Origin of the sequence: Paenibacillus sp. SSG-1, from assembly GCF_002224835.1 — a bacterium.
Classification (GTDB): Bacteria; Bacillota; Bacilli; order Paenibacillales; family Paenibacillaceae; genus Paenibacillus_AQ; species Paenibacillus_AQ favisporus.
The window spans coordinates 3,862,531-3,907,900 of the sequence record NZ_MBRK01000001.1 but is presented as its reverse complement, the minus strand read 5'-3'; the positions used below and the strand labels follow the sequence as shown (position 1 = coordinate 3,907,900).

Genomic DNA, 45,370 nt, shown 5'->3' with positions numbered 1-45,370 from the left:
GGTCGGGGCGGTCCCCCCCTGCCACATCCTCGCGGCAGGGTCGGTCAAATCGTAGTAATACTGATCGAAGGGCTCATTGGGCTGCTTGTGCCCCGGGTACAAGGGGACGGCTTTTCGGGTATTTGTCCACTCGGTAAAACCCTCCCCCCACCACAAATCGTTTTCAGGTATCGGGTGAAACTGCGGCAGTAAAAATGCGATAAGCTTCAAGTTGACTTACCTCCCATACAACTTCGACGGCGGCTCAATCCTGATCCCGGCAGGCTGCCCGGACGGTTTGCATTCCTAGCGCTGAGCGGCGAGATGGAGCAGCTTCAGCACCATTTGCAGGCACGAATTGCGGTATTTGCTGCCGTACAGAGCGTTGGTCGACACATACCGCATGAGCTCAGGCCGGTCCCAATAATAGCCGAGTTTTTCCTGCAGGTCGCCGGCGGAGCGGAAGATGACGATATCTTCGTCCGGCCGCATGTACTCGTATAGATTGGGATCGTTCTCCGCCAGCAGAAAGCCTCCGCATGCGCCAATGGCCAAAACCTGCCCGGGCTCCGGCTGCGCATAAATGATTACGGTGGCGCCGTTATAGTATTCCTGGATATCGGCCAGCGGCCGCACGCAGGTTACGCCGTCTTCGGGCTGCCATCCTAAGCCCATGGCAAACACTTTTTTGTCCGCGAGCAGCGGCTTCATGCCGGCGAACATCTCCCGGGTACGCGGATCCGCATTTCCGATGAACAGAATGTCGGATTGATACGCGATATTCACGGCTTTGGGGAAATACACGGATGGATCCGCGGCAAAGGGCAAATATACGATCTGTCTGCAGCCCATATAGCGGTACAGAGGAATGTGGTTGATATTTTGCGTGAATACGAGGTCGAATGCATCCGCAATCGAAGCCAGCTGTTCGGCAGGCGCAGCGGCATCCGCTAGCCAGACCGCTTTTACTGGGGAGCCGGACAGGACCGGATCCCGCAATTCGTCAAAAAAGTTCGCATCGGGATTGCCGAGCACCAGCAGGAGATCGAACGGAATGGCAGTCAGCCCTGCGGGCAGGTTATAGAGGTGCTTTACGGGAGCGGCGGCCTGAGTGACCAGCCTGAGCCCGTCAAGAATGGACTGTTCGGTATGCCAATGGCTATCTTCTGAGAGCAGCGACCGCACAAGAACTTTCATTTGTTTGGTATCCACCGGGCCCGGGGGGGTTCGTGCTCCGTCCAATTCAACCAGAACGGGTGGCGCTGCGGCCGGTTGTTCGGAAGGGACGGTTTCTATTTCGGCAGCAACGGGGGGGCCTGGCAGACTTGGGGCTGCGCCGGGAAGGGGAGCTGGTACGTGTGGTGTTCCACCGCCGTTTTTCTTCAGCACGCGGACCACTATTTTGGCGATGCGCTGCTCGGTAACGGGATGCAAACGGATGTGGTTGCGGCGGGGTCGCTCGCGGCTCCTTTTTTTGTTCATGGCGTTTGATTTCCCTCCTCATCGCCTTAGCATAGTGTCATACCAGTGTATGGTTGTATCGTGAAAGCTGCCCCACGGACAACTGACCTGAAAAGGAAAAAAAGGGCGGATGCTGAAGCCGGCAGCACAAAAAAACCGGCGCTTATCTGCGCCGGCTTCAGCCTGTCTTATCCGATGTTCTAGTTTGGCGAACGGACGCCGATCCCGGTCTGGATCTGCTCCCTGTTCTCCATGCGGTATTCCTTGGGCGACTTGCCGAACCGGGACCGGAATACCCGGTGGAAGTACGTATAGCTGCCGAATCCTGAAGTTTCCGCAATGTCTTCGAGCGACATCGGACTAAACACGATCCGTTCGCGGGCCATTTCCAGCCGGACGTCCAGCGTATATTGCATAATGCTCGTCCCGAAGGCCTCCTTAAACAGATGGACCGCCCTCGAGACGCTGATGCCGACATGTGAAGCGACATCCTCCAGCTTGAAGGATAACGAGGCGTGTTCTTCAATAAAATGCTTCATGCGGTAAGCCAGGTACGTTCTCGGGGTCGTGGAGGGATGCTCGCTAAGGAGGCGGTCCGTTTCGAGGCATAAAATCCGCATATAGTATCCGGATATTTCGGGATACGGGTTGGACATTCTCCGCTGCTCCAGCACGATCTGGCGGAACAGGCTGATCAGGCTCTCGTTAAGCGGGACGCGGATGCGCGTCGGCCGTTTCTGCTTGGCCCACCACTGGTCGATCCATTCCCCGCCGAAGAAAATATGATAGTCGCCGCTTTCTACGGCAAGCTCACCCTGAGCGTTTGGTTCCTCGCCGATCAACAGCTCGTACGGCTCGTCCGGGGAATAAATCAACAGATCGCCCGATTCGACGGGAACAAGCTCACCGTCTACCAGTGCGCGGCATCTTCCGTCGGTCTGCAGACGCATGAGGTAATTTTTAACGCCGTCCATCTCGCTCATGTAGAACGGTTTATGATGAAATGAAAATCCTGCTGTATAAATGTGCACTGAATCTTGGGTGGACATGATAGGGCTCCCTTTGCAATCCAAAAAATAATGACCAGATTGTTCATGTTTCGATCATATAATTCATTTTAATATAAATAAATTCGGAATACCATGTTACTAGATTGTTGAATACGCATTCAGCATCGTAAGGAGTGACTTTCGTGGAGAACAAAATGAAAACCGGCATTATCGGCTGCGGCAACATCAGTGCCATTTACCTGGAGAATTTAAAGAAAAGCCCGGTTGTTGAAGTGGTGGCGGTTGCCGATCTGGTGACTGAACGCGCCCAGGCGCGGGCTGAAGAGTTTGGGATTGCAAACGCATACACCGTGGATGAGCTGCTCGGTGACAAAGAGATTGAGCTCGTCATCAACCTGACGATTCCCGGCAGCCATGCCTCCATCGATTTGGCGGCGCTTGAAGCCGGCAAGCATGTATACGCAGAGAAGCCGCTGGCGACCTCGCTGCAGGACGGCAAGCGCGTGGTTGAACTGGCCGAGCAGAAAGGACTGCGCGCCGGAAGCGCGCCGGATACGTTCCTCGGATCAGGCGTGCAGACCGCCAAAGCGGCGATCGAAGCCGGGAAGATCGGCATACCGGTGGCGGCAACCGCATTTATGATGGGCGGCGGCCCGGAGGGCTGGCATCCGGACCCTGAATTTTTTTACGCGCCGGGCGGCGGTCCGATGCTGGACATGGGTCCGTATTACCTGACGGCGCTGGTTGAGCTGCTGGGTTCGATCCGCCGGATCAGCGCCTCGGTAGGTGCCCAGATCCCGATGCGGACCATCGGCTCGGGGCCGAAGAGCGGCCAGCAGATTCAGGTGCAGACACCGACCCATCTGGCAGGCACCATCGATTTTAAACAAGGCGCCATCGCCACGATGATAACCAGCTTTGATATTAAAGCCGGGGCCAATCTGCCGTGGATTGAAATTTACGGTACGGAAGGAACGCTCAGCCTGCCGGATCCGAACTTCTTTAACGGCGACGTCAAGCTTCGCCGAAGCGGTTCCAGCGAATGGGAAGTGCTGACGCCCGTTTTTGAGAGCACCCAGAACGAACGCGGCCGCGGTGTAAACGACATGGTCGAAGCAATCCGCTCGGGGCGTAAACACCGGGCCAACGGCAACCTGGCCTACCACGTGCTGGAAGCCATGTATGCTTTTGAAGAGTCATCCATCAGCGGCAGCCATGTCGTACTTGCGAGCAGCCATGAATAACGGTCATCCCAATAAGGTGACCTATAAGCGAATACAGGGGTGAACCAATATGTTGAAGCTTGGCCTGCAGTTATATACGGTTCGTGAAGAAATGGAAAAGGATTTTGAGGGTACGTTGAAGAAAGTAGCAGAGCTGGGTTATCAGGGCGTGGAATTCCACACCTTCTTCGGACGCTCCAGCGCCGAGGTCAAGAAGCTGCTGGACGAGAACGGTCTGGTCGCCATCGGGACCCATACGCCGTACGACCGGATGCAAAACGCACTGTACGAGGAAATCGCCTATAACAAGGAGATCGGCAGCAGCAGCCTGATCGTTCCTTACCTTGGTGAGGAGCAGCGCAAGTGGGACGAAGTGTTTGACAACCTGAAGCGTATCGGTGAGAAATGCACCGCGCAGGGGGCCACACTGCTGTACCATAACCACGATTTTGAATTTACGGAAACACGCGGCGAGGAAACGGTGTTCGACGCGATGTACGAAGCGGTGCCCGCCGACCTGCTGAAGGTGGAGCTGGATACGTGCTGGGTATATTTTGCCGGCTACGATCCGGTGGAGTACATCGAGAAGTATGCGGGACGCCTTCCGATTGTGCACTGGAAGGACGTCAAGCGGAAAGAGGACGGCACGCCGCAGACAGTCGAGCTCGGCGCAGGCGAAGTCAACCTGGAAGCCGTAGCCGAAGCAGCGGACCAAGCCGGCGTGGAATGGATCGTTGTGGAGCAGGATTTCTGTGAAAGACCACCGCTCGAAAGCATTGCAGCCAGCATGGAATGGATCAAATCTTATGCCAGAAACGGAGGACCCGTAAATGTCTAGCTCAAGCAAAACCCTGAAAATCGGCATCATCGGCTGCGGAGGAATCGCAAACGGCAAGCATATGCCGAGTCTCAAGAAGCAGCCACAGGCGGAAATGGTTGCGTTTTGCGATATCGTGCAGGAGCGCGCCGAGAAGGCCGCTGCCGAATTCGGCGCAGAAGGCGCCAAAGTGTATACAGATTTCCGCGAACTGCTGAAGGACGCAAGGATCGACGTCATTCATGTATGTACGCCGAACGATTCCCACTCCGTCATTTCGGTGGCGGCACTGGAAGCCGGCAAGCATGTCATGTGCGAGAAGCCGATGGCCAAGACGGCCGCCGAGGCCAAAGCGATGGTGGAAGCCGCCAAGCGCACCGGCAAGAAGCTGACGATCGGCTACCAGAACCGCTTCCGCAACGACAGCCAATACTTGAAGGAGCTGTGCGAGAACGGGGAGCTCGGCGACATTTATTACGGTAAAGCGCTGGCCATCCGCCGCCGTGCCGTTCCGACCTGGGGCGTGTTCCTTGACGAAGAGAAGCAGGGCGGGGGACCGCTGATCGATATCGGCACCCACGCGCTCGACCTGACGCTGTGGCTGATGGACAACTATAAGCCGAAGAGCGTGCTCGGGAGCACCTTCCACAAGCTGGGCCATAAAGAGAATGCGGCCAACGCGTTCGGCCCTTGGAATCCGGAAGAGTTCAAGGTAGAGGATTCCGCATTCGGTTTCATCACGATGCAGAACGGCGCAACGATCGTGCTGGAGTCCAGCTGGGCGCTGAACGTCGTGGAAACCGGGGAAGCGAAGACGGTTCTTGCCGGCACGGAAGGCGGGGCCGACATGAAGGACGGCCTGCGCATCAACGGCGAGAAAATGAGCCGCCTCTATGAAACCACGGTGGATCTGAACGCTGGCGGCGTAGCCTTCTACTCCGGGTCGGCAGAGACCGATGCCGACAAGGAGCAGCGCCTGTGGCTCGAAGCCATCCTGGAAGATAAAGAGCCGGTGGTCAAGCCGGAGCAGGCCTATGTGGTCACGCAGATCCTCGAAGCCATTTACGAGTCTGCCAAAACAGGCAAAGCCGTTTATTTTGAGGAATAGTCATCCTTTGCATAGAAGCAATTATTTATAGCTACGATAACCAAGAATGAGGAGGAGTACACTTGAAACTGGGAGTATTTATGGTATTGTTTGGTGGACGCAAACTGGAGGACGCTTTGGACTATGTCGTCTCCAAAGGATTGAAGGCTGTTGAAATCGGAACAGGGGGCAATCCCGGCAACGCACACTGCAAGCCGGCGGAGCTGCTGAAGGACGAAGCCGCATTGAAGCAATTCAAGGACGCAATCGAGTCCCGCGGCCTGACGATCAGCTCGCTGAGCTGCCACGGCAACCCGCTGCATCCGCAGAAGCATCTGGCTCAGGCCGACCACGAGGATTTCGTGAACTCGGTGCTGCTGGCTGAGAAATTGGGCGTTGAAGTGGTCACCACGTTCTCCGGATGCCCTGGCGACCATGAGGATGCCAAATATCCGAACTGGCCGGTAGCGCCTTGGCCAAACGATTATCAGGAAGTGCTCGCATGGCAGTGGGAGAACAAAGTTATCCCTTACTGGACCGAACAAGCGAAGTTTGCCAAAGAGCATAATGTAAAAATCGCGCTTGAGCTCCACGGCGGATTCTCGGTGCATACACCTGCGACACTGCTCCGCCTGCGCGAAGCTGCCGGCGAAACGATCGGCGCCAACCTGGATCCGAGCCACATGTGGTGGCAGGGCATCGATCCGGTGCAGGCGATCCACATTTTGGGCCGTGAGGGTGCGATCCATCACTTCCATGCAAAGGATACCGTGATCGATCCGATCAATGTTAACAAATACGGCCTGACCGATATGCAGTCCTACACGAACATGCTGGACCGCGCTTGGCAGTTCCGCAGCGTAGGCTACGGACACGATGTAAAAACGTGGGCTGACATTATCAGCGCACTGCGCCTCGTCGGCTATGATTATGTCGTCAGCATCGAGCATGAAGACGGCCTGATGTCTGTTGAAGAAGGCTTCTCCAAAGCCGTTCAAAACCTGCAGCAAGTACTTATTGAAGAGCCACTCGGCGAGATGTGGTGGGTCTAGGGGGATAAACCATTGATTAATGTAACCATTTGGAACGAATTCGTTCATGAAAATATTCACGACGAAGTGAAGGCAGTCTATCCGGAAGGCATTCATGCCGCACTGGCCGCAGGGCTGGACGGGAACGGCTTTGCGATTACAACGGCGACGCTGGACCAGCCGGAGCATGGATTGACCGAAGAAGTGCTGAATGCCACGGACGTGCTCGTATGGTGGGGCCATATGGCCCACGACCAGGTCAGCGACGAAGTGGTGGCGCGTGTCGTAAAACGCGTGCTTGGCGGCATGGGACTCATCGTGCTGCACTCCGGCCATTTCTCCAAACCGTTTAAAGCGTTGATGGGAACCTCCTGCGACCTCAAGTGGAGAGAAGCAGGGGAGCAGGAGATCATTTGGAACGTGAACCCGTCCCATCCGATTTCCATGGGCATTGACGCCAAAATTATCCTCGAGCATGAGGAAATGTACGGCGAATTTTTCGATATTCCGGCTCCGGATGAGCTCGTGTTTATCAGTAATTTCGAAGGCGGCGAAGTGTTCAGAAGCGGATGCACCTTCCGCAGAGGCCAAGGGAAGATCTTCTATTTCCGTCCAGGCCATGAGACGTTCCCGACCTATTACCAGCCGGAAATCCTGAAAGTCATCGCCAACGCGATCAATTGGGCGTATCCTCTCCAAACGCCGGCTCCGGTATTCGGCAACATGCAGCCGGTCAGAGAACTGAAGCCGGCGGCAGTATTGTAAGTTTTCGCAAGGCGCATCAGCCTAAAGCGGCGGTCCAACCGCCGCTTTTTTGCTTGCTTGCAGAGCATGCATGATTTTCGGATGATCTGTAGATCATGGGATCAGCAAGGAATCGGGAGTCCCGTTTTGAAAGGGAGAGAACATTTGCGGAGCTTTCCAGCAGTTGTCTTGTTTCATTTTGCGCAAAAATGTGGTAAAATGAAATATACTAACTTAATGTAAGCGTTCATGAGACGTAACTGTTTACATGGATTCTGTAAAGAGGTGAAGATCATGAATCAACAACAATTTAACATGTGTCCGCGATTCGAAAATGCTTTCTCCATATTAGGGAAACGCTGGAACGGCTTGATCGTCTTTTCCCTGATGGATGGTCCGAAACGGTTCAAGGATATATCGAAATTAATTCCTTCGATGAGCGATAAGATGCTGTCCGAACGCATGAAAGACTTGGAAACGGAAGGAATTCTGGTTCGGCACGTTTATCCCGAAACGCCTGTCCGTATCGAATATGAGCTGACGGATAAAGGCCGAGCGCTGCGTCCCGTTATGGAGCAGGTTCAAGAGTGGGCAGAACAGTGGGTTGAGCTGTAAAACCGTCCGAAAGGTACGGTTCTACGGGAAACCCGTTAACGACAAACCTTCCTTCCATTAAGGAGGGTTTTTGTTAATTATAGGAAAAGACTTGCACCAAATGACGGAGTCTGTAGTATAATTGGTAAAAAACTGCCTTTTCGGCGTATAAGGAGGCGGATGACGATGAGGAAGATCATATTCTCCCAGGGAATCGGGTACGGCAAGGACGATGTACACGAGCTTGAAAGCGCTTCGGTCAAGGTTCGGGGCATTTACGACAAGACACTCAGTATGCTGAGCCGGTATTGGCCGGAATCGATTTGGAAACGCTGGACCTTAGACAGGCCTGCTCAGGCGTCACCTGCCGACGAAGACAAAGACAAGAGCAGTACGATTTTTCAGAAATGGATTCAAGGTCCTACGGGCTGGAAATGCATCGGCTGTGAGCGGCATAATGTCGAGAGCCTTGATGCGAATCATGCCTCGGACGGAACGTCCAAGCATGAATACATCTTTCACAACGGCCGGTATCAGAGCATGCTGCTGCAGGTCATCATTTGGTCCCAGTACGAAGAAATCACCATGTTTCACCCCTTTCTCGGTGACACTCCTTTTTTCACGGAAGAAGAACTGGAGGTCATCTCCACTTATTTTGTGCCTACCTATGTCCATGAAGCCCCTCTGATCCAGCTTGGCAAAAGTTACAAGAAACACAACACGAAATTTCCGATCTACCAGGAATATATTTCAGCTCCGCCGCTGATGCTGCAGTTTGGGGGAGAGGTGCTGGAGGGTACGTGGATGACAGGCGTATACGTGGACCAGGCGAATTTTCTCGGTTTGGGCCCTTATTTGAAAAATACCGACGGCACTCGGACGTTCATGGAGCCTCTTATCGATTAATAGGAAACATCTGCCGGAATGCGCGGATTATGCGGGCCCGGCTCGAATATGGTAAAATAGAGTCCTCAGGGGAGGGCTCTATTTGCGTTTTGGAAGAGTCCTGCGAGATTGCGGAAGCAAAGGTGGTTATTCGATGAGGAAGCCGGTTTTACACGCTGCATTCATCATGTTGATCATAGCAGCACTGCTGCTGACAGGCTGCAAACAAGCCGACCAGGAGGAGGCATCGGCCAACGTTTATTCGAATGACGTCAATGGGGAGGTCTCTCTCTCGGAAAAAGACGGCTTCTTCTCACCGGCGGTCATCCAAAATTTACAGCAATATTTGCAGCAGGGCGTGACGGTCCGGGAAGGGCTGAAGAGAAGCGGCATTGTCGGTTTTAGCGACAACGGAAGCGTCCTGACGATCAGCCAGGTGTCCCTGGATCCTTTATTTGAGTGGGCATTTGAAATCAATGGCAAGAAGCTGGGCAAGGAGAATCTCGACACCGTCCTGCAGGACCATGACGAAATTTCCATCAACATTCAGTACGCTGATCCCAAAAAGGACGGGAAAGATGCAAAGGCTCCCGAATTTACCGTGCTGAAGCTGGACGGCGGGTCCATGAAGCCTGATATGACGCATTCTTATGTATTTCCTTACACCAATAATCAAAGCGTCAGGGACGTTATGGCGCACAGCGGTTTCGTGAAGCTGACGGACAATAAAATGTACGTAGACACCGTCCAGGGGTACAGTCCCAAATCGGTGGAGAAGTGGGTCGTCAAGGTGAACGGGAAGGAACTGGTGGACAGCGGTTTGGAAATGAAGCTGACGCCGCAGGATGAAGTGGAAATCAGGCTGGAACGGGCAAGCGTATAATGGACAAACCCAATAGAAGCAAATGTACAAGCCCGAATTGGGCTGACAGCGAATTTGAAATGAAAATCCAGAATAAATGATATATGTCGTGAGTAAAAGGAAGGGTACCCCTATGTGGATGAATGAGAAGATCAAGGCTTCTGAGGTGGAATTAACCGGCTTAAACGGCGAGGATATCGGAATCGTCCCGACCAGGGAAGCATTGGCCATGGCCCGCAAGCTGAAAGTAGACCTCGTCTGCACGTCGCTGATGAGCAGTCCGCCGCCGTGCCGGCTGGTGGCTGCCGCCGACGCCAAGAAGGAAGCCCAGGCAGCCAAAGCCAAATCTTCCGACCGGGTAGTAAAGGTGAAGGAGATCCGGCTGACCCCGAACATCGAGGAGCACGATCTGGACACGAAGAAGCAGCAGGCCGCGCGAATATTACAAGCGGGAAATGCAGTCATGCTGGTGGTCCGGGTGCAGGGTAAGGAGGGTGCCGCCGCCAAGGTTCTGCTGGAGGACCTGGTTCGGGAATTAAAGGAGTGGGGACGCGCCAAAACAGGCATCCAGGTGAGCGGCAAGCAGGCTGCCGTACAGATCGATCCGGTCGCATAAATAAAAGACAAAGCCCCCGGGCGCCGTTTATTCAGGCACTCAGGGGCTTTTGTGCGGTTCGGGTTAATCATTAAGCGATCTCCAGCCGTCGAGGTCGTGGACGGACACCCCTGCGAATGAGGTGTTGACCTGCGCCAATTGCTGCAGCTTGCCCAACTGGGAGTCCATATAAGCTTTTCCTTCCTCATAGAAGGTAATAAATTCGCCTTCGCTGCTCGGCTTCGTTTCGACAGAAGCAAAGGCCGGCTTGCCGAGATAGTTCGCCTCTTCCAGTTCGCGCTTGGCGGTGCTGTAGATGCCGTCGGCGGTATCCCGGTAGGACATGATCGCAACGGCGTCATATTGGCTGATCATGAAGCGGCTCAGCGTGCTTGTTCCGTCCGCTGTCGTATAGTTGCAGAGCCAAAACGGAATATCGGCGGCAACTGGAAGATTCATTTCACGCACATTATCGGTTAAATACTGGACGTTCTCCTGCCATTGGCGGATGACCGAGGTCTGGTCCGACTTCCATTGAGGCAGCACGTGGGGTTCGATGTCGACATGAACGCCCTGGAACTTCTCGTCCTCTGCAGCGCCGTTCTGGTACGCCTTCACCCAATCGAGGAAGCTTGTGATTTTGTAACGTTCCGACGTAAGTCCCCAGGACGGGGCGCCGCTGAGCGCATCGACCCGGATATCCAAAGCTCCGGCCTGTTTGATGAAGCTCTTATAGTAGGAAGCAGGAATATCGCTGTTGGTCTGGAGATAAATCGTCCGGACGCCGTGATCGGCCGAAAATTTCAGCATCTCCTTGGCTTCCGTCTTGATCAGCACCGTGTTCCACAGCCAGGTGGCTTTGGTGTAACCTTCCGCTTTAGCCTCATTTCCGGGGAAGAGACCCGCGGCAAACCATAATACAACGAAGGCAGCAATCCATCCTGAACGCAATGAATATTTACTTGACATGACAATCGTACACTCCTTTATGTGATATGCGGTACTACCTGATTCAATGGACCCTCTTTCACGACAAATACGATTCCTTATGACCAGATCTGGCAGCGGGTAATACATATGATGTTCCTGGTTTTGGCGGATCTCAGTCCTCCTTACAAGGATCTGTAGTCTGATAGCAGGCCCACGTCACGATAGGTAGATCTGCGTAGTGGATGAGTCCTTGGAAATAGGTGCTATCCAATTGATCGGTTCTTTATTCCGCATTATATATAGGTCTTAAGAATCATTTAATAGTATATGAAGAAAGCGCTTTAATGAATATAGGTATTTGGAAGGGTGGTAAGAGAAAAATTAGAGGGTGGTAGAAAGGAATCGAAGAGATACAGTCCTTTTAGCACATGAAAAACCCCCTGCGCTGCACGCAGAGGGAAGTGATGATTTCTCTTAAATCCGGCATATTTCCTTCGGGCAATGCTCACAGTGACAGATGCCCTGCAGATGAGAAATGTCGTTAATGACAATCAGGCCGTCCACAATGTCCACCGCACCGCATTTGCGGAGGTCGCCCAGCATCCGGTTGACGCTTTCGCGCGTAGCTCCGATCAGGTTCGAAAGATCCGTGTTGGTAAGCTTTTTATGGATGATGATACGTCCTCCGGTATGTTCTCCGTACGTATTGCCGAGCCGGATCAGTGTCGAACAGAGCGCGCCGGGCTTGCCGTACATCATAAGATCCCGGAACTTGGTCTGCGTGAGGCGATGATGATTGCCCATCCATTTCATAAAGTCCATCGCAAAAGCGCCGTCCTGGCAAATGAGGAATTCCATATCCTGCTGGTCGATCACGCCGACGACGCTGTCCTCAAGCACCTCGGCGGTATAGCTGTGCGTACGGCTGCCGATCGGGTCGGCCTGGCCGACGATATCGCCGCTTGTATACATATAGACGATAAGCTCTTTCCCTTCGACCGAGGATTTGCTTAATTTAACGCATCCGCTGTAGATATAGTAAAATCTGTCGGCAGCATCCCCTTCCCAGAACAGGTGGGAACCCGCAGGCATCTTGATTTCCGTCATCATGGAAAGCATCCGTGTGAAGTTGGTGTCCGAGAAGCAGCATGTATTCCGGACCGTGTCCTCGAGTGCAGGCAGTGTGCTCATCGTTCATTTCCCCTTTTTGACTTGCTGTAATGTGATTGCCTTTATCCATATTATAGCGGGAATACGAGCGGCTGAGTGCGCGCCGGGCGGGCGAAAAGTGTCAAATTTCTAACAATGTGATTATTTTCACTTAATGTAGAAGATTTTCCCCCTGCATTAGCGGAATATTCTCCTTACGGATCTGGCGGCCGCTTCTTATAATTAAGCATGTAAACCAGATTGCTAAGGGGGGCTAAACCAGATGAAGATGAAAAGAAGTTTGATGCTGCTGATCTCGTTATGTTTTGCGGCGTCGCTCGCGTTATCCGGTTGTGGAAGCGATAACAAATCGGCCGGAGAGACGGGCGGGGGTTCATCGGGAACGGAGCCGAAGACGGAGGAAGCGCAAAAGGCCGAACCGTTCGAGCTGACACTGAGACATACGCAGGTTGGCCAGGACAAAGAGAAGCGTTTTGCCATTTTGCAGGACGTCGTGAAAAAGACGGAGGGCGAAATCGAAGGGTTAACGTTCAAGCTGGATGGCGTGGAATCCGACGTCAACCGGAAAGAGAAGCTGCGCGGCGAAATGGCGGCAGGCAATCCGCCGGATATATTCGACCTGTTCGGCAGCCCCGATTCCAAAGTGTACGCCAAGGAGGGCAAACTGCTTGATTTGACGCCGATCATTGAGGAGCTGGGGATCAAGGATAAGTTCAGCTCGCTCGAGCCGTTCACTTACGAAGGTAAGGTCTACGGACTGCCGATCGGCGGATCTGGCGAAGGCTTCTTCTACAACAAGGAGTATTACGATAAAAAGGGCTGGGCACCGCCTAAAACGTTCGCCGAGCTGGAAGAGCAGCTGGCCGCGATCAAGGCCGACGGCAAGGTGCCTATGGCGGCAGCTTCCAAGGCAGGCTGGGTGCCGCTGATGCTGACCAACCATCTGTGGTCGCGCTACGCGGGACCGGACATTACGAATAAATTCGCTACAGGCGAAGCCAAATGGAACGATCCGAACATGGTCAAGGCGTTTGCGAAGCATAAGGAATGGGTCGACAAGGGCTATTTCAAAAAGGGCGAGCTGGGCTTTGAATACGCCGAGTACACGACCCAATTTACGAGCGGGGAAGCCATTCTGATGTATGACGGAACCTGGAAGTCTTCGGTGTTTAAGCAAGGGGAATCCGGCGAAGGCATGATCGGTAAAGTCGGCTTCTTCAACCTTCCGCCGGTGGACGGCGGTGTAGGCGATCAGACGGCGCTGATGCGCGACGTCAACAACGGCTACGGCTTCTCGTCCGCGGTCGCCAAGGATCCGCGCAAGCTGGAAGCAGTGAAAGCGTTTATCAAGAACCTGTTTAATGAGGAAATGCAGATCCGCGGCTTGGTGGAAGACGGGGTCCTGCCGGCCATGAAGCTGGACGCATCTGTGCTGGAGTCGAGCATTACTGACGATCTGATGAAGCAAATCGTCGACGTGCTGAACTCGGCCCAATCCTCCTTCCCGGCATTCGACTCGCTCGTACAGGCTGACGTGACGACGGAAATCAGCAACATTCAGATTCAAAAGCTGATCGGCAACCAGACGACGCCTGAGAAGATGGGCGAAGCGCTCCAGAAGGCACAAGAGGAAGCGAATTCACTGGAAGAATAACGGCAGCTGATGCGGTGTGCCTCGGGTCAAACCGGGGCACCTGTTTTTTACTCAACCCCCTCAAGTCTGAGGGAGCATGACATTTTTTCGGGCGGACGACCAAGCGCCCGCGTTGGGAGGAACTCCATGAACAAAGCATTGAAGAATCCTGCGCTCTACGTCCTGTTTATTCTTCCCTGCTTGATTTTGTTTGCCATGTTTTTTCTGTATCCGATTGTAAGCTCGATCCGTTACAGCCTGACGAGCTGGAACGGCGTATCCAGCGATCCGAAATTCATCGGCTTCGACAACTTCGTGAAGGCGCTGACGGAGAAGCGGTTTTGGACCGCAGTCCGAAACAACGGCTATTTCATTTTGTTTTCCTGCGGAATCCAAGTGCCGCTGATCGTCTTTTTTTCGCTCCTGATCGCCCATGTCAAAAAATTGAAGGGGCTGTACAAGACGGCAGTATTTTTGCCTTCGATTATGTCCACAGCCGTGATCGGCATCCTCTGGGGATTTATTTATGAGCCGAACATCGGGCTGCTGAACAATATTTTGAAAGTGTTCGGCATCGAACCGCTGTATTGGCTGTCCGACGAAAAATACGCGATGCTGTCCATCCTGATTACCAATGCCTGGCAGTGGACCGGCTTTTATATCGTCATGGTTCTCGCCGCCATTATTTCCATTCCCCGCGAGCTGGACGAAGCCGCCGCCATCGACGGGGCAACGGCTGTACAGCGGGCGTTCTCCATTACGCTGCCGCTCATTAAGCCGATCATCTCCGTCGTCATTATGCTGTCCATCGCAGGCGCGATGAAAGCCGCGGACATCGTCATCGTCATGACGAAGGGCGGACCGGCGGGTTCGACTGACGTGATGGCCACCTACATGATCAAATATGCCATTACCAACTTCAAATACGGGTACGGCAACAGCATTTCCGTTCTCATCTTCGTCTTTACATTAATACTGACCGCCCTGTACCAACTGTTGATTGCAAGGCGCAGCGAAAGGATTGAATACTGATGACCAGGCTCAAAAAACTGCTGCCCCACATCGTCTTGATGGCCTACTTATTGGTTATTCTTTTCCCGTTCCTGTTCGTGCTTTTCTCGTCGGTCAAAAAGGATAACAATGCGATCGCCCTGAACCCGTTCGGCATACCAAAGCAGTTTGCGTTAGGTAATTACGTGGAGGCATGGGTCAACGCCAAGATCAGCACCTATTTTTTCAACAGTCTGTATATCTCGATTCTGTCGGCCGTCGTATCGATCCTGATCGCCGCGATGTTTGCGTTTGCGATAACCCGCATGCGGCATTTCAAAATCAGCGCGCTGCTGTCTGGCCTGATCCTGGTCGGCATGCTCATCCCGAACAACGCGCTTATGCTCCCGATTTATCTGCTCGTACGCAAGCTTGGGATCCTGGATACGCATCTGGCGCTCATCATTCCTTACATCGCCAATGCGCTCCCGTTCTCGGTCATCATTCTGGCGGCGTTCATGCGGTCCCTGCCCGGTGAAATCGAGGAAGCAGCCGTCATGGACGGGTTGAAAGCCCAGGGTATATTTGCTAGAATTGTCGTACCCCTGACGGTTCCGGCCATGGTTACGGTGTTTATCGTGAACTTCCTCGGCAACTGGAACGAATTTTTGCTAGCCAACTACTTCCTCTCCAATGATTCGCTGCGGACCCTCCCGGTCGGGATGGTGCAGTTCCGGGATCAATACCAGATGAATTACGCGCAGATGTCAGCCGGCATCGTCTACAGCGTCGTACCTGTCATCGTGATTTACGCGATCCTTCAGGAGAAAATCATTGAAGGCGTTACAGCAGGCAGTGTTAAGGGATAACATGCGAAGAAACGGATGAATGCCAATGAATTTGCGGGTAAAATTGTTTACGGCATTTGTTACACTGATCATCGTTCCGCTGTGCGTGCTGGGCGTCGTTACCTTTATGGTGACCTCTCATTCGATTGAGACCAAATACAGCCGGCAGACGGAATATTCCCTTAAAGCGATCAGCTACAGCATCAACAGCGTGCTGAAGCAGATGGACAACGTGACGGATAACGGCATCGCGACCTCGGTGTTTCATATGGCGCTCATCGCCAAGGACCCGACCAAACAGGATTTGAACGATGCCGAGCAGCTGAACCTGAACAACAGCCAGCGCAACTTCCGGAGCCTGCTGTACAACCATCCTGCCATCAGTTATGCCTATCTGTACAACCTGCAGGGCAGCGGACCGTCGAGCACGGTCTCCATTTTCACCAAGGAAGACTTTAATACGCTGTCATTCGAAGAGTTTAAAGCCCATCCGCTTTATCAAGAGGTTATGGCCCTGAATGGGGTCCCCAAATGGCTCGGACCGCATGAATACCCGGAAATCACCGGATCCGACCCGGTGTTTACACAAATTCGGCTTATCAAGGAGCTGAGCTATTTTAAAAATATCGGGATTTTGGTGACCCAAATCAAAAACTGGGATATCGAGCTGATCTTCCGCAACCTTTCTTTAAACCGCGATATGCAGTCCACCGATTTTATGCTCGTAAACGATAAAGGACTTATTCTGTATGATCCGAATAAAGTGCTGGACGGCCAGCCAATCCAGTCCGTGATGAAGAGGGACGTCAAGTTCGGCGGTGATTTTCAGAGCTTCAAGACGGCGTTTAACGGGGAAAAAAGCATCGTTTCGATTTATCATATGAAAGAATACAATTGGAGTCTCGTTTCCGTCACTTCGTGGAGCTCCCTGTCACAGGAAACGCTGGTCTTTGCCAAATGGTTTATCGGCATTACGCTCGTCTGCCTTTTGGCGGCGGTGACCTTCAACATGGTCTTCATGAACCGGATTACCGGCTCGATCGCGGTCATCGTCCGCTTCATGCGTAAAGTGGAAGGCGGGGACTTCAATGTCCAGGTGCACCACCGGGGCAAAGACGAGCTGCATATTCTGGCGAAGGGCTTTAACGATCTGGTTGAACGGGTCAACGGCCTGTTCCAACAGATCCAGAAGGAGCAGAAGCAGAAGGCGAAGGCAGAGCTGCGGGTGCTCCAGGCCCAGATCAAGCCGCATTTTCTGTTCAATACGCTCGAGTCGATCAACGTCCTTGCGGTTCAGAACGAAGGGGAGAAGGTCAGCGAAATGGTGCACCGGCTTGGCAACATTTTGCGGATCAGCATCCAGGACAATGAGGAGATTACGCTTGGCCAGGAAATCGAGCATTTGCAGAGCTATTTGGAAATCCAGAAATTCAGGTTTCAGGATTTGTTTGAATATGAGATCGATATTCCGCCGGAGCTGCGGAGCCGCAGCGTGCTGAAGCTGACCCTGCAGCCGCTCGTCGAGAACTGCATCCAGCACGGCTTTGAAGGGATCGGCTATAAGGGCATGATTTATGTGTCCTGCTGGAAAGAGCGCGGCCGGCTCGTACTGCAGGTACAGGACAACGGCATCGGCATCAGTCCGCGGCAGCTGGCGGCTTTTGAATACATGAAGAGCGATGGCGGGGAACCGCCGGAAGCGAAGGATATGCAGGTGAACCACGAGCGGAGGGGACTCGGCGTACGCAGTGTTGCCGACCGCATCCGGATTCACTACGGCGATGTATACGGGTTGTTCATTTGTTCGTCCGGGACCACCGGAACGATAATCCAATGTATCATACCAGACAACGAGTGGAGGGACATGGATGATTCTGAACGTGCTGCTGGTTGATGATGAAGCCCCGATTCTGAACAATCTGAAAAGCGTTATTCCGTGGAACGACATGCAGATGCAGGTCTATACCGCCCGGAGCGGACAGGAGGCGTTGGACATTTGCAGTCTCCATACCCCCGATATCGTGCTGTGCGACATTCGCATGCCGGTGATGGACGGCCTGACCCTGATCGGCGAGCTGCGCAAAGGCGGATCCGCCGCTGAAATCATTCTTCTAACGGGATATCAGGAATTTGAGTATGCCCGGCAGGCGATCAAGTATAATGTCAGGGAGTACATTTGCAAGCCGATCCATTACAAGGAGCTGGAGAATACGATCCGCTCCGCCCGTGAGGATATTCTCCGGAAACGGCGGAGCGATCCGTTCCAGGTGACCGTCGCCCGGATAGAGGAGGACAGCAGCGACAGCGGGGCAAGAAAGACCCCGCAGCAGCTGATGTCGGAAGCGATTCTTTATATCGGCGAACGGCTGGGCAGCGATCTGGGCATCGAGGAGCTGGCGGGACACCTGGGCATCAGCTGCAGCTATTTTTGCCTGCTGTTCAAAAATCATCTCGGCGTCACCTTTGTCGAGTATTTGACAGGGAAACGGATCGAAACCGCTAAATATCTGCTTACCCACAGCGACAAAAGCATCACGCAAATCGGCAGCAGCATCGGCTACCAGGAGCGGAGGTACTTTACCAAAGTGTTCCAGCGTCATACCGGGCTGACACCGTCCGAATTCCGTGACCAGACGAAGGGAAGAACGGCGGGTTAGCGGACGATCGGCGGAGCAAAATATGAATAGGGAGTGGGCATGTCATGTTAGTATCGGATCTAACGCTTGAGCAAAAAATCGGGCAAATGTTCATCTGCGGGTTCCACGCGCAGGAGCCGGATGAGCAAATCCGCCGTCTGATCGAGGAGTACCATGTAGGCGGCGTCATCTATTTCCGCCGGAACATCGGTGAGCCGGAACAGGTGGCCGCGATGTCTTCCTCCCTGCAGGAGATGGCCGCGAAGCAGGGGAAGCTGCCGCTGTGGATCGCCATCGACCAGGAAGGCGGCATGGTGGCCCGCATCGACCATCGCAGGGTGAGCCGCATTCCGGGAAACATGTCACTTGGGGCGACGGGAAACCCGGATTTTACCTACCGGGTGTCCGCTATAAGTGCCCAGGAGCTGCATGCGCTTGGGATCAATATGAACTTCGCGCCTGTGCTTGACGTGAACAACAACCCGCGGAATCCGGTCATCGGCGTCCGATCGTTCGGCGAAGATCCGGAGCAGGTGGCTGAGCACGGCTCGGCCGCCATTCGGGCGTACCAGGAGCACGGCGTATCGGCGGCAGCGAAGCATTTTCCGGGGCATGGCGATACCAGCGTCGACAGCCATCTGGGGTTGGCATCGGTAGAGCACGGCATGGAGCGGCTGCGCGAGGTGGAGCTGAAGCCGTTCGTCCGGGCGATTCGGGACGGGGTGGACGTCATTATGACGGCACATGTCGTCTTCCCTGCCATCGAGAAGGAGGCGGTTCCGGCGACGTTGTCCAAAGCGGTGCTCACCGGTTTGCTCCGCGACCAGCTCGGTTACGAGGGCGTCATCGTGACCGACTGCCTGGAAATGCACGCGATTGCCAAGCATTTTGGCGTGGGCGAAGGCGCGGTGCTTGCCGTGGAAGCGGGAGCGGACATCGTCTTGGTCAGCCATACGCTTCAGGATCAAATCGAAGCGGTTGAAGCGGTCACGGCGGCTGTGCGCAGCGGAAGAATTCCGGAGAGCGTTATTGACGCTGCGGTGAGCCGGGTTCTGAAACTGAAGGAGAAGCGGCTGCAGCCTTCGGGTACCCAGGAAAGCGCGCCAGCCTTCCTTGAACGGCACGAAAAGCCGGAAACCGAGCGGCTGCTGAGGGAAGTGGCAGCGGGCAGCATTACGCTCGTCAAAGACGATGGTCAGCTGCCGCTTCAGGAAGACGAGCCGGTCCTTGTCGTGTGGCCGGAGCTCCGCTCGGAAACACAGGTGGATGAGCCATGGACGGAAGCGAAGACCCTCGGGCAGGCGCTGTCGGAATACATACAGGACGTAAATGAGCTGACGATCAGCGCGGAGCCGGACCTGCACGAGGTTGAACAGGTGCTGGCCGCCGCCAAAGGATATCGTCAGGTCGTCGTCGCTACATACACGGCCGGCAGCGAGCTTCCTGCAGGTCAGCGCAAGCTCGTCGAAGGGCTGATCGCGCTTCAGCCGCAGCGGCTCGTGGTGGCCTCCACGCGCAACCCGTACGATCTGGCAGCGGTACCGGCCTCGCCGGCATACCTGTGCTGCTACGAAAATACGCCTTATTTTATGGAAGGGCTGGCTTCCATTCTAACGGGGCATGCTAAGGCCGGAGGGACGCTGCCGGTTAGCCTTGGCAGTCAAACCACGGCGTCCCAGTGAGCGTGATAATCCGCAAGAAAAAGGCGTGCGGTATAGATTTACCAAAGGTTGGATGCCCATTTGGGATATCCTTCCTTTTTTCTTTTGGAGATCTGTAAAATCGAGAGCAACTTTTCAGGGAATGAAGCGTCTAATACTATGTCTTTTCAATGATATCAGAAAAAATAAGCTTGATGGATCTGATGTCGGGGGGAACTAGCGTTAGCCTCTTTTTTTTGTATGGGGTCAGGAGGCTCGTTAGAACAGAACGTGATTTAAAAATGGGAGCAGAAGGAGTCTGGAGATGAATTTCAAGAAATTGACCATGATTGCAGTGTTAGCTGCATCACAAACCGCTCTGGTCTTGCCGGCCAGCGCGGAAACCGCGGTACAGGTCCAGCAAAATGCGGGGACGGTCCAAGGTGTAGACAATGCAGCGGCAAGCGCAGTCACCAATAACATCACGAGCAGCACGACCAATACTGGCAATTCCAGCAATTCGGGCGCTGCAAGCACGAACGGAACAACAGGAACTGTAGGCACGTCCAGCACGACAGGTACAACCGGAAATGCAGGGGGAACGAACGGCACGACGGGAACGGAAAGCGGTACAAGCACCACTACGACAACTTCCGGCCAAGACTCCACAGGCTCGGGAACCGCAGGAACGACCGGAAACACAAGTAACACCGGGCAAGGCGCTGTGCAGAACGGCGGCACGACAGACGGAACAAGCGCTTCCGGTCAAACCGATGGCAGCACCGGGAACACGAATGACGGTGGCCAAGCGGCGGACGGCCAAAATGCCGGCACGCAAGGAAACGAAGGACAGTCCGAAGGGACGGCAGGCGGCACCACAACAACCACCGATCCGCAGGGAATTACGGCGACGGGAAGCTCGACAACCGGTCAGGCCGGCCAGCTGATCCTCATGATGAACAGCAACAAAATGTACCAGGACGGCAAACTGTACTTGGCCGGCCAGCCGATGGCCGTCAAGAACGGCGTATCTTACGTGGCGATCCGCGCCATGGTGGAGCGCGTCGGTCTGAAGCTGACGTATGACGCCAAGACGAAAGAAACGATTATTATTAAAGATAACAACGAGCTCCGGTTCAAAACGAACAGCAGCAGCTACCGCGTCAACGGAGTGGCGAAACCGATGAAGGGCCCTGCGTATCAGTACAAAAATACGTTTATGGTTCCGCTCACGTCGATCACGCAGGCGCTTGGCATTCCTTACACGGTCGACCAGCCCGGAAAGCGCGTCATTCTGAACCTGTCGACGAAGCCGGTAGCCACGTTCAGCGTTGGCCCAACTGAAATTTTTGCAGGTGAGACGACGGTGAACTACATTTCCCAAGCGACCTCTCCAAGCGGACTGCCAATTGTTGACGAGCGCTGGGAAGGGAAAGAGGACATTTTCCAAGAACCCGGACTGCATACAGTGACCCACTATGTTCAGGATTCCAGCGGACAGTGGAGTGATCCGTACAGCATCACGGTGAACGTGCTCAAGCCGAACGAGCCGCCGGTGGCTAGTTTTACAACCGACAAAGAACAATACAAAATGGGTGAATTGATCACCATTACCGATCAGAGTACGGATGATGAAGACGCGATCGTCAGCCGCGAATGGCTGAACGACCGCAAGGCGTTCTTCCAGCCTGGACCGCAGACAATCCGGCTCAAAGTAACGGACAAACACGGCGCGATAAGCGAGTTCCAGAAGACCGTTGTCATTACGAACGAAACGTTGTACACCGAAGACGAGTTCAACAAGCTCTTTACACCGGTAGGAGACAAATTTACGTTCAACGGCGGATCGGTGCCTAGCTGGAAAACGGCGACCTTTACGACAACTTCCGATCCAGCCACGCTGATCCGCAGCAACAGTCCGGAGACGGTATATTCCGAAGGCCTCCTGTATCAGGAAACGGCGCTCGGAAGCACCCGGTTTATGCTCCACCATGTCAATGCTACGAATAAAAACATGCAGGTTTACGTCATCGCCACCAACACGATGCTGGACATGAGCAACACGATCAACATCCAGAACTTCGGCATGGGGGGACCTAGCCAGTATGCGACGGGCCACGGCAGAGCATCCGTGATGCGCTACTTTGATTCCATGACGAGCGGTTCGGGCCGTCAGGATATCACCCTCGCCCCTGGCGAGAGCAAGGTCATTATGACAAATATCAACAACATTAAAATGAAACCGGGTGAAGGCATTTCCGTTCTGGCGGACGCATTCAGCAACTATCCGGTAAAATACAGCGTCATTATGCTCGACGCCACGAAGGATCCGCTGCAGTCGCTGCCATTCCTTCCGGCCCTTGACCGCGACGTACACAACCGGGGCACGTATCCGAATTCCGTCGTGAACATGTCGACCGACGAAGTGCTTGGCAGCACCGAGACACGTATCGTTCTCGGCGACAATAACATCGATCCGAACCTGAAGGGACTGGACGGAATCTATGGAACCGAAGCTTCGAATGCAGGCAACTTTGGTGTATTGTACAAAATCAAGCTGAACCACGTCGCTCCGAATACGCTGATTACGCTTAACCCTCGCGGCGGCGTATACAACGGCATTTTTCTGGTGAACGGCCAGCAGGTGCAGGCAGCGAACAACACCCAGGATGTCAACGCCCCGAACGAAACGAGCGTTCTGTACCGTACAGGAAACTATGAGCAAAGCGTAGAAATTTGGTACACGGCGGCGCCGGGCAGCAACCTGCCGATTAACCTGCTCCTGATGCCGATGCCGCAGATGAAGCAGTAAATGAAAGCAGTAAACGAATCATGATTATGGAAGACAGCAATTATTCTTTCTTATTCTTATAGGCAATGAAAAGACCCCCATCCACTGCAGCTGCGGTAGATGGGGGTCTTCTTTGTCTTTTTTATAATGCATTCGCTGCCGTATTCGTACTAGGAAGAGCTGCGGCTCTTCCATAACAGGAATATGAAGAACGGCGCGCCGACAGCCGATGTAAACACGCCGACCGGAATATCCAGCGGGGTGAACAGGTTGCGGGCGAGGACATCCGCCACGACAACGATGATGGCCCCGCATAGAGCGCTGGCCGGAAGCAGGGAGCCGTAAGACGATCCGATCAGCTTCCGGGCGATGTGGGGGGCGAGGAGGGCAACAAAGCCGATCGCTCCGCCGACGGAGATGCCGGCCCCGGCAAGCCCGACGGCCATGAAGAGCAGGATCGTCCGGTCGCGCTCCACCCGGCTGCCGGCCCCGGCGGCCAAGTCGTCGCCGAGCTGCAGCATGTTGATGCGCCGGGCGAAGATCAGGCTGAGCGCGCCCAGCGCGATGAACCAGGGCAGCATCATGTTGACATGCTTCCAGGAGCTGCCGTATACGCTGCCCAGCAGCCAGTTGAAGGCTTTCTGGGCGACGTCCGTCGGGCCTGTGACGAGCAGCATCGTGGAGATGGCCGAAGCGACCGCCCCGATGCCGACGCCGATCAGGACCAGCATGAGCGGGTTGACGCCCTTTTTCCACGAGAGCACATAAATCAGCAGCGTGGTGAGCGCGGCGCCGACAAAGGCGGCCGGCGGCAGCCAGAAGACGCTGGCCGACGGAATCAGCGTAATGATGGCCGTCGTCGCGACAGAGGCGCCGCTCGTGACGCCCATGACGTCCGGAGAAGCCAGCGGATTCCGGATCAGTCCCTGCGTGATCGCCCCGGACATGGCAAGGCAGGCCCCGACCAATGCGCCGACGATGACCCTGGGAAGCCGGAGCTTCTGCACGACCACAACGTCCAGTTTGTTCCCTTGGCCGAAGATCGCCTGGGTCACCTCCCAGGGATTCACGTATTTGGTGCCGAAGCCGATGCTGATGATGACCGCAAGTAAAAGGACAATGGCTAGAATGCACAGAATGGCAATCTGGCGCTTCGATGTGAGAAAGGAAACCGCATCCCCGCCCATGCGGACGCTGATGGGGCCTTTCGGTCTGGATGAACGGCTCATTGGCGAAGCAACCCCTTTCTCGCAGCGTGGATGAAGAATGGCACTCCGATGATCGCCGTCATGACGCCGATGGGGATCTCCCGGGGCATGGCGATAAAGCGGGACGCAATATCCGCAAGAAGGAGCAGAATGCCGCCCAGCAGAGCGCTGTAGGCGACCAGCCAGCGGGTATCCCGTCCGACAAGTGCTCTGGCGATGTGCGGGATAACGAGCCCGACAAACCCGATCGGTCCGGCGACGGCGACCGAGCTGCCTGCCAGCACGACGATAAGCAGTCCCATGGTCAGCTTGAGGAGTACGGTTTTCTGCCCTAGGCTGCGTGCCACGTCCTCGCCGAGCATGAGCGTGTTGACGGACGACGCGATAAGAAGGGCGACAATCCAGGCGGCAAGCATGTAAGGCAGAAGGCCCAGCAATATGCTCAGGCTCCGGCCTTCAACGGAACCGGACATCCAGAACAGCACTTCCTCCATGGCCCGGCCGCTAATGATGAGCATGCCGTTGGTCAGTGAGCTGCAGAAGGCGGTAATGGCCGCCCCGGCGAGCGTGATTTTCAGCGGCGTTAAGCCTTGCCTCCCGGCGGAGCCGAGAATAAATACGAACAGGCAGCTGACAGCCGCCCCGAGGAAAGCGATCCAGGTGAAGGATGCAAGCGAGCTGACGCCGAGCAGGACGAATGAAGCTACGACAAGCAGGGAGGCGCCGGCATTAATGCCGAATATCCCTGCATCCGCAAGCGGATTTTTGGTCAGGGATTGCAGCAGCACGCCGCAAATTCCCAGGCTTCCGCCGACGAAGGCGGCGATCAGCGCGCGCGGCACGCGGACGTCCCGGACGATAATGTGTTCATTGCTTCCATTAAACGAAGTAAAGGCTTCGACAACTTCCCTCCAATTGGTGCTGTGCACGCCAAAGAGGATGCTCGCAGCAACACATAAGAGCAGGAGGACGAGCCCTGCGATCAAACCGGTCCATTTGGCAGATGATCTATGTAACCATTCCGGCTGCACGGCATACCCCTCTTTTCAATCAGGCTGTAAATAAATAGTTTGAACTAAAGTTGTGCATTGAACTTCCTGTTATAAGGGCCTAATACGGCCTATATCATTCATTTCTTTAGTTCATTCTATGTAACATATTAAAGTTTAAGTGGAGCGCATAGGCTTGTCAATGAGGCTGATTCTCAATTTCAATATCCGTTTTTTGCACTTCCATACAGGAAGTTTATTGACATTACAGGCGCTATGAATTAGGATTAGGACGATACTGAGAATCATTATCAGGAGATTAGAAGGGGAGAGCTTTTACTTATGAGAAAATGGAACGGCATTATACTTATGCTGTTGGCTGCTGTGCTGGTACTGTCCGCATGCGGCAAAGACAGCGGCAGCGGCAGCACCGCTTCCGGAAGTACAGGAGAGAGCAGTACGGAAGCGGGAGCTGCGAACGATGCAGACCGCACAATTGAGACGGTTATGGGGCAGGTCAAAGTACCGGCACATCCGAAGAAAATCGTCGTGTTGACCAATGAAGGAACCGAGGCGCTGCTGTCCATGGGCATCAAACCGGTGGGCGCCGTCAAATCCTGGACCGGCGATCCATGGTATCCCCATATTAAGGATCAAATGCAGGGCGTAGAAAATGTAGGCGACGAGGGCCAGCCGAACGTGGAAGCGATCGCTGCGCTCGAACCGGACCTCATCCTGGGCACGAAAATGCGCCAGGAGAAAATTTACGAGCAGCTGTCCGCCATCGCTCCAACCGTATTTTCCGAAACGCTCCGCGGTGAGTGGAAGGAGAACTTCAAGTTGTGGGCCGACGCGGTCGATGAGAAAGAGAAGGGCGACCAGGTACTGGCCGACTATGATAAGCATGTGGCTGACGTGAAAGCGCAAATCGGCGACAAATTGAGCACGAAAGTGTCGATGGTCCGGTTTATGCCGGGCAAGGCACGGATTTACTATAACGACACGTTCTCCGGCATCATTTTGAAGGAAGTGGGCCTCGCCCGTCCGGCGGTGCAGGATAATCCCGGGTTCTCCGACGATGTCGGCAAAGAGCGCATTCCGGACATGAACGGCGACATTCTGTTCTACTTTACTTATGAAACCGGCGACGGCGAAGGCAGCAAGATGGAGAAGGAATGGACCGAAGACAAACTTTGGAAAAACCTTGAGGTGGTCAAGAAGGGCAACGCGCACCGCGTGGACGACGCCATCTGGAACACCGCAGGCGGGGTCCTTGCGGCCAATCTGATGCTAGACCAGCTGGCATCCTACTTTAAATAAAATCTAAGCGCACAGGGGGCTCCGTCAGGGGTCCCCTGCTTCATTGACGGAGGCCCGGATTTGAGGCATTATTAATAGTAGACAAATGTTGTAAACAAGAGTGGCTTACGGCTTTAAGCATAGAATGGGAGGATGAGCGTATGCTTTCGACGGAGAAGATTATTGACGCCATGTCCGAGCAGGGACTGCGCATAACCGACCAGCGCAAGACGCTCGCCAAATTATTTGGTGAACATTCGGGTTATTTGTCAGCCAAGGATGTCTATGAGTTTATGGGCAAAAAATACAGCGGACTCAGTTTCGATACCGTATACCGCAATCTGCGGGTTATGCAGGAGCTGGGCGTTCTCGAACAGATCGTGTTTGAGGACGGGGTCAAATTCAAAGCCAGCTGCAGCGAAGACCACCACCATCATCACATGATCTGCCTGCAATGCGAGAAGACGTATCCGATCAGCTTCTGCCCAGTGTCGATGGCGGATACGCCCGACGAATTTCAGGTCGTGAAGCATAAATTTGAAGTATTCGGATATTGTAAAGACTGCCGGCAGCCTGCGGATGCGGGGCTGAGTGTCAATCCGATGTCCGGGCACACCGGGGAGCATTAATGCCATGGGCGTATCCCGAAGAATCGTCCAAGGCCCCATCGTCATTTACCGCAAATACATTTCGCCGTTAAAACCGCCGACCTGCCGTTTCTACCCGACATGCTCGGCGTACGCAATGGAAGCGATCGAGGTGCACGGGGCCGCCAAAGGATCGTGGCTCGCCATGAAACGGCTCGCCAAGTGCCATCCGTTTCATCCGGGGGGCGTGGATCTGGTTCCCCCGCGGAAGGAGAAGGGGGGCGCAGGCGCCCCTCATCCTTCCGATGGCGAGGGACACCTGACTTGACACGCGGCATCCGGGTTCAGTATATTATGGAATATATGACATTTCCGAGGAACGGATGAGTACGAGAACAGTAGCTTATTGCAGAGAGCCGGGGCAGCTGAGAGCCGGTATAAGCGAAGTCTCCGAAGATGGTCCGGGAGGAACCGCTTTCGAGCAGCATCCTGAATTAGAGGATGCGTAAGGGAGCGGCGTGATCCAGCGATAATGGACAGTGCGCGGCTGAGACATGCCGGTACTGATGGAGCCTGCCGCCTGCGAGGGCGCAGGGAATTTGGGTGGTAACACGTGAGGAATCTCTCGTCCCATTAGGGGCGGGAGTTTTTTTGTATCCTCGGGGCCCCCGCATAGTACCTGAACAGGGTATCACAGCAAAAGCCCCACTTCGTGGGGTTATTTTGTGTTCACACAGAAGATACAGGAACGCCGATTTTGGAAAGGAAGATGAACGATGGCTGACAAGAAAACATTTTATTTGACGACGCCGATCTATTATCCCAGCGACAAGCTGCATATCGGGCATGCATACACGACCGTGGCCGGCGACGCGATGGTTCGTTACAAGAAGCTGCGCGGCTACGATGTGCGCTATTTGACGGGAACCGACGAGCATGGTCAGAAGATTGAACGCAAGGCTGCTGAAGCGGGCAAAACGCCGCAGCAGTTCGTCGACGACATCGTGGCGGGGATCAAGGAGCTGTGGAAGAAGCTCGACATCTCCAACGATGACTTTATCCGGACGACGGAACCTCGCCATACGAAGGTCGTTCAGGAAGTGTTCGAACGCCTGCAGGCGCAGGGCGATATCTACAAGGGAGAGTATGAAGGCTGGTACTGTACGCCGGATGAATCGTTTTTCCTGGAACGGCAGCTCGTAGACGGCAAATGTCCGGACTGCGGCCGGCCGGTGGAACGCGTGAAGGAAGAGAGCTATTTCTTCCGGATGAGCAAATATGTGGACCGGCTTCTCCAATACTATGAGGACCATCCGGACTTTATTCAGCCGGTGTCCCGCAAGAACGAAATGATCAACAACTTCATCAAGCCGGGACTGGAAGACCTGGCGGTGTCCCGTACGACCTACGAATGGGGCGTCAAGGTGAAGAACGATCCGAAGCACGTCGTTTACGTCTGGATCGACGCGCTGCTGAACTATATCACCGCACTGGGTTACGGCTCGGAAGATACGAGCCTGTTCGACAAGTACTGGCCGGCTGACGTTCATCTCATGAGCAAGGAAATCGTCCGCTTCCATACGATCTACTGGCCGATCATCCTGATGGCGCTTGACCTGCCGCTGCCGAAGAAAGTGTTTGCGCACGGCTGGCTGCTGATGAAGGACGGCAAGATGTCCAAATCGAAAGGCAACGTCGTCGATCCGGTCACGCTTATCGACCGTTACGGTCTGGACGCCCTTCGCTATTACCTGCTGCGCGAAGTTCCGTTTGGCGCGGACGGCACGTTTACGCCGGAGAGCTTCGTGGAGCGCGTCAACTCCGATCTGGCCAATGACCTCGGCAACCTTCTGAACCGGACGGTGGCGATGGTGGACAAATATTTCGAGGGACGGGTTCCTGCGTACCGCTCCGGCGTGACTCCGTTTGACGCGTCGCTCGAGGAAGCGGCCAAGGATGTTTACGGAAAAGTTGAAGAAGCGATGGAAAATATGGAGTTCTCCGTTGCGCTGACGGCCATCGGCCAGTTTATCAGCCGCAGCAACAAATATATCGACGAAACGCAGCCTTGGGCGCTGGCAAAAGATGAGTCCAAACGCGAAGAGCTGGCGTCTGTCATGACCCACCTCGTCGAAAGCCTGCGGATCGGCTCGATCCTGCTGCAGCCGTTCCTGACCCAGGCTCCGCTGAAGATTTGGGAGCAGCTGGGCATTCAGCAAGGCGAGCTGACCGAATGGGACAGCGGCAAGACGTTCGGCTTGATTCCTGAAGGAACGCAGCTGGTGAAGGGCAACCCGATCTTCCCGCGCCTGGACGCGGAAGAAGAGGTGGCGTACATCAAGCAGGCAATGACCGGATCTGAAACTCCCGCGAAGGAAGCGGAAGCCGGCAAGGCGGCCGAAGCGGCTGCGCCGCAGGAAGCGCCTGAGCTGAAGGAAGAAATCGGCATCGAAGATTTTGCCAAGGTCGAACTGCGCGTAGCTCAGGTTATCGCCTGCGAGCCTGTCAAGAAAGCCGACAAGCTGCTCAAGCTGCAGCTGGATCTCGGCTTCGAGCAGCGGCAGGTCGTGTCGGGCATCGCGAAGTTCTATACGCCGGAAGAGCTGGTCGGACGCAAGGTCATCTGCGTCACCAACCTGAAACCGGTGAAGCTGCGCGGCGAGCTGTCGCAGGGCATGATTCTGGCGGCATCCCAAGGCGATCAGCTGACGCTGGCGACGGTGCCAGACAGCATGCCGAACGGAGCGGTTGTGAAGTAGGAGCGCGAAGTATAGTATAGTGCACCTATAAGTAAGTATGGTCGATAGGAAGACGGAATCCCGTTAGCAGCGGGTTTCCGTCTTTTTGTCATCCAGGTATATCGATCTCTTGGGAGAGACGCCAAGCTCCAAAGAACTCCACGGCAGGTATCGTTCGCTTTCCTCTGGTAATTTTGCACCCAAGGTTGACAAATAAAATAAGCCCATTCATAATCTTATTAGTAAAAGTTACGATTAGTGGGAGCGTACAACTGTGAATATGAGAAATGTGATCAAGCGGATTCTGGCGCCTTCGTTTCTTCTGATGGCCATGCTGGTTTTTGCCGGCTGCGATAACTCAGGGAACGCACAGCTGGATCCGGATAAAGTGAATGTCATGACGACGTTCTATCCGATTTATGAGTTTGCCAAGGAAATCGGCGGCGAGGACGCCAACGTCATCAATTTACTGCCGGCGGGCGTCGAACCGCATGATTGGACGCCGCGGAGCCAGGATATCGTGAACACGTCCAAGTCGCAATTGTTTTTATATAACGGAGCCGGACTCGAAGGCTGGGTACCGAATTTTCTGAAAGGGCTGAACCGGGACTCCAAGGTGAAAGCCGTTGAGGTCAGCCAGGGCATCCAGCTGATCGAAGGCGAAGAAGACGGCGGGCATGATCTCGAAGGCGAGGGCATGGGGACCGGGCACAAGCATCACATCGACCCCCACACCTGGGTCAGCCCGAAATCGGCCATCATTATGGCCGAGAACATCAAGAATAGCTATGTGGAGGCCGATCCACAGCATGCACAGGCTTACGAAGCGCGGTACGCAGAGCTTAGCCGGAAGCTGCAGGAGCTTGACCGCAAGTTCGAGACGGAGCTGGCGCAGGTTCCGCATCACAAAATCGTCGTATCCCATCAGGCCTTCGGCTACTTGTGCCGCGATTACGGCTTGGAGCAGCATCCCATCATGGGCTTGTCGCCGGATGCCGAGCCCCGGGCCCGCGATTTGGTGGAGCTGTCGAACCTGGTGAAGTCGGAAGGAATCAAATATATCTTTTTCGAAGAGCTGGTCTCCGACCGGCTGGCCAAAACGCTGGCTTCCGAGACCGGAGCGACCGTGTCCGTCCTGAATCCCCTCGAGGGACTGACACAGGAGGAGCAGGAGAAGGGCGACGACTATTTTACCTTGATGGACAAAAATTTGCATAATCTCATTCTCGCATTACAATAAATGAAGCAGCTAACAGAAAGGCGGATTTCGCATGTTTACGCCGATGATTGACGATTGTCATCAACCGATTATCGAGATGGAGAACATCTCCTTTTCATACAGGGACCAAAAGGTCATCAACGATCTGAACTTTACCGTAAAAGAACGCGATTTTGTCGGCATTATCGGCTCCAACGGGGCGGGCAAGACGACGCTGCTGCGGATGATCGTCGGCCTTCTGCCCAGCGGCCAGGGCAGCATCCGGCTGTTCGGCCAGCCGATCCGCAGGTTTAAAGACTGGGAGCGGGTGGGCTATGTCCCGCAGAAAAATTCGTTTAACCCGTTGTTCCCGGCTACTGTTCGCGAGGTGGTCCTTTCCGGGCTGTACAATAACAAAAACCTGTTCCGCCGGGTAAACAGACACATGCAGCAGCAGTGTGACGATGCGCTTGAGGTGATGCGGATTCAAGACATCGCCGGCAAACGGATCGGTGAGCTGTCCGGCGGTCAGCAGCAGCGCGCCTTCCTGGCGCGGGCGCTGATCAACAACCCGGATCTGCTCATCCTGGACGAGCCTACGGTGGGCATTGACGCGGAGACGCAGGCCGGATTTTTCGAGCTGATTACCCACATGCACCGGCATCATCATATGACGCTGCTGATGGTGTCGCACGATATGGACATGATCGAGGGATATTTGGGCGAGAAGCCGAAGCAGAAGAACGGCAAGATCGAATTTTTCGTCAGACATTCCCATGAGATTCAGGACTGCGAGGTTCAGGACCTGCAGCACTCATTGTCATAAAAAGCACGATCGTTTACAAAATATTAAAAGCATCCGAAGGAGTCGTTATTGTTGGCTATAGAAATTATCCTCAGTGATTTTTTTCAAAGGGCGCTGGCCGGCGGTCTGCTGATCGGGATCACCGCACCGCTGATCGGCATTTTTCTCGTGCTGCGGCGCCTGTCCATGATCGGGGACACGCTTGCGCATGTCACGATCGCCGGGGTGGCGTTAGGTTTTCTGATTAATCTGTATCCCCTGGGGGCAGGTCTTGTATTTGCGGTTCTGGCTTCCTTTGCGATAGAAAAGCTCAGAAAAGCTTATAAAAGCTATGCCGAGCTGTCGATAGCGATCATTATGTCCGGCGGCGTTGCGCTGGCTTCTTTGTTTTTCACACTCGGGATGGGTTACAATACAGATGTGATGAGCTATTTGTTCGGCAGCATTTATACGCTGGATACCCAGGATCTGTACGTGGTAGGGACTGTGACGCTGGTTGTCGTGGTCGTTATTACGCTCTTTTTCAAAGAGTTTTTTCTGCTGAGCTTTGAAGAAGACGCCGCAAGCGTAAGCGGTCTGCCTGTGCGCATGATGAACATGCTGATCACCGTCCTGACGGCCCTCGTCATCAGCACGGCCATCAAAATCGTCGGCGCTTTGCTCGTATCGGCACTGCTGACCATTCCTGTCGCTATCAGCCTCCTAATAGCCCGAAGCTTCAAATCTTCCGTCATCCTGTCGGTGGTCATTTCGGAGATTGCGGTTGTGGGGGGACTTGTGATTGCCGGCGTTTGGAACCTGGCTCCGGGAGCAACCATCGTGCTGCTGCTGATTGCGCTGCTGATCTTGACGATGGCGGGCAAGAAGGGATTATCAACGTAGGAGGTACTTGTCCTTGTCAAACTTGAATATATGGCTTGCCTTCTTCGCCGGACTGGCTTCCTTTATTTCTCCGTGCTGCCTGCCGCTGTATCCGTCCTACATTTCTTATATTACCGGGATGTCGGTACAGACGCTGAAGACGGAGCAGAACAAAAAAGAAGTCCGTTACCGGACGATGAGTCATACGCTGGCCTTTATTTTAGGTTTTTCCGCCGTATTCTATACGCTCGGGGTCGGAGCCGGCTTGTTCGGCAGCTTCTTTAACAACAACCGGGATCTGATCCGCCAGCTGTCGGCGCTGTTAATCATTTTGATGGGGCTGTTTCTGATCGGCATCTTTCAGCCGCGCTTTTTGATGCGTGAATTTAAGATGGATCTGAAGTTCAAGCCCGCAGGTTACATAGGTTCATTTATTTTCGGGATCGGCTTTTCTGCCGGATGGTCTCCTTGCGTCGGCCCGATCCTGGCGGCGATCATCGCTTTGGCAACGACCGAACCCGGTGCTTGGTTTCCGCTGATTACGGCCTATACCGTCGGCTTTGCCATTCCATTTTTTGTGCTTGCCTTCTTCATCGGGTCCACCAAGTGGATTGTGAAGTACTCGGGGATGATGATGAAGATCGGCGGGGCGCTCATGCTGTTTATGGGCGTACTGCTGTTCACGAACCAAATGACCAAAATTACGATTTGGCTGCAGGCCATCACGCCCGAATGGCTTAAGTTTTAGGTGAAGTAGTCGATGGTAGCTTCCGGAAAATGCTCAAAAATCCGCTCTGTGATAAACTCGCGCAGGGCGTTTTGCTGTTCATCCGGGTACACGTATTTGAATTGGCCCCAGCGTCCCCATTTTTGCTTGCGCCTCGCGATATCCATCTCCAGCTTGGTTTTGGGATAGCGCTGCTCAATGATGTTTTTGGCGGTTTTCGTAAAGCGGTGCTGAATCATTTCGAACGTCAAATCCTTCGCTGCCTCGGCCGGGAGCGTATCCGCCAGACGCTTCAGAAGCTCGGCATAGCCGTCCTGCCAGCCGTCATACCAAATGATCGGGGCGATGATGAAACCGAGCGGATAGCCGGCCCTGGCGACCTTTCCCGCGGCCTCGATCCGTTCCTCAAAGTGCGACGTGGATGGCTCGAAGTTGCGGATGACGTAGTCCGAGTTGATGCTGAACCGGATGCGGGTATGGCCGTTATGCTTCAGCGGGAGCAGCGGATCGACATGATGATACTTGGTCACGAACCGGAGTCTGCCGAATTCTTCGCCAGCCATGAAGGTAATCAGCTCCGCGAGGGAGCCCGTAATATGCTCCAGTCCCACCGGGTCAGATGTACAAGCGGCTTCAAACCGGGTGATTTCCGGCGCGCGTTCCTCAATGTATTGCTTGGCAGCGCCAATGATATCGGGTGTGTTGACATAGACACGGACATAGGGCTTGGCCCCGAGCGTCGTCTGCAGATAGCAGTAATGGCAGTGACCCATGCACCCGGTTGAGATCGGGATGGCGTATTCGGCCGAAGGCTTGGACTGGTCGAACTTCAGCGTTTTCCGCACACCGACGACGAGCGTTCGTTTGGCGTTCCTGTATTTTTCCTGATCGGTTTCGCCTGGTAAATTGGTGATGCGGTTATGAGAGCTGGTCATACGGTAAGGGATGTCTTTGGACTTGACCCATTCCATGATGTGCTGGCCTTTGGGATAGTTCAGCGCATCCGGTTCAAAATAAACAAGATCGGGGACAAACGGCTTGGTCGGCCGCAGCGTCCGCCGGTGCTTTTCTTTAACGCCAGTACCCATAGAACGGCTCCTTTCGCGGAAAATATGGTGCTTCAGTTTAGTATGTGTGCGGGTAGCAGGGGCAACCCGTGGCAATTACTGACCAGGATGGGAAGCGCGGCAGGCGGCAGGACTTGCCAAGTCCTCTTGAGAACATGTATCATTACAAGAGCAGGTAATCGGGCCAGATGATTGACGTTTATTACAGAAAAGAGGGAATATAATGCCAACGCCCAGCATGGAGGATTATTTGGAGCGTATCTATAAATTGATTGACGAGAAGGGATACGCGCGTGTTTCGGACATTGCCGAAGGCTTGGAGGTTCATCCCTCATCCGTTACCAAAATGATCCAGAAATTGGACAAGGACGAATATTTGATTTATGAAAAATACCGCGGCCTTGTTCTGACTAGCAAAGGTAAGAAAATGGGCAAACGCCTGGTTGACCGGCATCAGCTTCTGGAGGAATTCCTGACGATGATCGGGGTTCAGCAGGAAAATATTTATGGAGATGTCGAAGGCATCGAGCATCACTTAAGCTGGGATTCCATAACGCGTATCGAGACGCTGGTGGAGTATTTCCGCCGGGATGGACAGCGTCTGGAGGAGCTGCGGAACATTCATAATGAATTGGTCAGCGATTCGTAAACAAGGCATCTGTCCGCACCCTCAAACGACAGGTGCCTCTTTCATTCCCAGCACGTAATCCGGTAATTTTAAGAGCCAAGACTGGCAAAACCCGGATTGCACACGCAGCAAAGGTTACAGCTTTTCTGCCCGATCGGTCGTTTGCGCTTTATTCAGCAGATCATGATTTCAAGGTTGTCTGATGCCGGCTAGTGATCTCTAGATAGAGCGCGAATGACCGATTTTTTTACCCGCAAATCTATCAATAGTGGAGGATTAGTAGAATGGGTTTTCGGAAGTTTCATAGGTGGATCGTGGCATCGCTGCTGTTGGTGCTGCTGATTCCGTTTACGGGGCAGCAGGCGAAGGCTGCAAACAACATCACGATGGTCCTGGACGGGAAGCAGCTGGTCAGCGATATCCCCCCGTACATCATGCCAAAAGTGAATGTGACGATGGTTCCGATCCGCGTGATCAGCGAAGGGCTGGGGGCGGCCGTCGCATGGAAACAAAGTGCGAAAACCGCTGATATTTCGGGCGGAGGTCATACGATTACGTTGACCAGCGGCAAAAAGACGGCTTTGGTGGATGGAGCCTCTGTCGCCCTTGATGCCTCCGTGCAGCTTCGGGGCGGCCGCGTGCTGGTCCCTCTCCGTTTTGTCGGCGAACAGCTCGGTCTGCAGGTAGACTGGGACCAGGTGGCAAGAACGATTACCTTAACATCAAGTGCTTACATACCTACCGAGCCGCCTGCTGAGGGCGGGGGAAGCAGCTCCAGCCAGCTCAGGGGAGCCTGGATCTCGACCGTGTACAACCTGGATTGGCCGACAACGTCCTCTTACGGCAAAATCGAGCAGCAGAAGCAGGAATATTCCGCTCTGCTCGACAAGCTGCAGGCCATGGGGCTGAACGCGGTGTTCGTTCAGGTTCGGACGGCCGGCGATGCGCTGTATCCGTCGGATCTGGTTCCGTGGTCGAAGGTGCTTACCGGCACCCAAGGCAAGGATCCGGGATATGATCCGCTCCAGTATATGATTGAGGAAACCCACAAGCGGGGGATGCAGTTCCATGCCTGGTTCAATCCGTTCCGGGCCAATCTGGATACGACCACAAGCAAGCTGGCGGCCAATCACGTGGCGGTTCAGCATCCCGACTGGGTCGTATCCGTCAATAACCAGCTGATCATCAACCCGGGTATTCCGGATGCGAGACAGCATATTATCGACGTCGTGATGGAAGTGGTAAGCAAGTACGATATCGACGGCGTCCATCTGGACGATTATTTCTATCCGTCGAGCGGAACGTTTAACGATGATGATGCTTTCAAGGCATACAATACGCAGGGCTTGAGCAAAGCGGATTGGCGCCGCGATAACATTAACCAGTTCGTGCAGCAGCTGGGCCAGTCGATTCACGCGTCCAAGCCGGCCGTACAGTTTGGCATCAGCCCGTTCGGCGTATGGCGCAACCAGTCTACCGATCCGACGGGTTCTGATACCAAAGCGGGCGTTACAGCGTACGACTCCATGTCCGCGGATGTGAGAACCTGGGTGAAGCAGCACTGGATCGATTACGTGGCACCGCAAATTTATTGGAGCATGTCCTTCAAGAACGCCCAGTACGACAAGCTCGTCGACTGGTGGGCGCAAGAAGTGCAGGGCACCGGCGTGGATCTCTATATCGGCCATGCCCCGTACAAGCTGGGAACCGCCGAGGCTGGGTGGCAGTCGGCGCAGGAGATCATCAACCAGCTTCAATACAACACCAAATACGACGCAGTCAAAGGCAGCATTTTTTACAGCGCCAAGGATTTGATCAAAAATCCACTTGGCATCGTTCAGGCACTGACCGCCTATTACCAGCAATGATAAATTCATAGAACATTGTCATGAATGAACCCCCGTGCTCATATCTTACTGTGGGATATTGAGACACGGGGGTTTTATTATGATCGTCAACGCGGTGTTCGAGGGCGGCGGAGTGAAAGGAATATCACTGGCGGGGGCCGTCAAAGCTGCGGAGCAAGCCGGCGTTGTGTTTAACCGGGTGGCGGGTACGTCGTCGGGTTCCATTGTGGCGGCGCTGCTGGCGGCAGGGTTTTCGGCCGACGAAATGAGCGAGATCGTGAAGACGACCCCTTTTGAGTCCTTTCTTCACCGCGCGCCCATATTCAATACCAAAGTAATCGGACCCGCCGCGCGTTTGTTTCTGAAGAAAGGGCTGTATTCCGGAGAAGCGCTCGAAGTCTGGATCCACCATATTTTGGCGGCCAAAGGGGTCAAGACGTTTGCTGATATCCCCCAAGGCAAGCTGATGATCATCGCCTCGGATATTACGAACGGGCGCATTCTGGTGCTTCCCGAAGACCTGGGCAAGCTGGGCGCCAACCCGTCCAGGTTTGCGGTTTCCAAGGCCATCCGGATGAGTACGAGCATTCCTTACTTTTTTGATCCGGTCATGCTGAGAATGACAGGCGAAGCGGCCAGGGGAAAATCGTTCGTCGACCAGTTTGTCTATATAGTAGACGGAGGGCTGCTCAGCAACTTCCCGCTGTGGCTCTTTGACGACGCTGCGGAAGGGGCCGGTCAGAAGCCGGTTCCGACGATCGGATTCCAAATGGTCGGCAGGACGACGAACAAGCCGCATCTGATCCGCGGGCCTCTCAGCATGCTGCAGGCGATGTTTGAAACGATGCTGTCCGCTCATGATGAGCGGTACATCGAGCAGGAAAACCGTTTCCGGACGATCAAAATTCCGACTCTCGGCGTCGGAACGACGCAGTTTCATATTACACCGGAAGAAAGCCAGCAGCTGTATGAGTCCGGCATGCAGGCAGGGAAAAAGTTTTTTGCGGGCTGGAAGCCGTGACATCGAAGAAAAAAATAAAAGGCATTCGCTGGTCCTCCTTTTAGAAGGAGGACCAGCGAATGCCTTGTTTTTGATATGTTCAAACTGCGCTTAGTGGTATTTCGGTTGTTGATCGTCATTCTTACCCTTTGAGCCTTCAATCACCTGGAAAGGGTAATTTTTGCGCTTGGCCGAAGATTGACCGCGTTTGGACGCATTGTATTTCTCCATCGTCCGCTGGGACGGCTTAACCTTGGGCCGCTTGTTGTAACGGGCAGGCGGGAATTTGTACAGCAGGAAAACCACACCGAACACGATCAAGGGCACAAGCAAATTCATAAGCGATCCTGCACCGCCAAACAAAATGTTGCCGAGCAGTCCGATGGCTGCCAGTACAATGGCAATCCAGAAAATTACAGCCTGCCTTTTCATGTCATCTCATCCTTTCAGGGGATCCAAGACTCCGTTTCTCACAGGTTGTTCCGCCCCGGGAGCTTTCTCCATCTGGGCGTCAAGCTCAAGCATGCGGTTGAAGGAGGCGATGGACACCTCAACCTGGTCATCCTTCGGTTCCTTCGTCGTCAACAGCTGAAGCCAAAGGCCCGGGTAACCGAGATACCGCAGCACCGGTACGTCGCGAAGCGCGTTGGTCAGTTTCAGAAACTCAAACGAAATGGCGATGACGACCGGAAGCAGAATGATCCGCTGCAGAACCCGCTGCGTCATATTATCCCACGGAACGAGCGAATAAATCAGTACGCCCAGCACGATCGTCAGCATCATGAAGCTGCTGCCGCAGCGGTAATGCAAACGGCTGTGCTTCTGTACGTTGGCTACCGTCAGCTCTTCACCCGCTTCATAGGTGCTGATCACCTTATGCTCCGCTCCATGGTACTGGAACAACCGCTTGATCACCGGGGTCTGGGAAATGCCCCATAGGTAAACGAGCAGCAGCAGCAGTTTAATGCCGCCTTCTATAAGGTTATGCAGGATATAGTTGTCAAACATCTTGCCGAAAATGAAATTCTCTAAAAATACAGGCACCAGCGTCAGCACCAGCTTGCCCACGAGAAACGAAAGCACGCCGACCGCTGCAACGCCGATAATCATCCCTAAGCTCCAGCCGGATTCTTCTTTCTGCTTTTGCTTGGCGCGCTCCTCCGGCTCCACTTCGTCATCCGCGTAGGATTCCGCCGAGTAATTCAGGTGCTTCGTACCTTTGGCGCTTGCATCTATAATACTGACAATACCGCGAAGGAAAGGGATTTTGCGCAATTTGCCGACCCAAGGCTTATCCTCGCGCGGCACCTCCAAAAATGTAATCTCCTGATTCTTCCGCCGCACAGCGGTGACATTGACGTGCTTACCGCCAAACATAACGCCTTCAATGACGGCTTGGCCACCGTAGCTGACCGTTTTGGATTGCTCCGACAAACAATTCACCTTCCCCGAATGTTTAGTTGTGATGCCTTTATTGTAACGAATTTCCCGTGCGATTTCTAGTTGGATTAGCCCCGGCCCCAAATGAACATACTAAGAAAAACAAAAAGGGTGATATTCAAAGTGAGTTCACAGGGAGCTGCCATCCGGCAGCATACGAATACTGGCCATACCAATCCGCTCAGCTTCTCGCTGGAGCTCGGCTTTTTTGCCGGGTTGCTTTGGGGGGCGGTCCACTGGGTTTTCCATTGGCTGCGGTTCACGATCGTCATCCCGGCCTTTTTGGCCGAGCCTTTCTTCAAGCATTCTTTTTTGAAAAGCGGGTCAGGAGATCTGCTTGGCTGGCTCTTTTTTATTGCGTTTTCCATGGTCGCGGCCGTCATCTATACGCTGCTGTTCCGGAAGCTGGCCGGTCCGTGGCCGGGTATCGTATACGGTATCTGCTGGTGGGCCGTTCTGTTTGTGGCGGGTCCCGCACTCGGTATGATGAATCGTCTCAACCATCTGACATGGAACACGATCATCACCGAATTTTGCTTGTACCTGCTGTGGGGACTGTTCATCGGATACACGGCGGCTTTCGAATTTACGGATGAGCGCAAACGGGAACCCGGCAGGGCGAAGGCGCACTAGAGCAAAAAAACTTCTCAAGAAGACATCCCCTATGTTAAAATAGCAGATGGTTATTTGACGACAAAGGGTGGGAATACCATTTTGAGAACCATTTGGGTGATCAACGGACCGAACCTGAATCTGCTCGGACTCCGGGAGCCTGGCGTGTACGGCTCTCAAAGTCTTGCGTCGATTGAAGAAGGCCTGCTTGAGAAAGCGGAGGCCCTGGGCGTGTCCGTCACATTTTATCAGTCCAACCATGAGGGAGATATCATTGACAGGATCCATGCCGCGCTGGGTCATGCCGACGGCATCGTTCTGAATCCGGGCGCGCTGACTCATTACAGCTATGCCGTCCGGGACGCCATCAGTTCCGTTAAAATTCCGACGGTGGAAGTCCATTTGTCGAACATTCACGCAAGGGAGACGTTCCGCCATACTTCCGTGATTGTTCCCGTGGCCGTAGGTCAAATTGCCGGATTCGGCGCTGTCAGCTATGAACTCGGCATGTTGGCACTGCTGCGCCACTTGGAAAGTCAGGGACAGTAGTCGCTGCCTCTTTCCCCGGGGAAAGCTGTACATGAGAGAGGAGTGTAACGATGAGCATCAATCGAGTGAACAAGCTGCGTGAAGCGATGCAGCAATCCAATGTGGAAGCCATGTTTGTAACCAGTTCCATTAACCGCCGTTATTTGACGGGATTTACCGGTTCATCGGGATACGTCCTCATCACTTTACATGATGCGTACCTGCTGACCGACTTTCGTTACATGACCCAGGCACCGCAGCAAGCGAAGGGATTTACGATCGTCGAGCACGGGCCGAAGGTAACGGAAACGGTAAAGGAGCTGCTGATTTCCGCAAACATCGGCAAGCTTGGCTTCGAGCAGGATGACGTATCTTTTGCCGGATACACCGCTTACGCGGAGCAGCTTAAGCCAATCCAGCTCGTGCCGGTTTCCGGCCTTGTGGAGAAGCTTCGTATCTTCAAGGATGAAGAAGAGCTGAAGGTGATGCAGAGAGCGGCGGACTTGGCCGACGATACGTTCAAGCATATTCTCGGGTTTATCAAGACGGGAATGACGGAGCGGGAAGTCGACCTGGAGATGGAGTTTTACATGCGCCGCCACGGTGCCACTTCATCCTCCTTCGATACGATCGTCGCATCCGGAGAACGTTCCGCCATGCCGCACGGCGTTGCCAGCGAACGGGTGATTGCCGGAAACGAGCTCATCACGTTCGATTTCGGAGCATTGCTTGACGGATACTGCTCCGATTTGACGCGGACGATTGCGATCGGGGATCCGGATCCGAAGCTTAAAGAAATTTATGACATTGTGCTGGAAGCCCAGCTCCACACACTTCAGAACATCAAGCCGGGGATGACCGGCCGCGAAGCGGACGCGCTTGCACGCGATATCATCACGAAGTACGGCTACGGCGACAATTTCGGCCACAGCACGGGGCACGGCCTCGGCATGGAGGTTCATGAAATGCCTCGCCTGTCCAAGCTGAGCGACGATGTACTTAAGCCGGGTATGGTCGTGACCGTGGAACCGGGAATTTACCTGCCGGGTCTCGGCGGCGTGCGCATTGAAGACGATATTGTGATCACGGAGACGGGAATTGTGATCTTGACGCATTCGTCTAAAGATTTCACCGTATTACCGGCGTGATAAATGCAATATATACTTAAACCTTTAGGAGGGCATTTCAGTGATTTCAGTTAACGATTTTAAAACAGGTCTGACGGTGGAAGTCGATGGCGACATCTTTACCGTTCTCGATTTTCAGCACGTTAAACCGGGTAAAGGGGCAGCCTTCGTACGTTCGAAGCTGAAAAACCTCCGTAACGGCAACACCGTTGAGCGCACATTCCGGGCAGGTGAAACGATCGGCCGTGCCATTATCGAAAACCGCGGCGTTTCTTATCTGTATGCAAGCGGTCAAGAGCATACGTTCATGGACAACGAAACCTACGACCAGTTCACGCTGGACAGCAAGCAGCTGGAGTGGGAACTGAACTTCCTCAAAGAGAATATGAACGTGAACATCGTCAGCTACCAGGGCGAAATTCTCGGAATCAACCTGCCGACCAGCGTCGAGCTGAAGGTTGTTGAAACCGAGCCGGGCATTAAAGGAAATACGGCTACAGGGGCGACGAAGAACGCGAAGCTGGAAACAGGCCTGAACGTTCAGGTGCCTTTGTTCATCAATGAAGGCGATGTGCTTCTGATCGATACCCGTGAAGGCAAATATATCTCCCGCGCGTAAAGCCGGCGATAGAATTGCTTAACACCCGACAGGGCTAAGCCGATCCTCCTTTCCTTCCGAAAGGAGGATTTTTTGTATAATCCCATGAAAAAACATTAACAATCGGGCGTACTTTCGTATTATACTAGTTTAAAGCGTAAAATTAGACAGTTGTCAGCATTTTGCAACATGAGATCCTGCTTTTTTCACCATGGCCAGTCTATTGGCGAAAAGGGTGCTGATCGCATATAGAAATAGGATCGGGCGGTTTTACCGGCGTGGGAAATGATTGCATAATGCCCAGTTGTACAATGAGTGGGGAGTGAATCGAAGTTGTCACTGTACGTCATGAAATTCGGAGGCAGTTCCGTCGGAGATATTGAGCGCATGCAGCGCGTGGCCCGGCGTATCGTCGAGAAACAGGACGAAGGACACCAGTGTGTAGTAGTCGTTTCCGCGATGGGGGATACGACGGATGATTTGATCGATCAGGCGATGCTGCTCAATCCAAATCCGCCTGCACGCGAGATGGATATGCTGATGACCACCGGGGAGCAGATTTCCATGTCGCTTCTGTCGATGGCCATTCATCAGCTTGGCCGCAGCGCCGTTTCGCTGACAGGCTGGCAGGCGGGATTCCGGACAGAGCCGGTGCACGGCAAAGCGAGAATTATGGATATCATTCCGGACCGGGTGATCGGAGCCCTGCAGGAAGGAAACATCGTGATCGTGGCCGGATTCCAGGGCATGACCGAAGAAGGAGAAATCACGACGCTCGGCCGCGGGGGATCCGATACGACAGCCGTTGCGCTGGCTGCGGCGATTAACGCCGACGTGTGCGAGATTTATACCGACGTGGACGGCATTTATTCGACCGATCCGCGAATCGTGAAATGCGCCCGCAAGCTTGAGGAAATTTCGTATGACGAAATGCTGGAGCTGGCCAACCTGGGGGCGGCTGTTCTTCATCCACGCGCGGTGGAGTACGCGAAGCATCACCAGGTGAAGCTCGTCGTCAGATCCAGCTTTAACTATAATGAAGGCACGGTTGTGAAGGAGGAAACCAGCATGGAGCAGGGAGTAGTGGTAAGCGGCATCGCTTATGATAAAAATGTGGCCAGAATCAGTATTTTGGGAGTGGAAGACGTTCCCGGTGTTCTTGCCACGGTGTTCGGAGCGCTCGCCGGCGCCGGCATCAACGTGGACATTATCGTGCAGAGCGGCGTTCAGGACGGCAAGGCGGACTTTTCCTTTACCACCTCTTTGTCGGAGAGCGGCCAGGCACTTCAAGTCATCAAGGATTTGAGATCCACCCTTCCGTACCGTGAAGTCACCTCGGAAGACAATCTGGTCAAAGTATCGATCGTAGGTGCGGGCATGATCAGCCATCCCGGCGTTGCCGCCGAAATGTTCGATGTCATTTCCAAGCAGGGCGTCAGCATTAAAATGGTCAGCACGTCCGAGATTAAAACGTCCTGCGTCATCGAGGGCGGCAATCTGGAGCAGGTCGTCAGAGCGCTTCATACCGCCTACAACCTCGATACCGATGCGCAGGTGTTTGTGGGAGGCCCACAGGACCGCCGCTAGGTCAGAATGCAAATACTCATACAAAAAGCCGTCCCCACAGCAGGGGGCGGCTTTGTTTATTTCAGCGCGGCTCGGATTATCCGCGGTTCGCAGCAATTGCGAACAACGGCGTCAGGATCATTTCCGACTTCGCATACGGCACGACAGGGACCGTGTCGATCCCTGTGCAGTATTCGACGTCATGCGTAAATCCCAGCTTGACCAGCTGCTTCGCCGCGCATCCTTCCATTACGGTTTCAAACAGGGATCCCTTGCACTGCCGGTACGCATGCTTCATCGCCAGGCCCAGATCATTCAGCTGAAGCGGAGCTTCCGAAATGGACTCCATCGCATCGATGATCATTCCCGCGCACAGGCCATCCTCCAGCGAAAAATCGTTGCGGCATCCCGAGCACAGCAGGATGGCATCTTTCCCGAACGATAACAGAGCCGACGCACAGGCCGTCCCATTCATAAATGAAGCGGCAAATATTCTGGCGGCCTTATGGGATTTGAGCAGCCCTCGGGTCCCGTTCGATGTGGTCAGCACCACCAGCTTTCCGGCAACCTCAGGGGTCATATAATCATGCGGCGAATTCCCGGCCTGAAACCCGGGGATTTTTTTATAATACCGTTCTCCACCGACAAACGTTTGGTCTCCCCGCATCTGCTGGGCTTGAGGAACCGTCTCCACGGGCATCAGCCCGGTAGCGCCTTGGGCCAGAGCCGTAATCATCGTACTGGTTGCCCGCAGCACGTCAATCACAACGGCGCTCTTGTGCACAAACTCCTCCGATCTTACTTCGTCCACATTGGCAATGACATCCACCCGCATGGATAAATCCTCCTTATGCATCTGTAAATAATACGACACCTCTTTCAGCTGCTTAGCCCTGAAGATGCCGATGGTTGAACGGTCCTCTCTTGGTTGGCCGGATGCAGGCAGTTTGTCTGCAGACGGATCCAACCCAGGCAACTGACAAGCGGATAGGTATTTCACCAAACAATATATGCAAGCCCAGAGCATTTTGTTCCGAATATAGGAGTTATTAAATAGAGGCTTTGTCATGACTCTTTTGATAATCCGTGAAGCAGCTCCGTTTTGCCAAGTTATTTTCCGTATCTTTCTTGTAAAACACAACTAAAAAGAGAGAGTCCCGCATATCTATGAGGTTAGAAGTACAATCTCGCAAAAGGGGGTCATTTTTGTGGACAAGTTCGTGCTCAGCATGGCTACGCTGCGTTTTATCTCCGGAAGTCTGGAAATCGCCGCCGCGCTGCTGATGCTAAAGCTCGCTCAGGTAGATAAGGCGCTGGCGGTCAATTCCCTGCTGGCATTCGTCGGGCCGACGGTGCTCATCCTGACGACTTCCATCGGGCTCATCGGCGTGGCTGATAAGCTCTCCTGGGGAAAGATGGCGTGGATCTTTTTCGGCGTGTCCTGTCTCTTAATCGGCATTCTCAAAAAATGATAGATTACTGTGGTCATAAATTTAGGGGCCAAGCATAGACATAAGTAAGAAAACATCTAGTAGTTTATCCATCAGAAGTTGAACAAGCTTGCAGGAGAAAGGCAGCACGGGGGTGGTCCTATTACAAATCCAAACTGGCTGGAATTA

45 protein-coding genes (1 of these 45 cut by a window edge) are annotated in these 45,370 nt (G+C 54.0%); 34 read left to right on the top strand and 11 right to left on the bottom strand.

The genetic code is table 11. The features are described from left to right. The 3 genes from BCV73_RS35840 to BCV73_RS18115 all read right to left on the bottom strand — a co-directional run. On the bottom strand, window positions 1-210 hold a 210-nt coding region (locus tag BCV73_RS35840), incomplete at its 3' end, for a glycoside hydrolase family 99-like domain-containing protein (protein ID WP_256992889.1). Window positions 211-285: 75 nt separating this feature from the next. Next, window positions 286-1,461 (bottom strand): glycosyltransferase family protein, encoded by a 1,176-nt coding sequence (locus tag BCV73_RS18120; RefSeq protein ID WP_089548120.1) that lies wholly within the window; start codon window positions 1,459-1,461, stop codon window positions 286-288. Window positions 1,462-1,640: 179 nt separating this feature from the next. Further along, complete coding sequence (locus tag BCV73_RS18115) at window positions 1,641-2,489, bottom strand: AraC family transcriptional regulator (protein WP_076169972.1); 849 nt, start codon at window positions 2,487-2,489, stop codon at window positions 1,641-1,643. Window positions 2,490-2,644: 155 nt separating this feature from the next. Here BCV73_RS18115 and BCV73_RS18110 point away from each other — a divergent pair, with 155 nt between their 5' ends. The 9 genes from BCV73_RS18110 (at window position 2,645) to infC (ending at window position 10,309) form a co-directional block, all read left to right on the top strand. Further along, complete coding sequence (locus tag BCV73_RS18110) at window positions 2,645-3,694, top strand: Gfo/Idh/MocA family protein (protein ID WP_089550307.1); 1,050 nt, start codon at window positions 2,645-2,647, stop codon at window positions 3,692-3,694. A 49-nt stretch (window positions 3,695-3,743) separates the two neighbouring features. Beyond that, window positions 3,744-4,511 carry a sugar phosphate isomerase/epimerase family protein gene (locus BCV73_RS18105; RefSeq protein ID WP_089548119.1) on the top strand — a complete coding sequence of 256 codons (768 nt, stop codon included), beginning with the start codon at window positions 3,744-3,746 and terminating at the stop codon, window positions 4,509-4,511. Next, a complete protein-coding gene (locus BCV73_RS18100) occupies window positions 4,504-5,598 on the top strand; it encodes a Gfo/Idh/MocA family protein (protein ID WP_089548118.1) in 1,095 nt (364 codons plus the stop codon). The genes BCV73_RS18105 and BCV73_RS18100 overlap by 8 nt, the downstream gene beginning before the upstream one ends. 62 nt (window positions 5,599-5,660) lie before the next feature. Further along, entirely contained in the window at window positions 5,661-6,629 is a 969-nt protein-coding gene (locus tag BCV73_RS18095) for a sugar phosphate isomerase/epimerase family protein (RefSeq protein WP_089548117.1), read from the top strand. Window positions 6,630-6,641: 12 nt separating this feature from the next. Next, window positions 6,642-7,373, top strand: a complete 732-nt coding sequence (locus BCV73_RS18090) for a ThuA domain-containing protein (protein ID WP_076169976.1) — start codon at window positions 6,642-6,644, stop codon at window positions 7,371-7,373. 273 nt (window positions 7,374-7,646) lie between these two features. Continuing rightward, window positions 7,647-7,967 carry a winged helix-turn-helix transcriptional regulator gene (locus BCV73_RS18085; protein ID WP_076169977.1) on the top strand — a complete coding sequence of 107 codons (321 nt, stop codon included), beginning with the start codon at window positions 7,647-7,649 and terminating at the stop codon, window positions 7,965-7,967. A 165-nt stretch (window positions 7,968-8,132) separates the two neighbouring features. Next, complete coding sequence (locus BCV73_RS18080; protein ID WP_089548116.1) at window positions 8,133-8,852, top strand: hypothetical protein; 720 nt, start codon at window positions 8,133-8,135, stop codon at window positions 8,850-8,852. A 166-nt stretch (window positions 8,853-9,018) separates the two neighbouring features. After that, entirely contained in the window at window positions 9,019-9,714 is a 696-nt protein-coding gene (locus BCV73_RS18075; RefSeq protein WP_218828155.1) for a hypothetical protein, read from the top strand. Between the two features lie 112 nt (window positions 9,715-9,826). Beyond that, entirely contained in the window at window positions 9,827-10,309 is a 483-nt protein-coding gene (gene infC, locus BCV73_RS18070; RefSeq protein ID WP_089548114.1) for a translation initiation factor IF-3, read from the top strand. 63 nt (window positions 10,310-10,372) lie between these two features. Here infC and BCV73_RS18065 read toward each other — a convergent pair whose 3' ends face one another. Together BCV73_RS18065 and BCV73_RS18060 are read right to left on the bottom strand one after the other, a co-directional pair. Further along, a complete protein-coding gene (locus BCV73_RS18065) occupies window positions 10,373-11,257 on the bottom strand; it encodes a hypothetical protein (RefSeq protein WP_089548113.1) in 885 nt (294 codons plus the stop codon). A 435-nt stretch (window positions 11,258-11,692) separates the two neighbouring features. After that, window positions 11,693-12,409: a Crp/Fnr family transcriptional regulator gene (locus BCV73_RS18060; protein WP_089548112.1), complete on the bottom strand. Its 717-nt coding sequence runs from the start codon at window positions 12,407-12,409 to the stop codon at window positions 11,693-11,695. 247 nt (window positions 12,410-12,656) lie between these two features. Here BCV73_RS18060 and BCV73_RS18055 point away from each other — a divergent pair, with 247 nt between their 5' ends. The 7 genes from BCV73_RS18055 (at window position 12,657) to BCV73_RS18025 (ending at window position 22,947) form a co-directional block, all read left to right on the top strand. After that, window positions 12,657-14,042, top strand: coding sequence for an ABC transporter substrate-binding protein (locus BCV73_RS18055; protein ID WP_179232148.1), 1,386 nt, complete (start codon window positions 12,657-12,659; stop codon window positions 14,040-14,042). 126 nt (window positions 14,043-14,168) lie between these two features. Next, a complete protein-coding gene (locus BCV73_RS18050) occupies window positions 14,169-15,053 on the top strand; it encodes a carbohydrate ABC transporter permease (protein WP_076169984.1) in 885 nt (294 codons plus the stop codon). Next, complete coding sequence (locus BCV73_RS18045; RefSeq protein ID WP_089548111.1) at window positions 15,053-15,880, top strand: carbohydrate ABC transporter permease; 828 nt, start codon at window positions 15,053-15,055, stop codon at window positions 15,878-15,880. The genes BCV73_RS18050 and BCV73_RS18045 overlap by 1 nt, the downstream gene beginning before the upstream one ends. Before the next feature lie 25 nt (window positions 15,881-15,905). Further along, a complete protein-coding gene (locus BCV73_RS18040; protein ID WP_089548110.1) occupies window positions 15,906-17,753 on the top strand; it encodes a cache domain-containing sensor histidine kinase in 1,848 nt (615 codons plus the stop codon). Continuing rightward, the gene (locus BCV73_RS18035) at window positions 17,728-18,516 is read left to right on the top strand and encodes a response regulator transcription factor (protein WP_234489329.1); all 789 of its coding nucleotides are present in this window, start codon (window positions 17,728-17,730) and stop codon (window positions 18,514-18,516) included. Before BCV73_RS18040 ends, BCV73_RS18035 begins: the two co-directional genes overlap by 26 nt. Window positions 18,517-18,560: 44 nt before the next feature. After that, a complete protein-coding gene (gene nagZ, locus BCV73_RS18030; RefSeq protein WP_089548109.1) occupies window positions 18,561-20,177 on the top strand; it encodes a beta-N-acetylhexosaminidase in 1,617 nt (538 codons plus the stop codon). Between the two features lie 283 nt (window positions 20,178-20,460). After that, complete coding sequence (locus tag BCV73_RS18025; RefSeq protein WP_089548108.1) at window positions 20,461-22,947, top strand: stalk domain-containing protein; 2,487 nt, start codon at window positions 20,461-20,463, stop codon at window positions 22,945-22,947. Window positions 22,948-23,096: 149 nt separating this feature from the next. Here BCV73_RS18025 and BCV73_RS18020 read toward each other — a convergent pair whose 3' ends face one another. Both BCV73_RS18020 and BCV73_RS18015 read right to left on the bottom strand, forming a co-directional pair. Continuing rightward, the gene (locus BCV73_RS18020; protein ID WP_076169989.1) at window positions 23,097-24,155 is read right to left on the bottom strand and encodes a FecCD family ABC transporter permease; all 1,059 of its coding nucleotides are present in this window, start codon (window positions 24,153-24,155) and stop codon (window positions 23,097-23,099) included. Further along, the gene (locus BCV73_RS18015; protein ID WP_076169990.1) at window positions 24,152-25,165 is read right to left on the bottom strand and encodes a FecCD family ABC transporter permease; all 1,014 of its coding nucleotides are present in this window, start codon (window positions 25,163-25,165) and stop codon (window positions 24,152-24,154) included. The genes BCV73_RS18020 and BCV73_RS18015 overlap by 4 nt, the downstream gene beginning before the upstream one ends. A 300-nt stretch (window positions 25,166-25,465) precedes the next feature. Between BCV73_RS18015 and BCV73_RS18010 the strand changes: the two genes are divergently transcribed. From BCV73_RS18010 to BCV73_RS17975, 8 genes are all read left to right on the top strand, one after another. Beyond that, complete coding sequence (locus BCV73_RS18010) at window positions 25,466-26,443, top strand: ABC transporter substrate-binding protein (RefSeq protein WP_089548107.1); 978 nt, start codon at window positions 25,466-25,468, stop codon at window positions 26,441-26,443. 140 nt (window positions 26,444-26,583) lie between these two features. Then, window positions 26,584-27,051, top strand: coding sequence for a Fur family transcriptional regulator (locus BCV73_RS18005; protein WP_089548106.1), 468 nt, complete (start codon window positions 26,584-26,586; stop codon window positions 27,049-27,051). Between the two features lie 4 nt (window positions 27,052-27,055). Beyond that, complete coding sequence (gene yidD / locus BCV73_RS18000; RefSeq protein WP_089548105.1) at window positions 27,056-27,337, top strand: membrane protein insertion efficiency factor YidD; 282 nt, start codon at window positions 27,056-27,058, stop codon at window positions 27,335-27,337. A gap of 448 nt (window positions 27,338-27,785) precedes the next feature. Further along, window positions 27,786-29,768 (top strand): methionine--tRNA ligase, encoded by a 1,983-nt coding sequence (metG, locus tag BCV73_RS17995; protein ID WP_089548104.1) that lies wholly within the window; start codon window positions 27,786-27,788, stop codon window positions 29,766-29,768. 259 nt (window positions 29,769-30,027) lie between these two features. Next, window positions 30,028-30,987 (top strand): metal ABC transporter substrate-binding protein, encoded by a 960-nt coding sequence (locus BCV73_RS17990; RefSeq protein ID WP_076170168.1) that lies wholly within the window; start codon window positions 30,028-30,030, stop codon window positions 30,985-30,987. A gap of 31 nt (window positions 30,988-31,018) precedes the next feature. Beyond that, complete coding sequence (locus BCV73_RS17985) at window positions 31,019-31,771, top strand: metal ABC transporter ATP-binding protein (RefSeq protein WP_244169253.1); 753 nt, start codon at window positions 31,019-31,021, stop codon at window positions 31,769-31,771. Window positions 31,772-31,828: 57 nt separating this feature from the next. Beyond that, window positions 31,829-32,632, top strand: coding sequence for a metal ABC transporter permease (locus BCV73_RS17980; protein WP_089550306.1), 804 nt, complete (start codon window positions 31,829-31,831; stop codon window positions 32,630-32,632). A 13-nt stretch (window positions 32,633-32,645) separates the two neighbouring features. After that, on the top strand, window positions 32,646-33,359 hold the full coding sequence (locus BCV73_RS17975) for a cytochrome c biogenesis CcdA family protein (RefSeq protein ID WP_076169995.1): 714 nt from the start codon (window positions 32,646-32,648) through the stop codon (window positions 33,357-33,359). On the opposite strand, the gene splB is transcribed toward BCV73_RS17975, so the two are convergent. Then, entirely contained in the window at window positions 33,356-34,426 is a 1,071-nt protein-coding gene (gene splB / locus BCV73_RS17970; RefSeq protein ID WP_089548103.1) for a spore photoproduct lyase, read from the bottom strand. The two genes, BCV73_RS17975 and splB, sit on opposite strands and share 4 nt — an antisense overlap. Before the next feature lie 202 nt (window positions 34,427-34,628). Between splB and mntR the strand changes: the two genes are divergently transcribed. From mntR to BCV73_RS17955, 3 genes are all read left to right on the top strand, one after another. After that, window positions 34,629-35,054, top strand: coding sequence for a transcriptional regulator MntR (mntR, locus tag BCV73_RS17965; protein WP_076169997.1), 426 nt, complete (start codon window positions 34,629-34,631; stop codon window positions 35,052-35,054). 263 nt (window positions 35,055-35,317) lie between these two features. Continuing rightward, on the top strand, window positions 35,318-36,901 hold the full coding sequence (locus BCV73_RS17960; protein ID WP_089548102.1) for a family 10 glycosylhydrolase: 1,584 nt from the start codon (window positions 35,318-35,320) through the stop codon (window positions 36,899-36,901). Window positions 36,902-36,980: 79 nt separating this feature from the next. Then, window positions 36,981-37,901 carry a patatin-like phospholipase family protein gene (locus tag BCV73_RS17955; RefSeq protein ID WP_089548101.1) on the top strand — a complete coding sequence of 307 codons (921 nt, stop codon included), beginning with the start codon at window positions 36,981-36,983 and terminating at the stop codon, window positions 37,899-37,901. A 90-nt stretch (window positions 37,902-37,991) separates the two neighbouring features. Here BCV73_RS17955 and BCV73_RS17950 read toward each other — a convergent pair whose 3' ends face one another. Next, window positions 37,992-38,312, bottom strand: a complete 321-nt coding sequence (locus BCV73_RS17950) for an MFS transporter (protein WP_076170000.1) — start codon at window positions 38,310-38,312, stop codon at window positions 37,992-37,994. Window positions 38,313-38,318: 6 nt separating this feature from the next. Then, window positions 38,319-39,314, bottom strand: coding sequence for a DUF1385 domain-containing protein (locus BCV73_RS17945; protein ID WP_076170001.1), 996 nt, complete (start codon window positions 39,312-39,314; stop codon window positions 38,319-38,321). Between the two features lie 129 nt (window positions 39,315-39,443). Between BCV73_RS17945 and BCV73_RS17940 the strand changes: the two genes are divergently transcribed. From BCV73_RS17940 to BCV73_RS17920, 5 genes are all read left to right on the top strand, one after another. Continuing rightward, window positions 39,444-39,953, top strand: a complete 510-nt coding sequence (locus BCV73_RS17940) for a YqhR family membrane protein (RefSeq protein ID WP_240913293.1) — start codon at window positions 39,444-39,446, stop codon at window positions 39,951-39,953. 81 nt (window positions 39,954-40,034) lie between these two features. Beyond that, a complete protein-coding gene (aroQ, locus tag BCV73_RS17935; RefSeq protein WP_089548100.1) occupies window positions 40,035-40,481 on the top strand; it encodes a type II 3-dehydroquinate dehydratase in 447 nt (148 codons plus the stop codon). Between the two features lie 50 nt (window positions 40,482-40,531). Next, on the top strand, window positions 40,532-41,608 hold the full coding sequence (locus tag BCV73_RS17930) for a M24 family metallopeptidase (protein WP_076170003.1): 1,077 nt from the start codon (window positions 40,532-40,534) through the stop codon (window positions 41,606-41,608). A 40-nt stretch (window positions 41,609-41,648) separates the two neighbouring features. Then, complete coding sequence (gene efp / locus BCV73_RS17925) at window positions 41,649-42,206, top strand: elongation factor P (protein WP_076170004.1); 558 nt, start codon at window positions 41,649-41,651, stop codon at window positions 42,204-42,206. 312 nt (window positions 42,207-42,518) lie between these two features. After that, on the top strand, window positions 42,519-43,772 hold the full coding sequence (locus BCV73_RS17920) for an aspartate kinase (protein ID WP_089548099.1): 1,254 nt from the start codon (window positions 42,519-42,521) through the stop codon (window positions 43,770-43,772). A gap of 76 nt (window positions 43,773-43,848) precedes the next feature. Here BCV73_RS17920 and BCV73_RS17915 read toward each other — a convergent pair whose 3' ends face one another. Continuing rightward, a complete protein-coding gene (locus BCV73_RS17915) occupies window positions 43,849-44,586 on the bottom strand; it encodes a 2-phosphosulfolactate phosphatase (RefSeq protein ID WP_076170006.1) in 738 nt (245 codons plus the stop codon). A 367-nt stretch (window positions 44,587-44,953) separates the two neighbouring features. Between BCV73_RS17915 and BCV73_RS17910 the strand changes: the two genes are divergently transcribed. Both BCV73_RS17910 and spoIIIAA read left to right on the top strand, forming a co-directional pair. Then, window positions 44,954-45,223: a YqhV family protein gene (locus BCV73_RS17910; protein ID WP_412974004.1), complete on the top strand. Its 270-nt coding sequence runs from the start codon at window positions 44,954-44,956 to the stop codon at window positions 45,221-45,223. 78 nt (window positions 45,224-45,301) lie between these two features. Next, window positions 45,302-45,370, top strand: the 5' portion of a protein-coding gene (spoIIIAA, locus tag BCV73_RS17905) for a stage III sporulation protein AA (protein WP_256992888.1). 975 nt of this gene lie beyond the right edge of the window; only the first 69 of its 1,044 coding nucleotides appear in the window; it begins with the start codon at window positions 45,302-45,304; the stop codon falls past the right edge of the window.

What these genes read in the sequence shown, in the direction of transcription:
- BCV73_RS17960 (WP_089548102.1), top strand. Translation starts at nt 35,318, where the DNA reads ATGGGTTTTCGGAAGTTTCATAGGTGGATCGTGGCATCGCTGCTGTTG.
- nagZ (WP_089548109.1), top strand. Translation starts at nt 18,561, where the DNA reads ATGTTAGTATCGGATCTAACGCTTGAGCAAAAAATCGGGCAAATGTTC.
- BCV73_RS18040 (WP_089548110.1), top strand. Translation starts at nt 15,906, where the DNA reads ATGAATTTGCGGGTAAAATTGTTTACGGCATTTGTTACACTGATCATC.
- BCV73_RS18065 (WP_089548113.1), bottom strand. Translation starts at nt 11,257, where the DNA reads ATGTCAAGTAAATATTCATTGCGTTCAGGATGGATTGCTGCCTTCGTT.
- BCV73_RS18025 (WP_089548108.1), top strand. Translation starts at nt 20,461, where the DNA reads ATGAATTTCAAGAAATTGACCATGATTGCAGTGTTAGCTGCATCACAA.
- BCV73_RS18010 (WP_089548107.1), top strand. Translation starts at nt 25,466, where the DNA reads ATGAGAAAATGGAACGGCATTATACTTATGCTGTTGGCTGCTGTGCTG.
- BCV73_RS18045 (WP_089548111.1), top strand. Translation starts at nt 15,053, where the DNA reads ATGACCAGGCTCAAAAAACTGCTGCCCCACATCGTCTTGATGGCCTAC.
- BCV73_RS18120 (WP_089548120.1), bottom strand. Translation starts at nt 1,461, where the DNA reads ATGAACAAAAAAAGGAGCCGCGAGCGACCCCGCCGCAACCACATCCGT.
- BCV73_RS17950 (WP_076170000.1), bottom strand. Translation starts at nt 38,312, where the DNA reads ATGAAAAGGCAGGCTGTAATTTTCTGGATTGCCATTGTACTGGCAGCC.
- BCV73_RS17985 (WP_244169253.1), top strand. Translation starts at nt 31,019, where the DNA reads ATGTTTACGCCGATGATTGACGATTGTCATCAACCGATTATCGAGATG.
- mntR (WP_076169997.1), top strand. Translation starts at nt 34,629, where the DNA reads ATGCCAACGCCCAGCATGGAGGATTATTTGGAGCGTATCTATAAATTG.
- BCV73_RS17930 (WP_076170003.1), top strand. Translation starts at nt 40,532, where the DNA reads ATGAGCATCAATCGAGTGAACAAGCTGCGTGAAGCGATGCAGCAATCC.
- BCV73_RS18060 (WP_089548112.1), bottom strand. Translation starts at nt 12,409, where the DNA reads ATGAGCACACTGCCTGCACTCGAGGACACGGTCCGGAATACATGCTGC.
- metG (WP_089548104.1), top strand. Translation starts at nt 27,786, where the DNA reads ATGGCTGACAAGAAAACATTTTATTTGACGACGCCGATCTATTATCCC.
- BCV73_RS17915 (WP_076170006.1), bottom strand. Translation starts at nt 44,586, where the DNA reads ATGCGGGTGGATGTCATTGCCAATGTGGACGAAGTAAGATCGGAGGAG.
- BCV73_RS18075 (WP_218828155.1), top strand. Translation starts at nt 9,019, where the DNA reads ATGTTGATCATAGCAGCACTGCTGCTGACAGGCTGCAAACAAGCCGAC.
- BCV73_RS18085 (WP_076169977.1), top strand. Translation starts at nt 7,647, where the DNA reads ATGAATCAACAACAATTTAACATGTGTCCGCGATTCGAAAATGCTTTC.
- infC (WP_089548114.1), top strand. Translation starts at nt 9,827, where the DNA reads ATGTGGATGAATGAGAAGATCAAGGCTTCTGAGGTGGAATTAACCGGC.
- BCV73_RS18005 (WP_089548106.1), top strand. Translation starts at nt 26,584, where the DNA reads ATGCTTTCGACGGAGAAGATTATTGACGCCATGTCCGAGCAGGGACTG.
- BCV73_RS17955 (WP_089548101.1), top strand. Translation starts at nt 36,981, where the DNA reads ATGATCGTCAACGCGGTGTTCGAGGGCGGCGGAGTGAAAGGAATATCA.
- BCV73_RS18020 (WP_076169989.1), bottom strand. Translation starts at nt 24,155, where the DNA reads ATGAGCCGTTCATCCAGACCGAAAGGCCCCATCAGCGTCCGCATGGGC.
- BCV73_RS18115 (WP_076169972.1), bottom strand. Translation starts at nt 2,489, where the DNA reads ATGTCCACCCAAGATTCAGTGCACATTTATACAGCAGGATTTTCATTT.
- BCV73_RS18110 (WP_089550307.1), top strand. Translation starts at nt 2,645, where the DNA reads ATGAAAACCGGCATTATCGGCTGCGGCAACATCAGTGCCATTTACCTG.
- splB (WP_089548103.1), bottom strand. Translation starts at nt 34,426, where the DNA reads ATGGGTACTGGCGTTAAAGAAAAGCACCGGCGGACGCTGCGGCCGACC.
- BCV73_RS18035 (WP_234489329.1), top strand. Translation starts at nt 17,728, where the DNA reads ATGATTCTGAACGTGCTGCTGGTTGATGATGAAGCCCCGATTCTGAAC.
- BCV73_RS18055 (WP_179232148.1), top strand. Translation starts at nt 12,657, where the DNA reads ATGAAAAGAAGTTTGATGCTGCTGATCTCGTTATGTTTTGCGGCGTCG.
- BCV73_RS17990 (WP_076170168.1), top strand. Translation starts at nt 30,028, where the DNA reads ATGAGAAATGTGATCAAGCGGATTCTGGCGCCTTCGTTTCTTCTGATG.
- BCV73_RS18050 (WP_076169984.1), top strand. Translation starts at nt 14,169, where the DNA reads ATGAACAAAGCATTGAAGAATCCTGCGCTCTACGTCCTGTTTATTCTT.
- yidD (WP_089548105.1), top strand. Translation starts at nt 27,056, where the DNA reads ATGGGCGTATCCCGAAGAATCGTCCAAGGCCCCATCGTCATTTACCGC.
- BCV73_RS18080 (WP_089548116.1), top strand. Translation starts at nt 8,133, where the DNA reads ATGAGGAAGATCATATTCTCCCAGGGAATCGGGTACGGCAAGGACGAT.
- BCV73_RS18105 (WP_089548119.1), top strand. Translation starts at nt 3,744, where the DNA reads ATGTTGAAGCTTGGCCTGCAGTTATATACGGTTCGTGAAGAAATGGAA.
- BCV73_RS18100 (WP_089548118.1), top strand. Translation starts at nt 4,504, where the DNA reads ATGTCTAGCTCAAGCAAAACCCTGAAAATCGGCATCATCGGCTGCGGA.